48 protein-coding genes (1 of these 48 only partly in view) are annotated in these 57270 nt (G+C 68.8%); 18 read left to right on the top strand and 30 right to left on the bottom strand.

Annotated features, from left to right (window positions below; translation table 11 throughout):
- Together JMV16_RS12495 and JMV16_RS12490 are read left to right on the top strand one after the other, a co-directional pair.
- Positions 1-997: the 3' portion of a sensor histidine kinase gene (locus JMV16_RS12495; RefSeq protein WP_201494607.1), read on the top strand. It extends 692 nt beyond the left edge of the window; the window shows 997 of its 1689 coding nt (coding positions 693-1689); its start codon lies beyond the left edge, outside the window; its stop codon occupies positions 995-997.
- On the top strand, positions 994-2481 hold the full coding sequence (locus tag JMV16_RS12490; RefSeq protein WP_201494606.1) for a sigma-54-dependent transcriptional regulator: 1488 nt from the start codon (positions 994-996) through the stop codon (positions 2479-2481). Before JMV16_RS12495 ends, JMV16_RS12490 begins: the two co-directional genes overlap by 4 nt.
- 14 nt (positions 2482-2495) lie before the next feature.
- On the opposite strand, the gene JMV16_RS12485 is transcribed toward JMV16_RS12490, so the two are convergent.
- From JMV16_RS12485 to JMV16_RS12465, 5 genes are all read right to left on the bottom strand, one after another.
- A complete protein-coding gene (locus JMV16_RS12485; protein WP_201494605.1) occupies positions 2496-3167 on the bottom strand; it encodes a cytochrome b/b6 domain-containing protein in 672 nt (223 codons plus the stop codon).
- 5 nt (positions 3168-3172) lie between these two features.
- Complete coding sequence (locus JMV16_RS12480) at positions 3173-4303, bottom strand: multiheme c-type cytochrome (protein ID WP_201494604.1); 1131 nt, start codon at positions 4301-4303, stop codon at positions 3173-3175.
- 34 nt (positions 4304-4337) lie between these two features.
- Entirely contained in the window at positions 4338-5099 is a 762-nt protein-coding gene (locus tag JMV16_RS12475) for a response regulator (RefSeq protein ID WP_201494603.1), read from the bottom strand.
- 15 nt (positions 5100-5114) lie between these two features.
- Entirely contained in the window at positions 5115-5576 is a 462-nt protein-coding gene (locus JMV16_RS12470) for a response regulator (RefSeq protein WP_201494602.1), read from the bottom strand.
- A gap of 263 nt (positions 5577-5839) precedes the next feature.
- Entirely contained in the window at positions 5840-7027 is a 1188-nt protein-coding gene (locus JMV16_RS12465; protein ID WP_201494601.1) for a M20 aminoacylase family protein, read from the bottom strand.
- A 132-nt stretch (positions 7028-7159) separates the two neighbouring features.
- On the opposite strand from JMV16_RS12465, the gene JMV16_RS12460 reads away from it, so the two are divergent.
- From JMV16_RS12460 to JMV16_RS12420, 9 genes are all read left to right on the top strand, one after another.
- Positions 7160-8449, top strand: coding sequence for a solute carrier family 23 protein (locus JMV16_RS12460; RefSeq protein ID WP_201494600.1), 1290 nt, complete (start codon positions 7160-7162; stop codon positions 8447-8449).
- A 51-nt stretch (positions 8450-8500) separates the two neighbouring features.
- Complete coding sequence (locus JMV16_RS12455; RefSeq protein WP_201494599.1) at positions 8501-9427, top strand: LysR substrate-binding domain-containing protein; 927 nt, start codon at positions 8501-8503, stop codon at positions 9425-9427.
- Positions 9428-9507: 80 nt separating this feature from the next.
- A complete protein-coding gene (tcuA, locus tag JMV16_RS12450) occupies positions 9508-10926 on the top strand; it encodes an FAD-dependent tricarballylate dehydrogenase TcuA (RefSeq protein ID WP_201494598.1) in 1419 nt (472 codons plus the stop codon).
- Positions 10913-12109 carry a tricarballylate utilization 4Fe-4S protein TcuB gene (gene tcuB, locus JMV16_RS12445; RefSeq protein ID WP_201494597.1) on the top strand — a complete coding sequence of 399 codons (1197 nt, stop codon included), beginning with the start codon at positions 10913-10915 and terminating at the stop codon, positions 12107-12109. The genes tcuA and tcuB overlap by 14 nt, the downstream gene beginning before the upstream one ends.
- A gap of 24 nt (positions 12110-12133) precedes the next feature.
- Complete coding sequence (locus JMV16_RS12440; RefSeq protein ID WP_201494596.1) at positions 12134-13105, top strand: Bug family tripartite tricarboxylate transporter substrate binding protein; 972 nt, start codon at positions 12134-12136, stop codon at positions 13103-13105.
- 129 nt (positions 13106-13234) lie between these two features.
- On the top strand, positions 13235-14095 hold the full coding sequence (locus JMV16_RS12435; protein ID WP_201494595.1) for a MaoC family dehydratase N-terminal domain-containing protein: 861 nt from the start codon (positions 13235-13237) through the stop codon (positions 14093-14095).
- Between the two features lie 12 nt (positions 14096-14107).
- On the top strand, positions 14108-15301 hold the full coding sequence (locus JMV16_RS12430; RefSeq protein ID WP_201494594.1) for a CaiB/BaiF CoA transferase family protein: 1194 nt from the start codon (positions 14108-14110) through the stop codon (positions 15299-15301).
- A 13-nt stretch (positions 15302-15314) separates the two neighbouring features.
- Positions 15315-16160 (top strand): HpcH/HpaI aldolase/citrate lyase family protein, encoded by an 846-nt coding sequence (locus JMV16_RS12425; RefSeq protein WP_201494593.1) that lies wholly within the window; start codon positions 15315-15317, stop codon positions 16158-16160.
- 30 nt (positions 16161-16190) lie between these two features.
- Entirely contained in the window at positions 16191-17537 is a 1347-nt protein-coding gene (locus JMV16_RS12420) for an adenylosuccinate lyase family protein (protein WP_201494592.1), read from the top strand.
- Between the two features lie 16 nt (positions 17538-17553).
- Here JMV16_RS12420 and JMV16_RS12415 read toward each other — a convergent pair whose 3' ends face one another.
- Positions 17554-18522: a LysR family transcriptional regulator gene (locus tag JMV16_RS12415; protein ID WP_201494591.1), complete on the bottom strand. Its 969-nt coding sequence runs from the start codon at positions 18520-18522 to the stop codon at positions 17554-17556.
- Positions 18523-18620: 98 nt separating this feature from the next.
- Here JMV16_RS12415 and JMV16_RS12410 point away from each other — a divergent pair, with 98 nt between their 5' ends.
- The 4 genes from JMV16_RS12410 (at position 18621) to JMV16_RS12395 (ending at position 23182) form a co-directional block, all read left to right on the top strand.
- Positions 18621-20714: a 4-oxalomesaconate tautomerase gene (locus JMV16_RS12410; RefSeq protein WP_201494590.1), complete on the top strand. Its 2094-nt coding sequence runs from the start codon at positions 18621-18623 to the stop codon at positions 20712-20714.
- A 68-nt stretch (positions 20715-20782) separates the two neighbouring features.
- Positions 20783-21856, top strand: coding sequence for a porin (locus tag JMV16_RS12405; protein ID WP_201494589.1), 1074 nt, complete (start codon positions 20783-20785; stop codon positions 21854-21856).
- 114 nt (positions 21857-21970) lie between these two features.
- Entirely contained in the window at positions 21971-22618 is a 648-nt protein-coding gene (locus JMV16_RS12400) for a trimeric intracellular cation channel family protein (protein ID WP_236580493.1), read from the top strand.
- A gap of 120 nt (positions 22619-22738) precedes the next feature.
- Positions 22739-23182 carry a PaaI family thioesterase gene (locus tag JMV16_RS12395; protein ID WP_201494588.1) on the top strand — a complete coding sequence of 148 codons (444 nt, stop codon included), beginning with the start codon at positions 22739-22741 and terminating at the stop codon, positions 23180-23182.
- 56 nt (positions 23183-23238) lie between these two features.
- Here JMV16_RS12395 and JMV16_RS12390 read toward each other — a convergent pair whose 3' ends face one another.
- The 5 genes from JMV16_RS12390 to JMV16_RS12370 all read right to left on the bottom strand — a co-directional run bounded on the left by JMV16_RS12390 (position 23239) and on the right by JMV16_RS12370 (position 31314).
- Positions 23239-24117 (bottom strand): cytochrome c3 family protein, encoded by an 879-nt coding sequence (locus JMV16_RS12390; RefSeq protein ID WP_236580492.1) that lies wholly within the window; start codon positions 24115-24117, stop codon positions 23239-23241.
- Positions 24114-24698 carry a hypothetical protein gene (locus JMV16_RS12385; protein ID WP_236580491.1) on the bottom strand — a complete coding sequence of 195 codons (585 nt, stop codon included), beginning with the start codon at positions 24696-24698 and terminating at the stop codon, positions 24114-24116. Before JMV16_RS12385 ends, JMV16_RS12390 begins: the two co-directional genes overlap by 4 nt.
- Positions 24698-25945, bottom strand: coding sequence for a 2Fe-2S iron-sulfur cluster-binding protein (locus JMV16_RS12380; protein WP_201494587.1), 1248 nt, complete (start codon positions 25943-25945; stop codon positions 24698-24700). The genes JMV16_RS12385 and JMV16_RS12380 overlap by 1 nt, the downstream gene beginning before the upstream one ends.
- A gap of 245 nt (positions 25946-26190) precedes the next feature.
- On the bottom strand, positions 26191-28839 hold the full coding sequence (locus JMV16_RS12375) for an Ig-like domain-containing protein (protein ID WP_201494586.1): 2649 nt from the start codon (positions 28837-28839) through the stop codon (positions 26191-26193).
- 144 nt (positions 28840-28983) lie between these two features.
- A complete protein-coding gene (locus JMV16_RS12370; protein ID WP_201494585.1) occupies positions 28984-31314 on the bottom strand; it encodes a glycosyl hydrolase in 2331 nt (776 codons plus the stop codon).
- A 270-nt stretch (positions 31315-31584) separates the two neighbouring features.
- Here JMV16_RS12370 and JMV16_RS12365 point away from each other — a divergent pair, with 270 nt between their 5' ends.
- The gene (locus JMV16_RS12365) at positions 31585-32910 is read left to right on the top strand and encodes a hypothetical protein (RefSeq protein ID WP_201494584.1); all 1326 of its coding nucleotides are present in this window, start codon (positions 31585-31587) and stop codon (positions 32908-32910) included.
- Between the two features lie 25 nt (positions 32911-32935).
- Positions 32936-34702 carry a hypothetical protein gene (locus tag JMV16_RS12360; protein ID WP_201494583.1) on the top strand — a complete coding sequence of 589 codons (1767 nt, stop codon included), beginning with the start codon at positions 32936-32938 and terminating at the stop codon, positions 34700-34702.
- Positions 34703-34840: 138 nt separating this feature from the next.
- On the opposite strand, the gene JMV16_RS12355 is transcribed toward JMV16_RS12360, so the two are convergent.
- From JMV16_RS12355 to JMV16_RS12330, 6 genes are all read right to left on the bottom strand, one after another.
- Positions 34841-35896: an ABC transporter ATP-binding protein gene (locus JMV16_RS12355; protein ID WP_201494582.1), complete on the bottom strand. Its 1056-nt coding sequence runs from the start codon at positions 35894-35896 to the stop codon at positions 34841-34843.
- A 2-nt stretch (positions 35897-35898) separates the two neighbouring features.
- Positions 35899-37272 carry a GH1 family beta-glucosidase gene (locus tag JMV16_RS12350; RefSeq protein ID WP_201494581.1) on the bottom strand — a complete coding sequence of 458 codons (1374 nt, stop codon included), beginning with the start codon at positions 37270-37272 and terminating at the stop codon, positions 35899-35901.
- A gap of 28 nt (positions 37273-37300) precedes the next feature.
- Entirely contained in the window at positions 37301-38125 is an 825-nt protein-coding gene (locus JMV16_RS12345) for a carbohydrate ABC transporter permease (protein WP_236580490.1), read from the bottom strand.
- A gap of 1 nt (position 38126) precedes the next feature.
- Positions 38127-39035: a carbohydrate ABC transporter permease gene (locus JMV16_RS12340; RefSeq protein ID WP_201494580.1), complete on the bottom strand. Its 909-nt coding sequence runs from the start codon at positions 39033-39035 to the stop codon at positions 38127-38129.
- Between the two features lie 17 nt (positions 39036-39052).
- The gene (locus JMV16_RS12335; protein ID WP_201494579.1) at positions 39053-40330 is read right to left on the bottom strand and encodes an extracellular solute-binding protein; all 1278 of its coding nucleotides are present in this window, start codon (positions 40328-40330) and stop codon (positions 39053-39055) included.
- Between the two features lie 163 nt (positions 40331-40493).
- The gene (locus JMV16_RS12330) at positions 40494-41555 is read right to left on the bottom strand and encodes a LacI family DNA-binding transcriptional regulator (protein ID WP_201494578.1); all 1062 of its coding nucleotides are present in this window, start codon (positions 41553-41555) and stop codon (positions 40494-40496) included.
- Between the two features lie 305 nt (positions 41556-41860).
- Here JMV16_RS12330 and JMV16_RS12325 point away from each other — a divergent pair, with 305 nt between their 5' ends.
- A complete protein-coding gene (locus JMV16_RS12325; protein WP_236580489.1) occupies positions 41861-42421 on the top strand; it encodes an ester cyclase in 561 nt (186 codons plus the stop codon).
- A 50-nt stretch (positions 42422-42471) separates the two neighbouring features.
- On the opposite strand, the gene JMV16_RS12320 is transcribed toward JMV16_RS12325, so the two are convergent.
- The 13 genes from JMV16_RS12320 to JMV16_RS12260 form a co-directional block, all read right to left on the bottom strand.
- Complete coding sequence (locus JMV16_RS12320; protein WP_201494610.1) at positions 42472-42879, bottom strand: GFA family protein; 408 nt, start codon at positions 42877-42879, stop codon at positions 42472-42474.
- 136 nt (positions 42880-43015) lie between these two features.
- Positions 43016-44233, bottom strand: coding sequence for a CaiB/BaiF CoA transferase family protein (locus JMV16_RS12315; RefSeq protein WP_201494577.1), 1218 nt, complete (start codon positions 44231-44233; stop codon positions 43016-43018).
- A complete protein-coding gene (locus JMV16_RS12310) occupies positions 44230-45096 on the bottom strand; it encodes a hypothetical protein (protein ID WP_201494576.1) in 867 nt (288 codons plus the stop codon). The genes JMV16_RS12315 and JMV16_RS12310 overlap by 4 nt, the downstream gene beginning before the upstream one ends.
- A gap of 28 nt (positions 45097-45124) precedes the next feature.
- Positions 45125-45661, bottom strand: coding sequence for a DUF1097 domain-containing protein (locus tag JMV16_RS12305; protein WP_201494575.1), 537 nt, complete (start codon positions 45659-45661; stop codon positions 45125-45127).
- 65 nt (positions 45662-45726) lie between these two features.
- Positions 45727-46974 (bottom strand): transporter substrate-binding domain-containing protein, encoded by a 1248-nt coding sequence (locus JMV16_RS12300; RefSeq protein ID WP_201494574.1) that lies wholly within the window; start codon positions 46972-46974, stop codon positions 45727-45729.
- Positions 46975-47017: 43 nt separating this feature from the next.
- Positions 47018-48721, bottom strand: a complete 1704-nt coding sequence (locus JMV16_RS12295) for a PQQ-dependent dehydrogenase, methanol/ethanol family (RefSeq protein WP_201494573.1) — start codon at positions 48719-48721, stop codon at positions 47018-47020.
- Between the two features lie 301 nt (positions 48722-49022).
- Entirely contained in the window at positions 49023-50519 is a 1497-nt protein-coding gene (locus tag JMV16_RS12290; protein WP_236580488.1) for an aldehyde dehydrogenase, read from the bottom strand.
- 19 nt (positions 50520-50538) lie between these two features.
- Complete coding sequence (locus JMV16_RS12285; RefSeq protein WP_201494572.1) at positions 50539-52314, bottom strand: thiamine pyrophosphate-binding protein; 1776 nt, start codon at positions 52312-52314, stop codon at positions 50539-50541.
- 242 nt (positions 52315-52556) lie between these two features.
- Positions 52557-53669 carry a porin gene (locus JMV16_RS12280; protein ID WP_201494571.1) on the bottom strand — a complete coding sequence of 371 codons (1113 nt, stop codon included), beginning with the start codon at positions 53667-53669 and terminating at the stop codon, positions 52557-52559.
- A gap of 377 nt (positions 53670-54046) precedes the next feature.
- Entirely contained in the window at positions 54047-55624 is a 1578-nt protein-coding gene (locus JMV16_RS12275) for a GMC family oxidoreductase (protein WP_201494570.1), read from the bottom strand.
- A gap of 36 nt (positions 55625-55660) precedes the next feature.
- Positions 55661-56260, bottom strand: a complete 600-nt coding sequence (locus tag JMV16_RS12270; RefSeq protein WP_201494569.1) for a gluconate 2-dehydrogenase subunit 3 family protein — start codon at positions 56258-56260, stop codon at positions 55661-55663.
- Between the two features lie 123 nt (positions 56261-56383).
- Positions 56384-56932: a YbhB/YbcL family Raf kinase inhibitor-like protein gene (locus JMV16_RS12265; RefSeq protein WP_201494568.1), complete on the bottom strand. Its 549-nt coding sequence runs from the start codon at positions 56930-56932 to the stop codon at positions 56384-56386.
- 133 nt (positions 56933-57065) lie between these two features.
- The coding region (locus tag JMV16_RS12260; protein WP_201494567.1) for a helix-turn-helix domain-containing protein at positions 57066-57270 on the bottom strand (205 nt) is incomplete at its 5' end.

Below are 57270 nucleotides of genomic sequence, written 5' to 3'. Positions count from 1 at the left end.
CCGGCTGGTCTACCGGCCCTTGGGCGACCTGGGCAAGGCAGCGCAGCGGCTGGCGGGCGGCAACCTCGAAGTGCCGATCCCGGTGCGCAGCGTCGACGAGTTCGGCCAGCTGGCCGGCTCGTTCAACACCATGATGGGGGCGCTGCGCGAATCGCAGCAGGGACTGGCCGACGCCGCGCGCCAGCTCGAGCAGAAGGTCGAGGAGCGCACGCAGCAGCTGCGCGCCGCCGAAGCCCAGGCGTTGCAGCAGCAGAAGCTGGCTGCCACCGGCCTGCTGGCTTCGGGCATCGCCCACGAGCTGAACAATCCGCTCACCGGCGTGCTCACCTTCTCGTGCCTGATACGGCAGAAGATGACCGAAGGCAGCCAGGATGCCGAGGACATGGATCTGGTCATCCGTGAGACCAAGCGCTGCGCCGGCATCATTCGCCGCCTGCTCGACTTCGCGCGCCAGAAGTCGCCCGAGCGGGCCTATGCCGACCTCAATGCGCTGGTCAAGGAGACGGCGCGCCTGGTCGAGCGCTCGGCCCATCTGCAGGGCACGTCCATCACGCTGGAGCCTGACCCCGCCCTGCCCGCGGTGTGGATGGACGAAAACCAGATCAAGCAGGTGGTGATGAACATGCTCGTCAACGCCCAGCACGCCACCGAGGGCGGCGGCGGCATCCGCGTGGCCACGCGCGCCCTGCCCGCGCCGCGCGCCGCCGAGCCCGGAGCCGAGCCGGTGGAAATGGTCGAGATCCGCATCGCCGACACCGGCTGCGGCATCCCCGAGCAGGACCTGGGCCGCATCTTCGACCCCTTCTTCACCTCCAAGGAGGTGGGCAAGGGCACGGGCCTGGGCCTGTCGGTCAGCCACGGCATCGTGCGCGCCCACGGCGGCCTCATCGAGGTGGAGAGCACCGTCGGCGTGGGCACCACCTTCCGCATCTGCCTGCCCATGGCCCCCGGCGCGGCGGCGGCCGAATCTTCCGCGCACCAGGACATCCCGGCATGAACACAGCCCACGGCCAGACCAGCCACGCCGAGGCTGCGGCGCCGCCGACCATCCTGGTGGTCGACGATGAGGAGATCGTGATCCGCAGCACGGTGCGCATCCTCGAAGGCCTGGGCGCGACGCTGAAGACGGCGCCCGATGCCGCCCACGCGCTGCGCGAGCTGGCGCACACCGCCTTCGACCTCGCCATCCTCGACATCATGATGCCGGGCATCGACGGCATCGAGCTGCTGCGGCGCATCAAGGAAGCCACGCCCGACACCGAGGTCATCATGTTCACCGGCCTGGCCCAGGTGAGCACGGCGGTGAACTGCATGAAGCTGGGCGCCTTCGACTACATCGCCAAGCCCTTCGAGCCCGACGAGCTGAAGCTGGCCGTGACGCGGGCGCTCGAGCACCGCGCGCTGCGGCGCGAGAACAGCACGCTCAGGCAGGCCATCGATGCCAAGTACCGGCTCGACCGCATGGTCGGCCAGAGCGCCGCGGTGCAGCAGGTCTACCGCCTCATCGCTCAGTGTGCGGCCACGCATTCGACGGTGCTGATCACGGGCGAGAGCGGCACCGGCAAGGAGCTGGCGGCGCGCGCCATCCACCACAACAGCCTGCGCAGCAGCGGCCCCTTCGTGACGGTGGACTGCGGCTCGCTGTCAGAGGCCTTGCTGGAAAGCGAGCTTTTCGGCCATGCCCGCGGTGCCTTCAGCGGCGCGGTGGCGCGCAAGAAGGGCATGGTGGAGGTGGCCGAGGGCGGCACGCTCTTCATGGATGAGATCGGCAACCTGCCGCCGGCCATCCAATCGAAGCTGCTGCGATTGATCCAGCAGCACGAGTTCCGCGCCGTCGGCGACACGCGCACGCAGACCGCCAATTTCCGCCTCGTGGCCGCCACCAACAAGGATCTCGCGGCGATGGCCGCCGAGGGCAGCTTCGCGGCCGACCTGTACTACCGCCTGGCGGTGTTTCCCATCCACCTGCCGCCGCTGCGCGAACGCCGCGATGACATCCCCGGCCTGGCCTACCACTTCATGCACAGCTTTGCGCGCGAGCTGGGCAAGGACGTCGACAGCATCTCCGAGGCCGCCATGTGCGCCCTCGTGGCCCACGACTGGCCGGGCAACATCCGCCAGCTCGAGAACGCGCTGCACCGCGCCGTGATCCTGTGCGACGACAAGGTGCTGCGCGCCGCCCATCTCGACGGCATCGCCGTGGCCCAGGCCGACGAAGGCCAGGACGTGCCGCGCACCGGCGAGGAACTCAAGCGGCAGAAGAAGCGGCTGCGCGAGAAGTCGGTGGAAGAGCTGGAGCACCAGTTCGTGCTCGAGGCGCTCAAGCGCAACGACTGGAACGTGACGCGCAGCGCCCAGGAGACTTCGATGCTGAGGGCCAATTTCCAGGCCCTGATGCGCAAGCACAACGTGCGCGTTCGCGGCGCGGCCGATGACGGCGAGAACGAAGGCGGGGCCGGCGAACCGGCCCCGCAGGCCTAGACCGCCGCTGTCGGTCAGTGCGCTGGCGCCACGGCGGCAGCCGGCACCGGTTCGGCCGCCGGCTCACCCGCCTGTTCGACTTCTTCATACCCGTTCAGCATGGCCTTGATATGGGCGCCGGCCGTGTGGCCCAGCGTGGTCAGGTAGATGTGGACGAACAGGAAGGCGACGAAGCCGACAAAGAGCGACACATGCAAGGTGTTGACTGCGCGCGGGCCGCCCAGCAGGGCGACGGTGCCGGCAAAGGCCTGCATGTCCCACAGCACGACGCCGGAGTACAGCGCCAGCGGCACCAGCAGGATCATCACGATCTGGTAGGTCATGGCCTGCAGCGCATTGAACTTGCGGTAGGCGCTGACGTGGTGGGGGTTGGGCTGGCCCTTGAACAGGCCGTAGCCGTAATAGGCCAGCTGCCGCATCACATTGCGGTAGTGCGTGCGCGGCGACAGCTCGGGGTGGTAGACCGTGATGCGGTCGGAGAACAGGTAATAGACCAGCCAGACGCCGTAATTGGCGATGAGGACGAAGCCTATTGCGCAGTGCAGGTCGATCACCGGCTTGAGCGGCAGCGCCTCGAAGACGCGGTAGCCGATCTGGATGCCGGTGAGCATGAGGGCGACGAAGCCGAGCGCATTGATCCAGTGCCAGATGCGCACCGGCAGCGGATGGACGTACAGGCGTGTCATGGTCTTCACTCCTTGGGCTGTTGCGGCTGGGGCTGCGGTTGCGAGCGGCGCATCAGGCGCCGGGTGATGAAGTGCAGGCCGGGCACCGAGACGCCCAGGCCCAGGCCGAGGGCGAGCAGCAGGTCGAGCTGGGCCAGCCGCGTGCCGCCCAGGGCATAGAAGCCACGCAGCGCCTCGATGGTGACGGCCGAGCTGAGGATCTCGCGCTGGGCCTCGACGCGCACCGGGCCGCCGCCGGCGTCCAGCATCGACACGGCCACGCTCTTGTAGGGCGCGGCGTCCTGGTCGTGGCAGGCATAGCAGTCGCGCAGCGCACGCGTCTTGTCGGGCAGCGCATGGGCCTGCACGCCGCTCTTGAGCTCGATGCGGCCCTGCACCGTGACCTTGGCGCCTTCGCGTTCCAGCGCCTGCAGCAGGGCGCGAAACTCGTGCGCGTCCAGCCCGTCGTTCCTGGTGTCGGCCAGCTTGGCCAGGATCTCGAAGCGGCCCGCCAGCGCACTGCCGGCCGGCGCATCGGTGTCCACCAGGCGCAGGTCCACCCGCGGCTGGGCCTCGGGCGCATGGCAGGCGGCGCAGGCCACGGTTTGCATATGGCGCGCGGCATTCGGCAGCCAGACCTTGTGTGTGGCGGCGGGGTCATCGTGGCAGGCCAGGCAGGCGTTCTTGGTGCCGTCCTGCACCGAGGCGGTGGTGATGGCGTGGGGCGAGTGGCAGCCGTCGCAGTCAGGCGCCGACTTGACCTTGGCGCGCAGGCGTTCGGCGTGGAAGCTGCGGTCATAGGCCTTGACGATCTTGGCGTGGCAGCTGCGGCAGACAGCGCTCACCGAGGCCTTGCGCCGGGCGGGCGCGTCGGCCACCGCCTTGCCCGGATGGCCGGGCAGCGTGATGGTCTCGTGGCAGCTGTCGCAGCCTGCGTCGCCGTGTACCGAGTGCAGATAGGCCGAGGTGTCCACTGTCGCGGCCTTGCGCCCATCGGGCTGGGGCTTGGCATCGCTGCCGTGGCAGTCCAGGCAGGCGCGGTCGCCTTCGGGGAGGGTGGCCTCGGCGGCGGCCAGCGCCGCCCCGGCTTGCAGCAGGGCGACGGCCATCAGGGCGGTGGCGGCAGTCCGTGTCAGAACACTTGCGAACCCGTTCATGGCTTCATCCTTCTCGCGGCCGGGGCGTCGCGGATCAGGCCCCGCGGCGCGTGAACACCGCCTTGACGGCGAACCAGGCGATCACGCCCAGGCCGACGAAGGGCATCGCGATGATGTAGGCCAGGCCCAGGAAGGGCGCGGCGAAGAACAGCGCCACATCGCGGCCCCAGCGCGTGAACTCGGTGCTCGGGCGGGCGATCAACCACTTCACGAAGTGCCAGGCCGGCACCGCCACCAGGGCCAGCAGGCCGGCGAAGGGCGCCAGCAGCACGAAGGCCAGCGTGAGCAGCGGCACCAGGGCCACCGGCACGCCGCGCAAGGCCGGCTTGGCGGCGGGTGCGGCGGCGGCGGCGGGTACAGCCATCAGTGCCACCACGGCCGGTGCCTCGGCCACGGCCACCGCTTCCACCCCGCGCTCGCGCACCGCCTCGCGGGCGCTGTCCTCGATCATCTGCGGCGACAGCGGCTTGTGCAGCACGGCCGAGACGCCGGCGGCCCGGGCGCGCGCCTCGTTCTCGACCGTGGCATAGCCGCTGACGATGACCACCGGCAGCCAGGGCTGCTGGGCGCGGATGCGCTCGGCCACCGTGATGCCATCCATGCCCGGCATGCGAATGTCGGTGAAGACGGCGTCGTACTTCTCCGCACCGATCTTGGCCAGGGCCTCTTCGCCGTCACGCGCGGTGACGACCGCATAGCCCTTGCCCGACAGCACGCGGTCGAAGCTCTTGCCGACGACGGGGTCGTCATCGACCACCAGGACCCGGCTCAGCAGTTGTTGTTGTTGCGCGCTCATGATGTTTCCTTTCAATCAGCTCGCGAAATCGGAGGTCTGGAATCCGGGGGCCAAATGAGATTCAAGGGCCGACGGAAACGGGCGTTCGCAACGCAGCGCCCACTGCTTGTGCTCGATGGCGTGGGCCGCGGCTTCGATGACCACGGCCGGTTCCAGGGGTTTGGAGAGGTAGTCGCTGGCGCCCAGGCGTATCGCCTCCTTGGCGGTGTCCAGCGTGGGGTAGCCGGTGATCACAATCACCTCGCTCTCGGGCCAGCGGCCGCGCAGCTGGCGCAGCACGGCCATGCCGTCCATGCCGGGCATGCGCAGGTCGAGCAGCACGATGTCGAAGGGCGCGGTTTCCATCGCCGCCAGCGCCTGCAGGCCGCCGTGGACCGCCAGCACCTCGCAGTGCTCGCTGGCCAGCACCCGCCGATGGCAGCGGCGCACGATTTCCTCGTCGTCGACGATCAGGACTCGGGTGGTGGTGGCGCTCATGGTGCTGGGCTCGCGGCTGGGGTCTCTCACCCAGTGCGTACGCGCAAACCGTGCCGCCACCAACCGCCAGGGCGGATTGCTTCAGCGAATCAAGGACTTGGCTCGCCGGCGCCTCGTTCAACGCGCTCGCAAGGGGCGTCGAACGCGGCCCGAAGTACGCGGCAAATGTGCAGCGGCGGCCTGCAGCGGCAGCGCTAGCCCAGGGAAATCAAGCGCTTGCGCGCGCTGCGGGGTGCATGGAAATCTTGTTCACCCCGCCTGCATCAATCGACCAGGTAGCGCTCCACCAACCGCGTCCAGTAGGCGGCGCCCACGGTGAGGATCTCGTCGTTGAAGTCGTAGCGCGGGTTGTGCAGCATCGCGCTGTCGAGACCGTTGCCCAGGCGGAAGAAGCAGCCGGGCCGGTGCTGCAGGTAGTAGGCGAAGTCCTCGCTGCCGGTCACGGGCGGGAAGTTGGCCAGCACGCCTTCGGGCCCGACGAGTTCGGCCGCCACCTCGCGCGCAAAGGCGGTCTCGGCCTCGCTGTTGACCAGCACCGGGTAGCCGCGCTCGTAGTCCACCGTGGCCTCGCCGCCATAGCCCTGGGCCTGGGCGGTGGCGAGGGCGCGGATGCGCTCTTCCAGGCGGTCGCGCACCTTGGGGTCGAAGGAGCGGATGCTCAGCGCCATCGTCGCCGTGTCGGGGATGACATTGGGCGCCGAGCCGGCGTGCAGCGCGCCCACGGTGACGACGGCGGTGTGCAGCGGGTCGATGTTGCGCGAGACCACGCTTTGCAGCGCCATCACCAGGCTGCCGGCGATCAGTATCGGGTCCACTGTCTGCTGCGGCCTCGCCGCATGGCCGCCACGGCCGTGGAGGGTGATGCGGGCCGTGTCCGAGGCCGACATGAAGGGCCCGCTGCCGAAGCCGAAGGCGGCCGTGGGCAGGCCGGGGCTGTTGTGCAGGCCGTAGATGGCGTCGCAGGGAAAGCGCTCGAACAGGCCGTCGGCGATCATGCGCTGCGCCCCGCTGCCCTGGCCGGCCTCCTCGGCCGGCTGGAACACCAGATGCACCGTGCCCGAGAAGCGCCGCGTCTTGGCCAGGTGCTCGGCCGCGCCCAGCAGCATGGTGGTGTGGCCGTCGTGGCCGCAGGCGTGCATCACGCCGGCCTTGCGGCTGGCGTAGGGCTTGCCGGTGGCCTCATGGATGGGCAGGGCGTCCATGTCGGCGCGCAGGGCGATGCGGCGGTGGCCAGCGCCCACGGCCAGCGTGCCAACGAGGCCGTGGCCGCCGATGCCGCGCTCCACCTGCCAGCCCCAGTCTTCCAGGTGCCTACCCACCAGGGCCGCGGTGTCGGCCTCCTCGAAGCTCAGCTCAGGGTGCTGGTGCAGATGGCGGCGCGTGTTCGACAGAAAACCGGCGGCGCCGGAAAGATCGGCCAATTGGCACAGGCAGCGCAGGCGGTGGTCCATGGGGAATCTCTCTGTAGGTGCGGACAGGCGCAAGCATTCTGGCCGCACCAGCGGCGGGCCGCACCCGGTGTCGCCCTAGACTCCCGGGCAGCCCGGCTCACGAGGCCGCAACCAGCACGAGGGAAACCCACGATGAGTTCGATCTTCAGTTGGCGCGAGGTGCGCCCCAGCCCCGGCAGCGTCGTCGCGCCCGACGAGCGCCTGCCCTGGCCGCAGACCGCCGCCATGGGCGTACAGCACGTCATCGCGATGTTCGGCGCCACCGTGCTGGCGCCCATCCTGATGGGCTTCGACCCCAATGTCGCCATCCTGATGAGCGGCATCGGCACCCTGATCTTCTTCGCCATGGTGGGCGGCCGCGTGCCCAGCTACCTGGGCTCGAGCTTCGCCTTCATCGGCGTCGTCATCGCCGCCACCGGCTTTGCCGGCCAGGGCGGCAATGCCAAGCTGGGCCTGGCCCTGGGCGGCATCATCGCCTGCGGCGCGCTCTACACGCTGATAGGCCTGGCCGTGATGGCAACCGGCACGCGCTGGATCGAACGCCTGATGCCACCGGTGGTGACCGGCGCCGTGGTCGCGGTGATCGGCCTCAACCTGGCCGGCATCCCGATCAAGAACATGGCGCCCACCGCCTTCGATGCCTGGATGCAGGGCGTCACCTTCGTCTGCGTGGCCGGCGTGGCCGTGTTCACGCGCGGCATGACGCAGCGCCTGCTGATCCTGGTCGGCCTCATCATCGCCGCCCTCGTCTATGCGGTGCTGACCAACGGGCTCGGCCTGGGCAAGCCCATCGAGTTGGCCGGCATCGCCAGTGCTGCCTGGTTCGGCGCCCCGCGTTTCGCGGCACCCATCTTCGACGGTAGCGCGATGCTGCTGATCGCCCCAGTGGCCGTGATCCTGGTGGCCGAGAACCTGGGCCACATCAAGGCCGTGAGCGCGATGACCGGCCGCAACCTCGACCCGCTGATCGGCCGCGCCTTCGTCGGCGACGGCATCGCCACCATGGTCTCGGGCGCCAGTGGCGGCACCGGCGTCACCACCTATGCCGAGAACATCGGCGTCATGGCGGCGACCAAGATCTACTCGACCGCCACCTTCGTGATCGCCGCGCTCATCGCCATCCTGCTCGGCTTCAGCCCCAAGTTCGGCGCACTGATCCAGGCCATACCGCTGGCGGTGATGGGCGGCGTGTCCATCGTCGTCTTCGGCCTCATCGCGGTGGCCGGGGCCAAGATATGGGTCGACAACAAGGTCGACTTCGCCGACAACCGCAACCTCGTGGTCGCCGCCATCACCCTGGTGCTGGGCACGGGCGACTACACGCTCAAGTTCGGCGCCTTCACGCTGGGCGGCATCGGCACCGCCACCTTCGGCGCCATCCTGCTGTGGGCGCTGCTGGGGCGGGGCGGGGTGGCGAAGTAGGGTCGGCCTGGGCGGCGCGGTACTGCGCCGACTCCGTAACGGATTCCACCCATGGAACTTCGCCAACTGCGCTACTTCGTCAAGGTCGTCGAGCACGGCAGCTTCAGCCAGGCCGCGGCGGCCCTGGGCGTCGTCACCTCGGCGCTGAGCCAGCAGGTCAGCCGGCTCGAAGGTGAGCTGGCTACACGGCTGCTGCAGCGCACCTCCAAGGGCGTGCTGCCCACCGATGCCGGCCTGGCCTTCTGGCGCCAGGCCCAGCTGGCGCTGCGCCATGCCGAGCACGCGGTGCTGGCGGCGCAGCAGGCACGGCTGTCGGGACACGCCAGCGTGGGCCTGGCGCCATCGACCGCCAGCGTGCTGGGCCTGCCGCTGATGGCGGCGATGCGCGCCCGCTACCCCGAGGTGCGGCTGCATCTGGTCGAAAGCCTCTCGGGCCATCTGGGCCAGATGCTGGGCGCGCGCCAGCTCGACCTGGCGGTAGTGTTCCAGGTCGAACCGGCGCACGGCTGGAGCGTGGTGCCGCTGCTGCAGGAAAGGCTTTACGCGATGGGCCGGCGCGGCCTGCCCGGCCTGCCCACCACGAAGCGCATCCGCATCGAGCAGCTGACCGAGCTGCCGCTGATCCTGCCCAGCGGCCCGCACGGCCTGCGCGCCCTGGTCGACAAGGCCTTCGCCCGCGCCCGCGTCACGCCGCGGGTGGTGGCCGAGATCGACGGCCTCTCGCTGCTGATGGACGCCGTCTCGGCGGGCCTGGGCGCCACCATCCAGCCTGGCGCCGCCACGCTGAGGCTGCGCAGCGACGAGGTGGCCCTGGTGCAGATCAGCAACGCGCACGCCGAGAGGCCCAATCTGCTGGTCAGCCTGTCGGACGACGAACTGTCACCGGCCGCGCTGGCCACCCGCGTGGTGCTGGCCGAGGTGGCGCGCACGCTGGTGCGTGACGGCCGCTGGATCGGCGCTGCCGTTCACGAATCCTGAAACCCCCTTGCGGCAAGTGCTCTGGCGGGCGGGACAGTGCCTGTCTACAGTGCATCCAACCCTGAACGAAGGAGGACGCCGTGGTGGATGTGCTGGTGATCGGTGGCGGCAATGCCGCCTTGTGCGCCGCGCTGATGGCGCGCGAAGCCGGCGCCAGCGTGCGGATGCTCGAGGCCGCGCCCCAGGCCTGGCGCGGCGGCAACTCGATGCATGTGCGCAATCTGCGCTGCATGCACGACGCTCCGCAGGACGTGCTGATCGAGTCCTATCCCGAAGAGGAGTACTGGCAGGATTTGCTCAAGGTGACAGGCGGCAAGACCGACGAGGCGCTGGCGCGGCTGGTCATCCGCGCCTCGGCCACCTGCCGGCCCTGGATGCGCAGGCACGGCGTGCACTTCCAGCCGCCGCTGTCGGGCGCGCTGCATGTGGCGCGCACCAATGCCTTCTTCATGGGCGGCGGCAAGGCCCTGGTCAACGCCTACTACCGCAGCGCGCAGCGCCTGGGCGTGCAGGTGCGCTATGACTCGCCGGTGGACCGCATTGAGCTCGAAGGCACACGCTTCGTCGCGGCCTGGGTGGGCGGCGAGCGCATCACGGCCCGCGCCTGCGTGCTGGCCGCCGGCGGCTTCGAATCCAACCGCGCCTGGCTGCGCGAGGCCTGGGGCCAGAACGCGCGTGGCGAATGGCCGGCCGACAACTTCTTGATCCGCGGCACCCGCTTCAACACCGGCGTGCTGTTGAAGCAATTGATGGCCCTGGGCGCCGACACCATCGGCGACCCCACCCAGGCCCACATGGTGGCCATCGACGCACGCGCACCGCTCTACGACGGCGGCATCTGCACGCGGCTGGACTGCGTCTCGCTGGGCGTGGTGCTCAACCGCAACGCCGAGCGCTTCTACGACGAGGGCGAGGACTTCTGGCCCAAGCGCTATGCCATCTGGGGCCGCCTGGTGGCCCAGCAGCCGGGGCAGATCGGCTACAGCATCATCGACGCCAAGGCGGTGGGCCGCTTCATGCCGCCGGTGTTCGAGGGCGTGCAGGCCGACAGCCTGGCGGAACTGGCGGCCAAGCTGGAGCTGGATGCAGAGCGCTTCACGCACACGCTGGCCGCGTACAACGCCGCCTGTCGCGTCGGCCACTTCGACCACACCCGGCTCGACGACTGCCACACCGAGGGGCTGGCGCCGGCCAAGACGCACTGGGCCCTGCCGATAGACACGCCGCCCTTCTACGGCTATGCCCTGAAGCCGGGCGTGACCTTCACCTACCTGGGCCTGAAGGTCGGCGCCAGCACCGCGGTGCAGTTCGGCGGCCAGGCCAGCGCCAACCTCTTCGTCGCCGGCGAAATGATGGCCGGCAATGTGCTGGGTCAGGGCTACACGGCCGGCGTCGGCATGTCCATCGGCACGGCCTTCGGACGCATCGCCGGCAGCCAGGCGGCAGCGGCATGCGACCACGCCGTGCCCAAGCAAGGAGCCGACCATGTCGCCGCTTGATGTGCTGGTCCGCGAGGCCACCGACCTGTCCGAGGGCGGGCCGGGTGCGCGCCGCGTGATCCCCATTCGCACGGCTACCGCCGGCGAGGCCGAGGTGGCGCGCGTGATGCAGATCTGCAATGCCTGCCGCTACTGCGAGGGCTTCTGCGCGGTGTTTCCGGCGATGACGCGACGGCTGGCCTTCAGCCCGGCCGATGCCCACTTCCTGGCCAACTTGTGCCACAACTGCGGCGCCTGCCTGCACGCCTGCCAGTACGCGCCGCCGCACGAGTTTGCCGTCAACGTGCCCCGGGCCCTGGCCCGCGTGCGCGGCCAGACCTATGCCGACTACGCCTGGCCGCCGGCCCTGGGCCGCCTGTACCAGCGCAACGGCCTCACGCTGGCGCTGGCCCTGGTCGCCGGCCTGGCGCTGTTCCTGATGCTGGCCGTGGCGCGCCAGGGCGGGCTGGCGGCGCTGGCCCAGCCGGCCGGCGCCGGCGGCTTCTACGCGGTGTTCCCCCACAACCTCATGGTGGCGCTGTTCGCGCCGGTGTTCGGCTGGGCCGTGCTGGCGCTGACGCTGGGCGTGCGCCGCTTCTGGCGCGACGAGGCCCCCGGCAGCACCAGCGCCGCTGCGCTGGCCGAGGCCGGCAACAATGCGCTGAGCCTGAAATACCTGGACGGCGGCCACGGCCAGGGCTGCAACAACGAGGACGACGCGTTCACGCTGTGGCGCCGGCGCGCCCACCACGCCACCTTCTACGGCTTCATGCTGTGCTTTGCCGCCACCGCCTCGGCCACGCTCTACCACTACGTTCTGGGCTGGCAGGCGCCGTATGGCTTCAACACCCTGCCCAAGCTGCTGGGTACGGCCGGTGGCCTGAGCCTGGCGCTGGGTTGTGCCGGCCTGGGCTGGCTGAACCTGCGCCGCCACCCGCTGCAGGGCGACGCGGCGCAGAAGCCCATGGACCTGGGTTTCCTGCTGCTGCTGTTCCTCACCGCCACCAGCGGCCTGGCCCTGATGCTGAGCCACGCCAGCGCCGGCTTCACGGCCCTGCTGTGCCTGCACCTGGGCACGGTGATGGCGCTCTTCGCCACCCTGCCCTACGGCAAGTTCGCCCATGGCGTGTTCCGCGTCGCGGCGTTGCTGAAGTGGGCCATCGAGAAACGCCTGCCCAGCCGGCTCAAGCTGGCCGACGACTGAATCCACCCTGCCGGAGACAAGACCATGCAACGCCGCCAACTGACCGCTGCCGCCCTCGCGGCCTTTACCGCCATGCTGAGCCCCTGGGCCGCTGCCCAGGACATCCCCAGGAAGAACCTGACCCTGGTCGTGGGCTTCGCCGCCGGCGGCGCAGCCGACACCGGCGCCCGCGTGGTCGCGCGCAAGCTGAGCGAGAACCTGGGCCAGACCGTGGTGGTCGACAACCGCGCCGGCGCCGGCGGCAATATCGCCCACCAGTTCGTGGCCCAGGCAGCACCCGACGGCGCCACCATCCTGCTCGGCTCCATAGGCCCGCTGGCCATCGCGCCGCACCTGATGAAGCTGCCCTACGACCCGCAGCGCGACCTGGCGCCGCTCACGATGGGCATGAGCTTTCCCAACGTGCTGGTGGTACACGCCGGCGTGCGCGCCAAGACATTGGCCGAGTTCGTGGCCCTGGCCAAACAGAAGCCCGGCGCGCTGGACTACGCCTCCACCGGGGCCGGCTCGGCCTCGCACCTGGCGGGCGAGCTTTTCAACCAACGCGCCGGCGTCGACACGGTGCACATCCCCTACAAGGGCGGCGCGCCCGCGCTGCAGGACCTGTTGGGCGGGCGCGTGGCAGCCTATTACTCGACCTGGTCGACGGCGCAGCCGCATGTCGAATCGGGCAAGCTGATCGCGCTGGCCAGCACCGGGCTCACGCGGCCGGAGTTCCTGCCCAACCTGCCGACCATCGCCGAATCGGGCTATCCGGGCTTTGCGGCCACCAACTGGTATGCCTTCGTCGCCCCCGGCAAGACGCCGCCGGCGGTGCTGGAGCGCTGGAACCTGGAACTGCGCAAGGCCCTCAATGCCCCCGACGTGAAGTCCGAGCTGCTCAAGCACGGCCTCACGCCGCAGCCCGGCAGCCGCGACGAGCTGGCGCGCTTCATCGCCGCCGAGACGGTGGCCTGGGGCAAGCTGATCCGCGAGCGCAAGATCACCGCCGATTGAGGCGCAGTCCGGCGCACCCTTGCGCCGAGCGCATCAATCGATTCGATCACCGCACTTCCCGTCGGGGCTCGCCGGGCCGAAACTCCGCCCCCATGGTGTTGCCCTGTCGGCAGCAAGCGGAGGCCCCCCGTGATCGAAACCCCTCAAGACCCGACAGCCTGGATTGGCCGCAGCGAGACCCTGCACGACGTCATAGGTCCGACGCCGGTGCTGGCGCTGAGCGCCACGCTGGACCACCCGGCCACGCCAGCGCCCAGCGGCACCGCGCTGCCGCCGCTGTGGCACTGGCTCTACTTCCTGCCGCTGCACCGGCAGAGCGAGATCGGCCCCGACGGCCACGCCCGGCGCGGCGGCTTTCTGCCGCCGGTGCCGTTGCCACGCCGCATGTGGGCGGGCAGCCAGTTCGAGTTCCGCGCGCCGGTGCGCGTGGGCGATGCGGTGGCGCGCACCTCCACCATCGCCGACGTGAGCAGCAAGTCCGGCCGCAGCGGGCCGCTGGTCTTCGTCAAGGTAAGGCACGAGCTGCGCTGCAATGGCGCGGCCGACGCGGCCCTCGTCGAGTTCCACGACATCGTCTACCGCGAGGCCCAGCGCGCCGATGACGTGCCGCCACCACCGCAGGCGGCACCCACCGGCGCGGCCTGGCAGCGTGAGATCCTGCCCGACGACGTGCTGCTGTTCCGCTACTCGGCACTCACCTTCAACGGCCACCGCATCCACTACGACCGCCGCTACGTCACCGAGGTCGAGGGCTATCCCGGTCTCATCGTGCACGGCCCGCTGATCGCCACCCTGCTGCTCGACCTGCTGCGCCGCCACCGGCCCGAGGCCACCGTGGCCGCCTTCCACTTCAAGGCCCTGCGCCCGACCTTCGATGGCCGGCCGCTGCGCATCAACGGCCAGCCCGCCGCCGACGGCAAGACCGTGCGCCTGTGGGCGCAGGACCACGAAGGCTGGCTGACGATGGATGCCACCGCCACCCTGGCCTGAACCCGAACGACCATGCAACCCCTCAAAGGCCTGACCGTCGTGACGCTGGAACATGCGATCGCGGCTCCCTTCGCCACCCGCCAGTTGGCCGACCTGGGCGCGCGGGTGATCAAGATCGAGCGCCCCGGCAGCGGCGACTTCGCGCGGGGCTACGACAGCCGGGTGCGCGGCCTGGCCTCGCACTTCGTCTGGACCAACCGCAGCAAGGAAAGCCTGACGCTGGACGTCAAGCACCCCGGTGCCGCCCAGGTGCTGGAGCGGCTGGTGCTGGAAAAGGCCGACGTGGTGGTGCAGAACCTGGCGCCGGGGGCCGCCGCGCGCCTGGGCCTGGGCTACGAGCGGCTGGCCGCCCTCAAGCCCGGCCTCATCGTCTGCGACATCTCGGGCTATGGCGACGACCCCGTCCACCCCGGCCCCTACCGCGACAAGAAGGCCTACGACCTGCTGATCCAGAGCGAGGCCGGCTTCGTCTCGGTCACCGGCACGCCCGAAGAGGCCTGCAAGGCCGGCCCGTCGATCGCCGACATCGCCGCCGGCATGTATGCCTACACGAACATCCTGGCCGCGCTGATGCAGCGCCAGCAAACCGGCCGCGGCCAGCGCATCGACATCTCCATGCTCGAATCGCTGGCCGAGTGGACCAGCTATCCGCTCTACTACGCCTTCGACGGCGCGCCGCCGCCGCCGCGCACCGGCGCGGCCCACGCCACCATCTACCCCTACGGCCCCTTTCCCACCGGCGCCGACGGCGGCCAGGTGATGCTGGGGCTGCAGAACGAGCGCGAGTGGGTGAACTTCTGCGACAAGGTGCTGCAGCAGCCGGCCCTGGCCACCGAGGCGCGATTTGCCGGCAATGCGCAGCGGGTGGCGGCGCGCGAGGCGCTGCGGCAGATCATCGTCGACGCGTTTGCCCCGTTCACCGCGCCGCAGGTGGTGGCGCGGCTGGAGGCGGCGCAGATCGCGAATGCGCGTGTCAACACCATGGCCGAGGTCTGGGCCCATCCGCAACTGCAGGCGCGCGGCCGCTGGACCCAGGTGGGCACCTCGGCCGGCCCGGTGCCGGCCCTGCTGCCGCCCGGCAACTGGAACACCGGCCCGCGCATGGACCCGGTGCCGGCGCTGGGTGAGCACACCGAGGCCATCCTGGCCGAACTGGGGCTGGACGCCGCGGCCATCGCCGCGCTGCGCGCCGAAGAGGCCATCTGAAGGGCCTGAATCCATGAGCCCCAGAACCTATCTCTTCGTACCCGGCAACCGCCCCGAGCGCTACGCCAAGGCCCTGGCCAGCGGCGCCGACGCCGTGGTGCTGGACCTGGAAGACGCGGTCGCCGCCGATGCCAAGGCCGCCGCGCGAGATGCCATCGCCGACTGGGCCACCACCGCGTCCGTTGCCGAGCGCCAGCGCGTGGTCTTGCGCATCAACGATGCCGAGTCACCCTGGTTTGCCGACGACCTGCGCCTGCTGGCCGGCACCGGCCTGACGCAGGCGATGCTGGCCAAGGCCGAAGCCGCCGCAGCGGTGGCCGCCATCTGCGCCGCCGCGCCCGGCGCCCAGGTGCTGGCCCTGATCGAAACCGCCCGCGGCCTGCATCAGGCGGACACCGTGGCCGCCAGCCCCGGCGTCACGCGCCTGGTGTTCGGGACGCTGGACTTTGCGCTCGACCTCGACCTGGACATTGCCGAGCAGCCCGACGGCCTGGCCCCTGCCGCCAGCCGGCTGGTGCTGGCCTCGCGCCTGGCCGGCCTGCCCGCGCCTGTGGCCGGCGTGACGCCTCAGCTCGACGACGAGGCCCGCCTGCTGGCCGACCTGGCCTGGGCGCGCCGCTTCGGCTTTGGCGCCAAGCTCTGCATCCATCCCAAGCAGGTGGCCCCCATCCACACCGCGCTCGCACCCGGCGAGCAGGCGCTGGACTGGGCCCGCCGCGTGCTGGCCGCCGATGCCGCCCAGCCCGGCGCCGCCCGGCTGGACGGCCGCATGGTCGACCGGCCGGTCGTGCTGCAAGCCATCCGCACGCTGCAACGTGCGGGCTTGCAGGACGGCACGCTCCAGCGCGCCGGACTCTGACTCCCCCTTCGAACCTCAGCGAGACAAGCCATGGCCTCCACCCTCATCGATTCCGTCATCTTCCAGGGCATCTTCTCCAGCGACGCGATGCGCCAGGTCTGGAGCGACGAGAACCGCACGCAGAAATACCTGGACATCGAACGCGCGCTGGCCATCGTGCAGGGCCGCCTGGGCCTGATTCCGCAACAGGCGGCCGACGAGATCGTCAGCCACTGCCGGCTGGACCAGATCGACCTGGGTCTGCTGCGCCAGCAGACCGAGCGCATCGGCTACCCCATCCTGGGCGTGGTCAGCCAGATCAACGCGCTGTGCCGCGACAAGCTCGGCGAGTACGTGCACTGGGGCGCCACCACGCAGGACATCACCGACACCGCGACTGTGCTGCAGATCCGCGAGGCGCTGGACATCGTCGACGCGGAACTGGCCGGCATCTCGGCGGCGATGGCCCGGCTGGCGCGCGAGCACCGCGACACGCCGATGATCGGCCGCAGCAACCTGCAGCAGGCCATTCCCGTGACCTTCGGCTACAAGATGGCCGGCCTGCTGAGCGCCATCGAGCGCCACCGCCAGCGCCTGGCGCAACTGCGCCCGCGCGTGCTGGTGGGCGAGTTCGCCGGTGCCGCCGGCACCCTGGCCAGCCTGCAGACCGGCGCCATGGAAACCCAGGCCGGCCTGTGCGCCGAACTGGGCCTGGGCCAGCCGCTGATCGCCTGGCACACCATCCGCGACAACATCGCCGAGGTGGGCGCCTTCCTGGGCCTGGTGGGCGGCACGCTGGGCAAGCTCAGCATGGACGTGAAGCTGATGATGCAGACCGAGGTGGGCGAGGTCTTCGAGCCCTACCACCACGGCCGCGGCAGCAGCAGCACCATGCCGCAGAAGCGCAACCCCATCGCCAGCTGCTACATCCACGCCGCCATCAGCGTGGTGCGCCAACACAGCGCGGCGCTGATGGACGCGATGGTGGCCGATCACGAACGCAGCACCGGCCCGTGGGAGATCGAATGGATCGTGCTGCCCGAGGCCTTCTGCCTGATGGCCGGTGCGCTCAAGCAGTCGCGCGCCATCGTCGAGGGCCTGGAAGTCGACACCGCCGCCATGCGCCGCAACATCGACATGACGCACGGCCTGGTGATGAGCGAGGCGGTGATGATGGGCCTGGGCAAGTACATCGGCCGCGAGTACGCCCACGACCTGGTCTACGACATCTGCCGCCTGGCCTTGAAAGAGCAGCGCCCGCTGCTCGACCTGCTGTGCGAGAACGCCGAGATCAGCGCCCACCTCGACCGCGCCGCGCTGGCCCGGCTGTGCGACCCGGCCAACTACCTCGGGCAATCGGGCGTGATGGTCGACCGCGTGCTGGCCAGCCTGGGCTGAGCGGCAGCGGCCGGCGTCAGGCCGGTCGCTTCGAGCCCCCCTTGACGGCGGCCGGCGGGTCCGCTTTCGCGGCCGACACGCCACGGCCGCGCGGGCCCTTCATCTCGACCAGGAAGTCGTGCAATTGCTGCGCCGCCGGCGGCAGGCTGCGGCCCTTGCGCTGGATCAGCCCGACCTTGCGGCTGACCACCGGATCGACCAGCGGCACGCTCACCAGCAGCGGGTGGTCGGCGCCGGGCATGGCCATCGCCGGCACCGCGGCTACGCCCAGGCCCGCCTCCACCAGGCCCAGCAGGGTGGTCACGTGCCGGGCCTCGTAGATGCTTTGCGGCTGGCCGGGCATGCCGGCCAGGGCCTGGTCGAGCAGCAGGCGGTTGCCTGAGCCCTTGCCCACCGCGATGAAGTCATAGGGCGCCAGCTCGGCCCAGCTCACCTGGCGGCGGCGAGCCAGCGGATGGTCGCGCCGGCAGGCGGCGACGAAACGCTCTTCCAGCAGCGGCGTGAACGCGATGTCGTGCTCCTGGCTGCCGATGAAGTTGATGCCGAAATCGGCCTCGCCGCCCACCACCGCCGACAGCACCTCATTCGCGCTGGCGTCGATCAGCTTGACGCGGATCTTGGGATAGCGCTCGTGGTAGCGCGAGATCACCCGCGAGAGGTAGTAGTAGACGGTGGAGGGCACGCAGGCGATGGTGACCTCGCCCATGCGCGTGGCGGCCACGCCGCGTATGCCCAGCAGCGTGTTGTCGAGGTCTTCCAGCAACTGCTCGATCTTGCGCGAGAACTCGCGCCCCACGGCCGTGAGCTCGACGCGGCGGGTGGTGCGCTCGAGCAGGCGCACGCCCAGCGCCTGCTCCAGCTTGTCGATGCGGCGGCTGAAGGCCGGCTGCGAGATGGCCACCGATTCGGCCGCCTTGCGGAAGTTGCCCAGCTCGGCGGCGGCGCGAAAGGACAGCAGGTCGTTGAGGTCGAAGTTGATCGCCATGCCGCGTCTCCGGCTCGTTTGAAGTGATGCCAATTTTGGATCAATCGGTCCAAATCATGCAATTCACAAACATAGAGCCACTGCCGATCATGCCGTCCATGAGTCGCACCGTCCCCTGTGTCCTGATGCGCGCCGGCACCTCGCGCGGTCCCTTCTTCCTGCGCCATTGGCTGCCGGCCGACGAGGTGGCGCGCGACGAGGCGCTGATCGGCGCCATCGGTGCCTCCGACCTGCTGCAACTCGACGGCGTGGGCGGCGGCAGCACGCTCACCAGCAAGGTGGCCATCGTCTCGCGCAGCAGCGAGCCAGGCTGCGATGTCGACTACCTGTTCGCCCAGGTCGGGGTCGGCCAGCGTTCGGTGGACACGCGGCCCAACTGCGGCAACATGCTGGCGGGTGTCGGGCCCTTTGCCATCGAGCAGGGCCTGGTGGCCGCCAGCGAAGGCACGACCACGGTGCGGGTGTTCAACGTCAACACCCGCTCGCGCATCGATGTCACGGTGCAGACGCCGGCCCGGCGCGTGCGCTACGACGGCGAGGCCCGCATCGACGGCGTGGCCGGCACCGCGGCACCCATCCTGCTGAACTTCCTCGACGCCTGGGGCGCGGTGACCGGCTCGCTGTTCCCCACTGGCCAGCGCATCGACACCATTGATGGCGTGGCGCTGACCTGCATCGACGCGGCGATGCCGCTGATGATCATGCGCGCCGCCGACCTGGGCCTGAGCGGCCGCGAGCCGCCCAGCGTGCTCGATGGCGACAAGCCGCTGCTGGCCCGGCTGGAGGCGCTGCGCCTGCAGGCTGGCGCCCGCATGGGCCTGGGCGACGTGAGCCAGAGCGTGATCCCCAAGCCGGTGCTGGTGAGCGAGGGGGACAGCGACGACAGCATCACCTCGCGCTATTTCACGCCGCGCCGTTGCCATGCCTCGCACGCGGCCACCGGCGCCATCGGCGTGGCCACCGCGTTCGCGCTGCCGGGCACGGTGGCCAGCGGCACGGCCCGCACCACCAGTACTCACACCAGCGATGGCCCGCGCCATGTGCTGGTGCTGCATCCGCAGGGCCGCATCGACGTGGCCATCACCGTATCCGGCCAGGGGCAGGAGGCGCGCATAGAGCGCGCCGCCCTGGTGCGCACCGCGCGAAAGATCCTGCAGGGCGAGTTGCACCTGCCGGACTACGTGTTCTCGAAACCCCTGGAAGGAGACATCCCCATGAACAAGCTCATCAATCCGCTGCTCGCCGCTTCGCTGGCGGCGGCCACCGCACCGGCGCTGGCGCAACCGGCCGCCGGCAGCTACCCGACCAAGACGATCACGGTCGTGGTGCCCACGGCCGCCGGCGGCGCCAACGACGCCATGGCGCGCACCATCGCACAGAAGCTGGGGCCGCTGCTGGGCCAGACCATCATCATCGACAACCGCGCCGGTGCCAACGGCTCCATCGCCAGCGAATTCGTCGCCCGCGCCAAGCCCGACGGGCACACGCTGATGCTGGGCTACATCGCCACCCACAGCATGAACCCGGCGCTGCAGAAGCTGCGCTACGACCCAGTGGCGGACTTCACGCCCGTCGGTCTGGTGGGCCATTCGCCCACGCTGATGGTGGCCACCGCCCACGTGCCGGTCAAGGACGTGAAGGACCTGGTGGCCCAGCTCAAGGCCAAGCCCGACAAGTACACCTATGCCTCGGCCGGCAATGGCACGGCGCCCCACTTCGCGGCCGAGTTGTTCAAGCTGAGCGCCGGCGTGGTGATGCTGGGCGTTCCCTACAAGGGCTCGGCGCCGGCCGTCAGCGACACCATCGGCGGGCAGACGCAGTTCATGTTTCCAAGCCTGTTCACGGCGCTGCCGCATGTCAAGTCGGGCAAGCTGCGCCCGCTGGCCGTGGCCGGCCCGAAGCGCGCGCCCGAATTGCCCGACGTGCCCACGCTGAAAGAGGCCGGCGTCGATGGCGTGGACGTGACCCAGTGGTACGCCATCTTTGCGCCCGCGAACACGCCCAAGCCCATTGTCGACAAGCTCAACGAGGCGCTGAACAAGGTGCTGGCCGACAAGGACATCGTCAAGCGCCTGGAAGACCACGGTGCCGATGTCGAAAGCAGCACGCCCGAGCAACTGGCCACCCTGGTGAAGAACGAACTCGCCAAGTGGAAGCGCGTGGTCGCCGCCGCGAAGCTCAGCGCCGACTGAGGCGCGTGCGGACCCGCACCGACCACCGCAAGCCCCTCGATCCAAGCCTTCACATGGAGACAAATCACATGCACAAGACCCTCATCACCCTGGCCCTGGCCGGCGCAGTCGCCGCACCAGCGCTGGCGCAAGGCAGCCTCACCGTCTTCGGCATCGCCGACCTGGCCGTGCGCAGCGTGACGAACGACGGCCCGGGCACGATGAAGTCGCTGGTCAGCGGCTCCAGTTCGACCAGCCGGCTCGGCTTTCGCGGTGTCGAGGACCTGGGTGGCGGCCTGAGCGCCGGCTTCCACCTCGAGCACGGCATCCTGCTGGACATCGGCACTGCCGCGTCAGCCACGCAGTTCTTCGACCGCCGTGCGACCGTGAGCCTGGCCTCCACCACGCTGGGCGAACTGCGCGCCGGGCGCGACTACATGCCCACCTACACAGTCTGGACCCGCCACGATCCCTTCTCCTATGTCGGCGTCGCGGGCTCCAACAACCTGGTGAATGCCACGCCGACCGGACCCATCCGCTCGGCCTTCGGCAGCAACCCCAACACCGCGGTGCGATCCAGCAATGCCATCGAGTACCTGCTGCCGGCCGGGCTGGGCGGGCTCGAAGGCGGCGTGCTGCTGGCTGCGGGTGAAGGCGGCGCCGTGGCCTCCGGCCTGGCCAAGGTGGTGTCGGTGCGCCTCGGCTACGCGGCCGGGCCTTTCGGCGTGGCGGTGGCCACGGCCAGTTCGAAGAACAGCCAGACGAGCGGCGGCGCCTTCAAGGACAACACCGTGGCCGCCAGGTACGACGCCGGCCTGGTCCGGCTGGCCGTGGCCTGGCGCGAGTTCAAGCAGGCCACGGCGACCCAGACCAACACGCTGCTGGCGGCCGTCGTGCCGCTCGGCGCCTCGGAACTGAAGCTGTCGTACAACAAGGCCGACATGGGCGGCAGGGTGGGCACCACCCGCATCGAGGCCAACGGCGCCAGCCAGATCGGCCTGGGCTATGTCTACAACCTGTCCAAGCGCACGTCGCTTTACGCCAGCTACTCGCGGCTGGACAACGAGGGCACGGCCAACTTCGTCATTCCCGGCGGCCCGGCAGGCCTGCGGGCCGGCGGCACCTCGACCGGCTACGAGGCCGGCCTGCGCCACAACTTCTGAACCAGGCCGGGCCTGTGCCTGCGGCCCAGGGGGCAGGCCTCACAATCCCGCCGCAAGCGCAGCAGGCTGGAAGCCCGGCGCAGGGCCTGCCATGCCCGCACTTGCCTGCTGCCGATGAACACGCCCGCCCCCACCACCATGACCCACGTCGTCACGGCCATCGAGGCTGCGGCGACGATCGCCTTCGCCTTCTCGGGCCTGCTGGAGGCGGCACGCAAGCGGCTCGATGCGGTCGGCGTCTGCATGGTGGCCGGGCTGGCGGCCTTCGGCGGTGGCACGCTGCGCGACGTGCTGCTTGACCGCCGGCCCTTCTTCTGGGTCGCGCACGCCGGATGGCTGTGGGTGCTGCTGGCGCTGTGCGCCGCCGCCATGCTCTTCATGCGCGCCCGCCACTTCGCGCCCACCGAGCGCGCCATGCAATGGCCCGACGCACTGGGCCTCGGTCTCTTCACGGCCAGCGGCACCCAGATGGCCCTGGACAGCGGCGCGCCGGCCATCGTCGCCGTGCTGATGGGGGTGGTGACGGCAGTGTTCGGCGGCGTCCTGCGCGACATTGTCTGCAATGAGATCCCCAGCGCCTTCAGCGACCACCGCCCCTATGCCATGTGCGCCTTCGTCGGCGCCTGGGTGCTGGTGGCGGCGCAGTGGTTGGGTGCCACCGACTGGCTGGGCCTGCTCGCGGCGGCATCGGCGGCGGCGCTGCTGCGCGTAATCGCGCTCGTGACCGGCTTCACGCTGCCGCGCTGGTCGCCAGACAGCTGAGAGACTGAGGCCAGCGCTTGTCCCCGTCGTGCCGGGCCGCCGATAAAGTCGGTCCCGGCATTCGCGATGCATCGCATCCATTGCGCCGCTCAATCCTCAGCCAACAATCCGCCACCCCGCATGACCCACAACCCCGACCCCCAGCTTGTCGAGCGCATCGTCGCCAGCTTCGAGCGCCAGTCCGCGATGCGGCTCATCCGCGCCACCTTGCCGCTGGTGGAGCCCGGCCGCACCGAGATCCACGTTCCCCATTGGGACGGCATCGAGCAGCAGCACGGCTTCGTGCATGGTGGCGTGGTCGGCATGATTGCCGATTCCGCGGCCGGCTATGCCGCCATGACCCTGGTGCCGGCCAGCGCCTCGGTGCTGACCGTCGAATACAAGATGAACCTGGTCGCGCCGGCCGACGGCGAGAAGCTGATCGCCCGCGGCGAGGTGCTGCGCCCGGGCCGCACGCTGATCGTCACCCGGGCCGAGGTCTTCGCGGTGAAGGACGGCCGCGAGACCCTGTGCGCGCTGATGCAGCAGACCATCATGGTCATGCACGGCAAGGCGGAGAAGTAGGCGACGGGCGCGGCTGGCCGCCGCGCTCGTGTTCTGGCCAGCGGGCGCCAAGGGCCTCAGTCCCGCTTCCGCTCGCCCCGACCCCGACCTCCACCGCCCTTCTCGGGCTCGACGCGCGGGTCGCGGTGGCACTCAACGCAGTTCTCGAAGTTCGGGATGCCTTCTTCCAGATGCTCGGCCCGCACGTTTGCCAGCGAATGCTCATGGCAGCCGTAGCAGGTGTAGCGGCTGTAATCGTTGTTCTTGTGGCAGGTTTCGCAGCTGGCCTCATGGTCGCGGTCGAGCACAAAGTACTTGTCGTGGTCAAAGGTGGCCGGCTTCCAGGCCTCGGTCTTGTGGCAGGCCTTGCAGCTGCCCCGGATCTGGCGGTGCAGGCGGTCGGTCGGCGCGTTGTGGCAGCTCTGGCATTGATCGAGCGCGGCCTTGGCCAGCAGGGCGTGGTCGAAGTGCGCCGGCTTCCAGGCCTTGCTCTCGTGGCACTGCGAACATTCGACCTTCAGGTCGCGGTGCACGGTGTCCTTGGGCGCCGCATGGCATGAGGAGCAGCCATCACGCACCGTCGCCTTCAGCAACTCATGCGAGAACGGCTTGCGGCTGCGCTTGGTGAGCTTGGGCCCCTGGTGGTCGCTGTGGCACGCCATGCAGTCCTGCTCGATCAGCGCCTGGTGGAATGAGACCTTGATGGTGCCGGCGGCAATCGCAACGCCCTTGGTGGTGCGCAGGCCCACATCGGCGACGGCGTGGCATTCGACGCAGCGCCCCGACGATGCACCGCGCCACACCGCATGACAGGCAAAGCAATCGGTGGCCAGTTCGGCATGGCCCTTGACCAGCGGCCCCGGGCTCACCATCAGGTGGGGATAGGCGAAGGCCAGCGCCACCAGCACGACGAGGTTGAGCGCGATGACGATCAGCAGGACTGGGCGCTTTTTCACTTCCAGCCCCAGAACAGGAAGATGGCCACGATGTGTGCCGTGGCCAGCACGGCGAAGGCCAGCGTGATCGGGAAATGCACCAGGCGCCACTGCTTGACGACGTCGAAGGTCAGGCTGTCCCAGTAGAGGCGGTCCTCGAGTTCGGCTTCGGTCAGGCCGCGCTCCCGCATGCGCTGCCGGGCTTCCTCGAGGCGGCGTCGTGAGCGATCAAGGATGAACTTGCCGGTGAGCCCGCTGCCTACATTGATAAGCATGGCCGCCACAGCCAGCCAGCCGAGGATGGCGTTGAAATGAACGCCCGCGTGCACCAGCACCAGCAGCGATCCGCTCCAGGCCAGCACTTCGTGCCAGCGCAGCAGCCGGGCGGGATGCCCGCGTTGGATCAGCCTGCGCTTGCGCAGCGAATAGACGGTGGAGCCGATGATGGCCAGCACGCCGGGTATGCCCAGCCAGCGGCCGACCCACAGCAGATCGAGAATGTGCAGCAAGCCGTCGAGGGCCAGTGCGCCCAGCACCAGCGCGGCAAAGCTCGCCAGGAAGGGCAGTACCTCGCGGCGCAGTATCCGGGCCGGCAGGGGCATCAGGCCTCCAGCACGAGCGCGGACGAAGGCCGGCCCACGCAGAGCAGGCAATGGCCCGCGGCCACATCGTGGTCGGGCGCCTGTGCGTACTGCACCGAGCCCTCCAGCAGGCGGGTCTGGCAGCTGCCGCAGCCACCCGAGCGGCAGCCGGATTCGACCTCGACGCCGTGCCGCTCGGCGAAGTCGAGCAGCGACGCGTCGCGCCCGTCCCAGGCCAGGGTACGCCCCGAGCGCTGGAAGCTCACCTCGAAGCCGCTTGCCGACGGCGCCGCCGCTTCCTCGCCGCCCGGCAACTTCACGGACGCCGGGCCAAAGGCCTCGAAGTGGATATCGCCTGGCGGCACCCCCCAGGCGGCCAGCGCAGGCACCAAGGTCTGCATCATGGCGGGTGGGCCACAGACAAGGAAGGCGTGGCGTCCATGCGGCAGTGTGCGGCGCAGCAGTTCGCCGTCTACGTGGCCTCGATGCTGGTAGTCACGCCCTTGCAGGTCGGCCTCGCCCGGGCGGCTGTAGACAATGTTCAGGCGCAGCGCCGGATGCGACAGCGCAAATGCCTCGAGTTGCGTCTTGAAGGCGTGCTCGTGGCCGTTGCGCATGCCGTAATAGAGGTGCACCGTTCGCTGCGGCTGCTGCGCGATGCACCAGCGCAGCATGCACATCATCGGCGTGATGCCTATGCCGCCGGCGATCAGCACCGCCGGCAGGTTCGGATCCTCATCGATGAAGAAGTGCCCGCCCGGGGCCTTCACGCGCAGGATGTCGCCGGCCTGCACATGGTCATGGAAGTGGTTGGACGACAGGCCGGGCGCGAACCCGGGGTGGTCGACGGGTGGCGGCACGCGCTTGATCGTCACCCGATAGTGCGCCGGATCGGGTCGATCAGACAGGGAGTAGCAGCGCGTGATCGCGCGCTTGGCGACCGATCCGTCCGCGGCGGGCACGCCGACATCGAGGCCGAAGGTCAGGAACTGGCCCGGCTTGAAGGCCGGCAGCGGCTGGCCATCCGCAGGCTGCAGGTAGAACGAGCACTGCGTCTGCGCTGCGTCCTCGAACTCACGCCGCTCGACCCTGAACTCGCGCCACCCCGCCCAGGCGGCACGCGCCTTGGCGGCCGTTGCCGCACCCGCAGTGGGGGGCGGGGCCATGGCCGCACCTGAGCGTTGCCGCCAGACCATCCAGCCCAGCCCCACCATCAATTGCAGCAGCAGCGCAGCGGCGATCAAGGCAAGGAGTTCGGCGGCCGTCATGGCGGGTGGCTTGCGGGTGAAGAGACGACCGGCAGGGCCATCACACAAGCCGATTCTGGGTGCCGATGCCGCCGCATTCTTGACCGGCATCAAGGGCCGGGCCGAGTCCGACGCCTGCTCAGAATTCCTTAATCTCCCTCGGCCCCGCCGGCCGTCACAGGGCCGGCGGCGGCCGCAGCGCCGGCGCTATCACTTGACGGTCAATTCCTTGGCGCCGCCCCGACCCAGCGGCGCCAACGCCTCGCTCAATTGATGAAGGAGATCGGCCCCATGTTGATGAAGGTGGGATAGGAGGGCGGCACGCTGGGCACGGTATTGACGTAGTTGAGGTTGGCGCCCGACAGGCGCACCACCACGGCGCCCACGGCCGACCAGATGCTGTTGACGGTATAGGCACCGCCGCAGCTCTGCGTGAGCGTGAACTCGGTCTTGGCGATCAGGTAATCGGCGCCAGCGCCGATCTTCTGCGCCGCCACGGTCTTGGTGATCTCCGGCCGGCCCGAGGGGTTGGTGCAGGCGACATTGGCGGGGCCCTGGAGGAGCACGTCGACCTGAGCGGTGAAGTTGGGCTTTTCCCAGGATTCGGCGTCGCCCCAGAACTTGAGCTTGACCTTGGCAAAGGCCGAGGCATCGGCCGTGGTGTCGCCGGGCGCGTTGACGAAGGCGCCGAAGAAGGCGTCGGCGAAGGTAGGCGATGCCGGCTTGCCGATGCCGTAGAAGAAGTTGTGAACACCGGCCGGGTCTTGCGCGCTGCCGCTGACGGAACCGTCCTCGAAGACCTTGACCGCAAAGAGGCGGGGGTCGACGAAGAAGCCCACCGTGCCCCCCTTGTCCGAGCGCGCCGTATTGGCGCCCAGGTTGCCCGAGTAGTCACTGGCGAAGATGCCGCCCGTGAAGCTGCCGGGCGCCACGCCACCCCCCGCGGCCGTGCCGGTGAAGTGGATGTTGTCGACGTAGATGGTGCCGGCCACGTTGGGCTCGAGCTTCATCTGGATGATGCGCGTCAGGTCGGGCGAGGTGTACTGCGAGAGGTCGATGTCGATCGCAGTCCAGCGGCCTGCCGTCAGGGCCTTGGAGATGGCATTCTCGGCCCCGCCACCGATCAGCGAAACCTTCAGGCTGGCCACGTCGGCGGTCCACACATCCAGGTGCAAAGTGCCCTTGGCGGCCACGTTCTGCGGGCTGCCGGCCCAGTCGATGCCTTCGTAGAGCGCGGTGCCGCCGAAGGTGTATTTGAGCGAGGTGTTGCCCGCGATCACCGGCTCGGCAAAGACCACGGCAGGGCTCTGGCCCCAGTCGGGGTTCTTGATGATGCCGGCCACGCTGGCGGCATCGCTGTAGATCACGGTGGAGCCGGCCGCGATGGCGGTGGTGGGCGCGCAGGTGGGCGCGGTCGTGCCGCAACTGGTGCCGCCGGCAGCTGCGCCGTGGAAGTAGATGTTGTCGACATGGATCGTGCCGGCAACATTGGGCTCGAGCTTGATCTGGATGATGGCCGTCTTGTCGGGCACTGTGTACTGCGCCAGATCGATGTCGATGGCGTTCCAGCTGCCGGCCGTGAGCGCCTGGGTGACGGCGTTTTCCTTGCCGGCGCTGATGATGGACACCTTCAGGCTGGTCACGTCGCCCGGGAACACATCGAGGTGCAGGCGGGTCTTGCTCGACACGTCGACCGGGCTCGCGGCCCAATCGATGCCTTCGTAGAGCGCGGTGCCGCCAAAGCTGTACCTGAGCGAGGTGTTGCCCGCGATCACCGGCTCGGCAAACCCCACGGCCGGGCTCTGACCCCAGTCGGGGTTCTTGATCAGACCACCGATGGCGGCGGCATCGCTGTAGATCACGGTGGCGCCCGCCGGGATGGCGGTGGTCGGCGCGCAGGTGGGCGCGCTGGTGCCGCAGCCGGCGGCGGGAGCTGCGGCACCGAAGGCGAGGTCGTCGAAGTAGTAGGTCTTCTGCACCGCCGCGGCGCGGGCGCGGCCGAAGTCGAAGAAGACCGTGGGCTTGTTGTAGTTGAAGGCCAGGTTCAGCGCCGCCGTGCCGGCAACCTGGCTGGCAAAGTTGAAGCTCAGCGTCTGCCAGCCCGCGGCCGTGGTGACGGTGGCCTCGGTCTCGACCGACTTGTTGGGGTCGCCCGAGTCTTCGACCTTCAGCCGCACCGGGATGCCGGCATCGGGCGACCACACGCGCAAGGTCATCGTGGTGTCGCTGGCGGTGAAGGGAATCCTGGGCGCCAGGCCCGTCTGCACGCCGGCCGCGGTGGTGGCGGTGATCGTGGTGCCGGCAAAGACTTCGGCACCGGCGGCGCGCACCACCCGGCCCACCTGGTTGGCGGCGTTGGTGGGGTCGGCCGCGATGCTGGAATCCTCGGCGCCGCCGAAGCCGGCCAGGCCGTAGCCGATGCCGCCGAGGTCGAAGCTGACCGGCAACGCCATCTGCGTCAGCACCACCGAGCTGAAGGCCTTTTGCGCGCTGGCGGCGGCGGCACTGCGGTTGCCGGCCCCGTCGCTGAAACTGCCCGCCGCGATGCTGATGGACATCGTGCCGGCGCTGTTGGCCGTGGGTGTGACAACCAGGGTGGCCTGCGTGCCGCTCACCTTGGTGAAAGCCCCCGCCGTGCCGCCGGTGACGGTGACGTCGTCGGCCGTGAAACTGGCGCCCACGTCCTCGCTGAAGACGAAGCTGAAGGTCACCGGGCCGCTGGCCGTCGCGGCGGGCGTGTCGTCGAAGATGGCCACCGTGGGCGCCGCGGTATCGGGCCCCGGCGCCGTGCTGGGCGCATTGATGGCCGAGGCCCCCGGCGGCGGTGACGCATCGCCACCCCCGCAGGCAGCCACCAGCAACGATGCCGCCGCCGCCGTGGCGGAATGGGCGAAGAACTTGGCGAATCGGTTCATGGTGTCTTCCTGACTGGCGCGAGGATCGATGGCGCCGCTATCGGTGGTACGGTTCATGAAGCGTTGAAAGCGCTTTCACGATCAGCTTACGGCGTGCGTGCCGGCATGGCAAGCGCCGCCGGCCCTGTGCTTTCCCTTAGGCCCTCAAGGCAGGCGGCCCAGCACCCCGGGGGCGACGATCAGCTGCTTGCCGTCGCTGAAGCGCACGGTGATCGGCACCTTGCCGGCATTGAAGGCGAGGTAGTGGCGCTGTCCCTCGGCACGCTTGAACACCTGGTAGAGCGCGGTGTCGGCGGTGACGCCGAAGTCGGGCGTGCCCAGGGCCTGCAGGCTCGCGATCCAGTGCAGCGTGTGGCTGGCGGTGTTGCCATCCTGTACGCTGCCGCGCGGCTTGTACTGCGCCAGCGCCGCGGCCGGGTCGGCGAGGGCCAGCACCTTCGCGAAGATGTCCTGCCAGATGTCTTCTGGCGGCGGGTTGGGCGGAAACTTGCCGCGCTGCCTGTAGGCCGCGCTCTCGGCGTCCATCGCCGCCAGATTGCGCTTGATGAAGGCCGGATCGCGCCCCAGGTAGGTTGAGAAGCCCGCCACCGGCAGCAGGTTGATGCCGTGGATCTGGCGCGGCTCGTCGGTCCACCAGGTGTTGTGTACAAACATGCCGCCGAACACCATGCTGGTCTCGGCGGGCTTGTAATCTGGCGGGAAGACGAGGCGGTAGAGGTCGAACCAGTAGTGGTCTATCGCATTCGTCTCGTTGGCATAGAGGTAGATGCCGAGGTCACGCAGTTCGCGGTTGCCCGTGACCTCGCCCCACAGGATGAGCCCGGCCCAGGCGTTGACGGCTTCGCTGCTGGATTCCTGGTTGTTGCCGAAGTTGCCATACTTGTCGACCCCGCCTATGCCAACGGCCCAGGAATGGCCCTCGTAGGCGTCGTAGTTGCGGATATAGGGAAACCCGGCGCTGCCGCGCTGGGTGTGGGCGATGTCGCTGATGAGCAGTTCGATCATCGCGCCCCACTGGTCCTTGGCGGCCCATTGCGGGTCGCGCAGCGCAATCTCGGCCGCTGCGCGTATCCAGTAGCCGTAATGGAAGTGGTGGTCGTTCATCTGCTCGACCGAGAAGAACTCATCGGGGTAGGCCACCACCGTTCCCAGGCTGCGGTCGAGCATGAAGTAGCTGGCCTTGCCCTTGCCGCTGAACCAGAACTCCATGCGCTCCTTGGCCAGCGCCAGCAGCTGGTCGCGTTCGCCGATCCTGCCCTGCTGCTCGGCCACCGCCGCCAGCTGCGTCAACTTCGTGAGGCCCTGGCCCGCCCAATAGACGCTGACGCGCCAGTTGTCCGGGTTCTCGCGGCTGGGCAGCAGGTCGCGCCGGCGCCTGAAGTCGCGCTTGAATTCGTCTTCCAGCGCCACCAGGCCCGGCCCTCCGGTGACCCCTGGCCAATGCGGCAGAAAGCCCTGCCACGGCCGCTCGGTGGTAAATGCGGGGGCCGCCAGCAGCCGCAGCTTGCCGCGCACGGTGTCGTAGACCGGGCCCAGCTTGCCGGCCACGGTCTGGTTCTCGTGCCAGTGGTGGGGGTAGAGGCCCAGCAGCGGGCCGTGGTCGGGCCCTTCCAGCACGCGCGTGGTGGCGGCAAAGCGCGTCTGCACCTTGCCGGCCGCGGCGTCGTAGTTCCAGGCCACGGCGGTGTCGGTAACGAAGGCATAGGCGTGGCGGGCCAACAGCTGCAGGGTCTCGGGCCTGTCGTCTGGCAGTGCCGCGGCCGAGAAGAAGCCCTTGCCCTCGGGCAGGCGGCCCGCCCATTCGGTGGGCGATACCTGCTCCCAGCGCACGCCACCGGGGCCGAAGATGACATAGCTCGTACCGTTCACGCGCAAGCCCAGCTGGCGGGCATCGGTGACGGCCGCCAGGCGCTCGCCCGGCGCTGCCAGGCGGATGCGCACATCGCCGCGGCTGAGCTGGAAGTAGGCATAGGGGCTGCCATGGGCGATGGTGGCCAGAAGCTGGTCGGCACCGCGCGCCATGGCGATGTCGACGGCCCAGTCGGACGCGCGTGCCAGCCGCGCCGGTTCGGGCTCGAAGGCCAGAGGCGAGAAGATGAGCGCGGCCTCATGCGGAAAGGCCACCACATGCTCGGGCCTGACCGCAAACGGGATCAGCTCGGCTGCCTCCTGGCGGCGCGGCAGCGCCATCTCCAGGCCGGCCGGGGTGGTCTTGAAGCTCAGGGGCTGGGCGAAAACCGGGCCGGGCCTGGCATTGAAGGCGACCGTCGAATACCACTGGCTGCTGGGGGCAGCCTGCTTCAGCATGGCCTCGGTGCGCCAGGGCGCGGCCGGAGGCGGCTTGTCGCTGCCCTTGGGCTGCAGCAGCACAGTCGCAGCGCCCAGCCGCAGGGTCGGCGGCGTCTGGGCCCAGGCGCCGACGGCCCCACCCAGGGCGAGTGCCAAGCCCCACAGAACCTGCTTGATGCGCGTCATAGCCATGCTCCACTCGGCCGGATCGACCCTGCCGATCCACATTATTGAAAGCGCTTTCACGAATCGATCTCGGGGCTTACCCGCAGCCTCGGCCGCAGGCCCGCCAGGCCCGCGGGAAAACACGGGGCGCGCCGCCGTTGACGCCAAGATGGGCCATGGACTAATCTGTTGAAAGCGCTTTCACACGTTTCTCGCATGAGGCCGCTTTACGGCTCCATGGCCCGGATCCCCCACCATTCCCTCCCGCGCGCCCTGCCCGGCGTCAAGCACATGAAACCACTCTCGCCGTCCCGCATGCCCCACCTGATCGCGGCTGCCGTCGGGCTGCTGCTCGCGGGTTCAGCGCAGGCCATCGACTTCGGCCCCTTCAGCCTGACCGGCTTTGCCAAGGCCGAGGCGACGCCGGTCTGGCCCTACTGCGACAACTGCCAGGTGGCCACGGGCGAAGACAAGCAGCGCTTCTGGGCCGACCAGATCCGCCAGAACCAGAGCTACGGCAGCCATGTGGCCACCCTGACGCTGTTCCAGCCCTACCTGGGCGTGAAGGCCGAGGTCGGCGGCGGCGTCAAGGTGGGCGCCCTGCTGAGCCAGCGCTACCGCGACGGCAAGGAAGACTTCAAGGGCTTCTACTACGACCGCAACGCCTACGTCAGCCACGACGATTACGGCAGCCTGCGCGTGGGGGCCATGACGACGCGCGGCTGGAGCGTGGCCGACTATCCCTACGGCAGCGCGGTGGGCGTGGCCGATGCCTGGGGCTCCAGCGGCGCCGGCTACGGCATCCTCACGCGCGCCCTGCGCCTGTCCTCGAGGCCGCTGGACGTGGCCGAGGGCGATCTCGTGCTGGAGGCCACCTATGACATCGGCAAGGCCGGCTGGAAGAAAAACAAGCCGCAGTTCCTGGAGCTTTATGCCCAGTACCACAAGGGCGATCTGGTGGTCGACGCGATGTGGCAGTGGGCCAAGAACGGCACGCCCTCGGCCTTCGGCCACGGCGTGTTCACCGGCCTCACGCCCTTCCCGGCCGACGACGCCAAGCTGGGCAGTTCCAGCCAGGGCATTGCGATGGTCATGGGGCGCTACCAGGTCGACGGCAACGTCGAGATCTCGGGCGGGCTGCGCGCCAACCGCTGGAGCGGCGCCTATGCCGTGGTGACCACCCCGCCCAATACCCACACCGGCACCGGCCTGGTCGAGGATGCGCGCTGGAACAACATGTTCAACGTCGACTGGTCCCGCGATCTGGGTGGCGGCGTATTCAAGGGCTACCCGGCCACCTCGGTGGACCTGATGCTGGGCCTGCGCTACCGCAGCGGCCCGTGGACCGCTTCCACCGGCATGGTGCATCTGGGCGCGGCGTCCACCGCCAACCCCTCGGACCGCGGCCAGTCCAACTCGGCCACCATCAACACGCTGGGCCTGAACTACAACTTCCGCAACGGCTTCGAAGCCTACGCCACGCTGGGCATGGTGCAGTACGCGAGGCAGGGCCTGGCACCGCTGTCCATGCCCAGCAACTCGGCCTTCAGCAATGTCGATTCCCGCGTCAAGACGCGCGGCAACTGGCTCACCCTGGGTGGGGTCTATGTCTTCTGAAATGCATGCATCCGAGGTCAAGGCCATGAAGCACACACTCCTGTCCGATGCCCTGCCCGCCCGCACCGGCCGCTGGATGCGCGCCGCGCTGGCGGCCACGCTGGCGGCCACGCTGGTGGCCTGCGGCGGCGGTGGCAGCACGCCCGTCACCGGCGTCGAAGTGAGCAAGCAACGCCCGCTGAGCGCCGAGTTCACCACGCGCAAGGCGGTCAACTACTCGCCCTTCCGCACCTTCAACCGCGACACCGAAGTCATCACCAAGGCCATGATCAAGCAGGACATGGACCTGCTGGTGGCCGGCGGCTTCGGCCTCATCCGCCTGTTCGACAGCTCGGACATGGTGGCGCGGCAGACGCTGGAAGTCATACGCGACAACAGCCTCGACATCAAGGTCTACCTGGGCGCCTACCTGCAGGGCTACGGCAACAGCAAGAGCACGGCCAATGATGCCGAGGCGGCACGCGCCATTGCGCTGGCCAACCAGTTCTCGGCCATCGTGCTGGCAGTGAGCGTCGGCAACGAGATGCTGGTGTTCGACTTCAACAAGATCGACAACCCTGCCACGCTGGCGGGCTACATCACCCGGGTGCGCAACGCCATCAACCAGCCCGTCACCACTGACGACAACTACGGCTTCTGGAAGTCGGCGCCGCACACCATCACCGACACCGTCGACTTCGTCGCGCTGCACACCTATGTCGAACAGGACACGGTGTTTGCCGAGGGCGTGTGGGACTGGCAGCAGATTGCCGCCGCCCCCGCCAGCCGCGCCACGGCGATGATGGACGCGGCCATCGCCGCAACCAAGGTGCAGTACGGCGCGGTGCGCAGCTATCTCGACTTTGCCGGCCTGCCCCACCTGCCCATCGTCGTGGGCGAGACCGGCTGGCACGCGGTCAACACCGGCGGCGGCGGCGGCAACCTGCCCTTCCGCGCCAGCCCGGCCAACCAGAAGATGTTTGTCGACCGCCTGCGCGCCTGGGAGGCCCTTGATCGCACCGGCGCCGGCCCGCGCACCGTCTTCGTCTTCGAGGCCTTCGACGAGCCCTGGAAGCTGGACGACAACTTCTGGGGCATGTTCACGGTGGACCGCAAGGCGCGCTGCGCCATCCAGGCTCTCCGGCCCGACGGCACTGCCGCCGGCAGCGCCACCTGGGTCCACGACAAGTCCTCGCCCTGCGACGCAGCCAGTGCCCTCTCGTTCCAGACGCTGGACGTGGGCACGGCGGTGGCCGCCAGCCGTTTCACGGTGTTCGCCGATGCCGCCACGGCCGGCGAGGCCGTGCAGGCCGGCGGCGACTGGGCCGCCTTCGGCAAGCAGACCGGCGGCGTCACGGCCGACCGCCCGCTGAGCAGCGCCAGCTTCGCCCCGGGCGACGGGCCGCAAAGCCTGGAGATCACGCCGACACCGGCCGACTACGGCTGGGGCATCCTGCGCTTCGGCACCGCCAGCAACCTCTCGGCCTTTGCCGGCGGCAGCCTCACGGCCTGGATCAAGACTGCCGGCTACCCGGGCAAGATCGAGATCGGCATCAGCACCGACACCGAAGACCGCAAGGGCGCCGAAGCCTTCCTGCAACTGGCGCCGGGCGACTTCAGCTACTGCAACACCGGCGCCTGGTGCAAGGTGACGATTCCGGTCGCGGCCTTCCTGGCCGTGAACCCCAGGCTGGACCTGCGCGCCGTGCTGCTGCCCTTCGTGATCGCCGACCGCTACGCCTTCACCGGCAAGCCGCTCAACACCACGGGCCTGCCCAGGATCGCCATCGACAACATCTACTGGTCGAAGTAAGCCCACCTGGCGGCGCACGGCCTTTGGCCGTGTGCCGCCCGCCTTTTTGAAGCGGCGGGTGCGATCACGGAAAGAAAAAGCGGGCAAGGCCCGCTTCAAAAATGCTGGCGGCCTCAAGGCCGCGAGTTCGCGAAAACCTCAGGCGGCCAACCGCTGCTCGGCGTCGAAGGCCAGGGCCCAGGCGGCATCGGGCACCAGGCCCACGTCCTGGCCGGCGGCGATGCCGCCATGCTCGGCACCAACCTTGGCGCTCAGCAACTCGGCCAGGCCGTCCACGCGCAGGTGGATGATGGACGAATCACCCAGGTGCTCGGCCAGCGCGACGCGGGCCGGTATGCCTTGGGCCGCTGCCACCAGCCGCAGATGCTCGGGCCGCAGCCCGGCGCGCTGTGTTTGCGCCGGCGCCTGGCCCGCCACCGCCGCCCACAGGGCCCGGTGGGCCGCACTGGCGTCTGCGCCGGGACGGTCGACGAGATTGATCCTGGGTGCACCGATGAAGGTGGCAACGAACTCGTTGGCCGGGCGCGTGTACAACGCCATGGGTGCGCCGAGTTGTTCGACATGGCCCTTGTTGAAGACGGCAATGCGGTCACCCATGGTCATGGCCTCGACCTGGTCATGGGTGACATAGATCATCGTCGTGCCCAGCTCCTTGTGCAGCCGCGTCAGCTCGATGCGCATGTTCACCCGCAGTGCCGCATCCAGGTTGGACAGCGGCTCGTCGAACAGAAACACCCGGGGCTTGCGCACGATGGCGCGGCCTATGGCCACGCGCTGGCGCTGGCCGCCCGACAACTCCTTGGGGTAGCGGGCCAGCAGCTCGGTGATGCGCAGGATCTCGGCCGCGCGGCCCACTTGCAGCCGCCGTTCGGCCTTGGCCACGCCGGACATCTCGAGCGCAAAGCCCATGTTCTCGGCCACGGTCATGTGGGGGTAGAGCGCATAGCTCTGGAACACCATGGCCGTGCCGCGGTCGGCCGGGCGCAGCTCGTTGACACGCTGGCCATCGATGCTGATCTCGCCGCCGCTGATGTCTTCCAGGCCCGCAATCATGCGCAGCGTGGTGCTCTTGCCGCAGCCGCTGGGGCCGACGAAGACGAGGAACTCGCCGTCCTTCACCTCCAGGTCTATGCCCTTGATGACGTGGGTGTCGCCGTAGCTCTTGCGCAGGCCGCTGAGTCTGACCTGTCCCATCGTCACGCTCCCACCGGCACGGCGCGGCTGGATGCGCGCAGGGCCTGCTGTTGCTGAAGAAAGCCGCGGTACCAGAGCGCGCTGTCCTTCAGCGTGCGCTGCTGGGTCTGGAAATCGACGTGTACGATGCCAAAGCGCTTGGCATAGCCCGAAGCCCACTCGAAGTTGTCGAGCAGGCTCCACAGCATGTAGCCGGCCATGGGCACGCCCTGGCGCAGCGCCTCGGCCACCGCGGCGATGTGGGCCGCGACATACGCCGTGCGGGCGGCGTCGTGGACGCGGCCGTCCTGCACCACGTCGTCGAAGGCGCCGCCGTTCTCGGTGACGAAGAGCGGCGGCACCGGGTAGTCGCGCCGCAGGCGCAGCAGCAGCTCGGTCAGGCCCTCGGGATAGATCTCCCAGCCCATGGCCGTGACTTCCAGGCCGCTCTGCGCCACGTCCCAGGGCCCCTGGGCGCTGGCCACGGCGCGCGTGTAGTAGTTGAGGCCCAGGAAGTCCAGCGGCTGGGCGATGGCGTCCAGGTCGCCGTGCTGGATCTGCGGCGCGTCGGCACCGAGGAAGTCGACGATGTCCTGCGGGTAGCGGCCGTGGAACAGCGGGTCCATGTACCAGCGCAACAGGCGGCCGTCCTCGTGGCGGGCCTGGGCCTGGTCGGCCGGCGCATCGGTGGCGGCGTGTACCGGGCTCAGGTTGAGCACGATGCCCAGCTGGGCACGGCTGCCGTCGGCGCGCAGCGCCTGCAGTGCCAGGCCATGGCTCAGCAGCAGGTGGTGGGCCACTTGCATGGCCAGCCGCCGGTCGCGCAGGCCCGGGGCGAAGACACCGTTCTCGTGGCCCAGCGTGGCCACGACCCAGGGCTCGTTGTGGGTGGTGATGCTGGCCACGCGGTCGCCCAGGCGGCGCGCCACGCCACGCGCGTAATCGACGAATCGGTGTACGGTGTCACGGTGGCCCCAGCCGCCCTGGTCTTGCAGCGCCTGCGGCAAGTCCCAGTGGTTGAGCGTGAGATAGGGCGTCAGGCCGCGCTGCAGCATGCCGTCGACCAGGCGCTCGTAGAAGTCGAGCCCGGCGGCGTTCCAGGCGCCGCTGCCTGCGGGCTGAACGCGCGGCCAGCTGATGCTGAAGCGGTAGGCATCGATGCCCAGGCCTTGTGCGATGTCGAGGTCCGCTTCCCAGCGGTGGTAGTGGTCGCAGGCGACGTCGCCATGGCTGGCGTCGGCGATGGCGCCGGGTACGCGGCAGAAGCTGTCCCAGATGGAGGGCGCCTTGCCGCCCAGGCTGGCCCCGCCCTCGATCTGGAAGGCGCTGGTGGCCACGCCCCAGACGAAGTCGGCGGGGAAGGCAGCGCTGGGGATCGGGGTCTCGGGTGCGGTCATGGCAGGGGCGATGGAGTGGAATGCGGTACTACTTGACGGCGCCGGCCGTGAGGCCGCTGATGAGCTGCCGCGACGACAGCATGAAGAGGATGACGAGCGGAATGGTGGCAATGGCCGAGCCCGCCATCAGCGCGCCCCATTCGGTGTCGACCGGGCTTTGCAGGCTGCGCAGGGCCAGCGGCAGCGTGTACATCTCGGGGCTGCGCATCACGATCAGCGGGCCGATGAAGTTGTTCCAGCTGGCGATGAAGGTGATCAGGCCCAGCGTGCCCAGGGCGGGCCGCAGCAGCGGCAGCACGATGCGCCAGTAGATGCGCAGCTCGCCGCAGCCGTCCATGCGCGCGGCCTCGATCAAGTCCTTGGGCACCGAGGCGACGACGAACTGCCGCATCAGGAAGATGCCGAAGGCGCTGGCCGCACCGGGGATGTAGAGCGCACGCGGCTGGTCTATCCAGCCCAGCACGTCCATGATCATGAAGGTGGGGATCATGTTCATGAAGCTGGGCAGCAGCATGGTCGCCATCACGAAGGCGAAGAGCGCGTTCTTGTAGCGGAACTCGAACAGCCCGAAGGCATAGCCGCCCATGCTGCAGAACAGCAACGTGAGCGCGGTATTGGCCACCGCCACGTAGAGGCTCCAGCCGAGGTTGCGCCAGAACGGAATGCGGCTGGTCAGGATGCGCAGGTTGTCCAGGAAGTCGCCGCCGAACAGCAGCGGCGGCGGCAGGCTGAAGATCTCGGTGCGCGTGTGCGTGGCAAACACGAACATGAAGTAGAAGGGCGCCAGCATGATCAGCGCGCCCAGGCCGACCACGGCGTAGGCGGCCCAGGGGGCGAGCTTTTCGGTTCTCAACTCAACCCCCTGCGGTGCGCGGCTTGAAGGCCAGGTTGGTGAGCCAGGTGAGCACCACCACCACGAAGAACAGCAGCCACGACATCGCGCTGGCGGCGCCGAAATCGTTGAAGTCGAAGGCCATGCGGTAGAGGTAGATGGCGGTGGTCATGCCCGACTGGTCGGAGCCGCCGCGGCCGCCGGTGAGGATGAAGGGCTCCTCGAAGATCTGCAGGCCGCCGATGACGCTGAGCGTGACGCCGAAGAAGATCATGGGCTTGAGACTGGGCAGCGTGATGCGCCAAAACTGCTGCAGGCGCCCGGCGCCGTCCATCGCGGCGGCTTCGTAGAGATCCTTGGGGATGGTCTGCAATGCGGCCAGGTAGAGCACGACGTTGAAGCCGACATAGCGCCAGAAGACGATCATCGCGATGGCCGGCTTGATGTTCTCGGGCGCGCCCAGCCAGTCGATGGGCTCGGCTCCGAACAGGGTGCCCAGGCCCAGGTTGACGAGGCCGAAGTCCTTGGAGAACAGGCTGCTGAACATGATGGCGATGGCCACCGTGCTGGTGATGTAGGGCAGGAAGTAGGCGCCCACGACGCCGTTGCGCAGGCGCTTGAAGCTGGTGTGGATGAACACCGCCAGCGGAATGGCCACCAGATGCTGAGGCACGCCCGAGGCCACGGCCAGCCACGCCGTGTTCTTCAGGCTCTTCCAGAACCATTCGTCCTGCAGCGCAAAGGCGAAGTTGTCGAGCGCGACGAACTGCATCGCGTCCAGCCCGCTGGTCGGCTCCCAGCTCTGGAAGGCCAGGTAGAGCGAGAAGCCCAGCGGAAACAGGCCGAAGACGAGAAAGAGGACGACGAAGGGGCTCAGCAGCACATAGGGCGTGATGCGAGGGGAAAGACGCAGCGAGGACGGCAGCTTCATGGAGGACTTTCCGCAACTCAGCGCCGGGCGCGCTTTTCCAGCAGGCGGGCGGCGTCGGCCAGCGCGGTGGCGATGTCCTTGCCCTGGTCGAGCACCTTGTCGAGTTCGGTGTCGATCACCTCGGCGGCAAAGGCGTCCTGCTTGTGCACGCTGGGCGCCGTGATCCTGCGCGTGGCCTCGCGCCACAGCAGCCGCGCCGGCTGGCCGCCGAGAAAGGCGATGGGCTGCTCGAAGAAGGGGTCGTCATAGGCCGAGAGCAGGGCGGGGAAGGCGTCCTGGCTCTTGAAGGCGGCCAGCTGCTGGGTGCGCTCCAGCGTCATCATCTCGATGAACTGCCAGGACAGCGCCTTGTTCGCCGCCTTGGCTGCGCGCGGTATCGCGAGAAAGGTGCCGCCATAGGCAGCGAAGGCGCCCTCGGGCAGCTGGGCCGCACGCCACTTGCCGCGCGTGTCGGGCGCCAGCCAGTTGTTCAGGTGGCCGGCCAGCCAGGCGCCCGACATCTGCGTGGCCAGCGTGCCGCGCTTGAAGCCCTCGCTCCACTCGTTGGACCAGGCCGAGACGCGGGCATCGAGCCGCTGGCGGCGGATCTCGCGCGCCAGCGTGAAGGCGCGCACGAAGCGTGGCGTCGTCACCAGCACGCGGCTGTCGCTGTCGAAGTACAGGCCCTCGCCGGGCTGCAGGCCGGTGCGGATCAGCAAGTCCTTCATGTCGCGGGCATGGGCCAGCAGGTAGGCGCCGGTCGTGCGCTTGATCTTCACGCCGGCGGCCACATAGCTGTCCCAGGACCGGGTCAGCTCGGCTTCGCTGACGCCGGAGCGGGCCAGCACGTCGGTGCGCAGCAGCAAGGTGCCGGGGCCGATGTCGGCCGGCGCGGCCACGATGGCCCCCTTGCGGTTGGTGGCCTGGGCCACGGCATAGGGCACGTAGCGACTGGCGTGGCGGCCTATGGCATAGGGCGGCTGGGCCAGATCCTCGAGCCCGCCGCCGGTGGCGAAGCGGCCCACATAGCCCACTTCCAACGCCATCACGTCGGGCAGGTAGACGCTGGTCGAGAGCGCCGTCGTCATCGCCGTGTGGTGGTCGTTGAACTCGCGGCTCACCACCTTGATGTCGACGTTGGGATGCAGCTTCTTCCAGGCCGGGATGGCGGCCCTGACGATCTCGTCCACTGCCGGGAAGGCGGCCACGGTCAGCACCTGCTGCGCCAGGGCCGGCCCTGGTCCCGCCAGGGCGCTGGCTGCCGCCAGGGCCAGCCAGGCCCGGCGCAGCAACAGGCGGCCGGCCTCGTGGTTCATCGTCGCGGGTCTCCCTTGGTTTGCCGTGCGGCCATGCAGGTTCGACGGCATGAAAGCGCTTTCACAATTTAAGGGGCAGACACCGGCCTGTCAATCGAGGGTTATCGAGCAGCGCTGCCCTGCAGCCGCGGCGCCACGGCCGGCGCACGCGGGCGGAAAGCCGTCAGCGCTGGCGCGGCTCGCGGCTGCTTTCGCGGGCGATGAAGCGCGGTGGCGGCAGCCTTGCCGTGGGCTGCTCGCCGGCCAGCAGCTGCAGCATGGCCGCGCCGGCGATCTGCCCCAGCTCGTAGACCGGGTGGTGGACGGTGCTGAGCGGCGGCACGGTGTAGAGGGCGCCGGCCAGGTCGTCGAAGCCGACCAGCGAGACATCGTCGGGCACGCGCAGATGGCGGCGGTGCAGGGCCAGCGCGGCGCCGAAGGCCATCTGGTCATTGGCACTGAAGATGGCGGTGAAGGCCTCGCGGCTGTCGAGCAGGCGCTCCACCGCCATGCGTCCGCTGTCCTCGGTGTACTGGCCCGGCGCCACCAGATCCTGCTCGAAGGGCACTCCGGCGGCCAGCAGGGCGGCACGGTAGCCGCGCAGGCGCTCCTTGGCGTCGGGGTGGCGCGGATCGCCGGCTATGAAGGCGATGCGGCGGTGGCCCAGATCCAGCAGGTGCTGGGTGGCCAGGCGCCCACCTTCGAAGTTGTCGAAGTTCAGCGCATAGAGGCCGGGCGCCTTGAGCTGGCGGCCGGTCACCACCAGCGGCAGCTGCTGCGCATAGGCGGCCAGCGCGCTGTCGCCCAGGCGTGCGGTGAGCACGATGATGCCGTCCACGCGGCGCGAGCGCAGCATGTCAATGCAGCGCGTCTCATGCGCGGCGTTCCAGTGGCCGCTGACGAAGAGCGGGCTGTAGCCGGCGCGGCTCAGCTCGTCTTCCACGCCGCGCAGCGCGCCGCCGAAGAACGGGCTGTCGATGGTTTGCGTGACCACGCCGACGCTGAGCGTGCGCCCGCCCGCCAGCCCGCGCGCCACCGGGTTGGGCACGAAGCCCAGGCGCGCAATGGCCTCGTCCACCGCGGCGCGCTTCTCGTCGGCGACGACGGCCGTGCCGTTGAGGATGCGCGACACCGTGCTGGGCGAAACGCCGGCCGCCAGCGCCACCTGCTCCAGCGTCACCCTCGTGTCGGCCTGCGCCGCGGCGCCGCCCTTCCTGCCCACGCGGGCCACGGTCTTGGTCTTCATGCCACCCGCCCTTTTGAATGGGCGGCAGTTTAAGCGTCACCCCAACGCTAGCTGCAAGCCGGCCTGCAGCCGGATTGCAGCCGCCTTGCCGGGCCTGCCCAGCCGCCCGCCGCCCGGGCCGACGACGGCATCGAAGGCCCGCTTCCCGGGCCCTGGATCCCGTGCCCATTGTTCGGGATTCAGGGTCAGTCAGTCCCGCCGGCGGCTGTTTATCGCAACGGCACCCGCTCCTAGAGTTCCCTACACCGCAGCAAGCCCGCTGCGCCAGGTCGGATGGCCACCCCCACCCCATCCAGGAGCACCCCATGACGATCCGCAAGTCCCTCGCCGCTGTCGCGGCCGCCGCAATGCTGGCCGCCGCCGGCGCCGTCTACGCCCAGACGCTGGCCGAGAACCCCACCACGCCGCCGCCCAAGCCGGAACGCCAGGCACCCGCGGTCGAGAAGAACCTGAAGATCTTCGACACCTTGGACTTCGAGGTGTTCAGCAACCAGAAATGGGACGATCTGCACGAGAGCCATGCCAAGGACATCGTCGTGACCTGGCCCGATGGTCACGAGACCAAGGGCATACACCGTCACATCGAAGACCTGAAGGCGCTGTTCGTGTTTGCGCCCGACATCGCTATCAAGACGCATCCCATCCGCTTCGGCTCGGGCAGCTGGACGGCCGTGACCGGCGTGATGACCGGCACCTTCACCCAGCCTATGCCGCTGCCCGATGGCCGGCTGATCCCGCCCACCGGCAAGCGCTTCGCCATCGGCATGGCCACCATCGGCCACTGGAAGGACGGCACGATGGATCACGAATGGCTGTTCTGGGACAACCAGGACTTCATGAACCAGATCGGCCTCGGCGCCCAGTAAGCGCGGCACCGGCAGCCGCAGCCGCCGCGGCGGCTGCAGCGGCAGACGGCCTACCAGGCCACCTGTTCGTCGCTGCCGCCGAAGCTGGCCGGAAAGCCAGCGAAGTGCGGCAGTTCGTCCTTCACCGGCACCAGCGCCTCCTTGCACATGATGTGCAGCTGCGGCTTGAAGACGCCCGGCGGCAACAGGTAGGCGCTGATGCCGTGTACGCCCATGCCGACGGGGTCGCCGAACAGGTAGGTGCCGCAGTGGGCACAGCGCGTGCGCTGGTTGTCCTTCAGCGCCCACTTGAAGGTCTTGCCCTCGGTCACCTCGACGCCGGCATGCGGGTAGACCGAATAGGGCACGCAGCCGCCGCCGGCGATGCGCTGGCAGTCGGTGCAATGGCAATAAAGGTCGGCCACGGGCTCGCCGCTGAGCTTGATCTTGACCTGGCCGCAATGGCAGGCGATGTTCATGTCGGGCACGCTTGTCTCCTCGTTCAGGGTGTTGTCGGACGCTGGCTCTGCACGGCATGCCCAGGGGCTGCCGCGCCGAACACTAGCGCGATTCGGCCGCCAGGCAAACACTTTCGCGGCAGACCGGCACGGGGCTTCAGGCCGTGGCGCCGGCCGGGGCCGCGAACACCGAGCCATCGGCCAGCAGTTCGTCGACGTCGGCGCCCGTGCAGCCCAGTTCCTCCAGGATGCGCAGCGACTCCCAGCCGCGCGGCTGGGCCGCGCCGCGCCGCGACGGGTAGTCGCCATCGAAGCGGATGGTCGGGCGAATTGCAACGGTGACCCCTTCGGTGGGGTGCTCGTCGGGCTGCAACAGGCCCACGGCCTGCAGATGCGGATCGTTGGGCAGCGTTTCCAGCGTGTGGCAGGGCTTCACCGCGATGTCGGCACGGCCGAGTATGTCCAGCCACTCGGCCGTGGTCTTGCCGGTCAGCGGCGCGCCGCGGATGGCGAACCAATCCTTCACGTTCCTTGCCCGCGCCGCCACGCTGGCATAGCGCGCGTCGTCCAGCAACTCGTCGCGGCCCACGGCCTTGAGGAAGGCGCGCACCTGGGGGTCGGTGTTGATGGTGAAGGAAATCCAGCCATCGGCGGTCTGCACCGGCCGGTTGTGCGGGCTCAGCAGGCGCAAGTCACCCGCCGGCCCCACCGGCGGCTCGAAGCTGTGCTGGGCCAGGTGCTCCTGCAGCACGAAGGCGGCCATGGTCTCGAACATCGGCACCTCGATGCTGCAGCCCGCGCCGCTGGCCTGCTGGCGCGTGATGGCGGCGAGGATGGAGCCGGCGGCGATTTCACCGACGACGTGGTCGCAGATCAGCATGGGCACATAAGCCGGCGCACCGTCGCGCGCCAGCGTAAGCCCCGTCATGCCCGAGGCGGCCTGCACGACGCTGTCGTAGGTCGGGTGGCCGGCATAGGGGCCGTCGGTGCCATAGCCGGTGATGAGGCAGTAGATCTTGCCGGGGTGGCGGGCGCGGATCGTGGCATCGTCCAGCCCCAGGCGCTGCAGCGCCTGCGGGCGCATATTCGCGACGACGACATCGGACCAGGCCACCAGCTTGTCCATCAGGCGGCGGGCCGCGGGCTTCTTGAGGTCGCAGCAGATGTTGCGCTTGCCACGGTTGAAGTGCAGGTAGGAGCCCGAGTGCTGGCCGGTGGGCGACAGGCCGCCCAGGCCGCGCATCAGGTCGCCGTCGGGGCTCTCGACCTTCACCACCTCGGCGCCGTACTGGGCCAGGCGCGAGGTACACACGGGGCCCACCACCACGCTCGTCAGGTCCAGCACCTTGACGCCCTTCAAGGGCTCGAACTTCATCTTGTTTCCAGTTCCATCTCGGCCGCGATGCGGCCGTGGTCGTCGCAGGCGCGCAGGCGCCAGCGCGGGCCCTCGCGGTCGGCAGTGAGCGTGACGGGCTGTCCGCAGAACAGCGGGGCCAGGTTCTTCATGCGCAGGCGGCGTGCCTCCAGCCCGAGATCGTTGCGGGCAAACTCGGTCAGCAGCAGCGTGATGAGGCCGCCATTGACCACCAGGTCCGGATAGCCCTCGACATCGCGCGCATAGCTCTTGTCGCTGTGGATGCGGTGCGAATTGAAGCCCAGGGCCGAGAACTGGAACAGCAGGATCTCGTCGGGCACCAGGGTCTTCTGGTGCGTGGCCGTGACGGCCTGCCGGCGCCCGGCGCCGGCCTTGTAGCCGCCACCCGGCGCCAGCATCAGAAAGCTCTGGGTCTCGGCCACCGCGAGTTCGGACCTGCCGGCCACCCGGATCTCGTGCGCCACCGTGACGCTGGCCGAAGGCCTGTCGCCGCGATTCCTGTGCTCCAGCGTGAGGATGGCGCTCGACCGCTGGACCGCCGCCCCCACCGGAATCTCGCCCAGGTACTCCACGCAACGCCCGGTGGCCAGCAATCTCGGCAGGCCGAGATCCGGCAGGGCCACGCCCAGGCCGGGATAGCCGTCGGCACGCAGGGCCGAGCGCCGCGTCTCGGCGCCGAGCAGGATGAAGTGCCAGCCCGTCGGCAGCGGGCTTGCGGCCTCGATGGTGTCGGGGTCGAGGTCCAGCATCGCCGCCACGCGCCGGGCGGTGGCGACGGTGCAGATCTCGGTGCGCAGGTCCGGTTCGAAGGCGCCGGCTTCGACCTCTGCTGTTTCGGGCCGGGCCGGGTTCAGGTCGGACATGGCTGGGCAGCGAAGTCGCCTGTCTTCGTCAGGCGGCGGCCTGGGCGCCGTCGGCCTTGGGGCCTAGCACGGCAACCATGCGCGTCTGCAGCACGCCCAGGCCAATGCCGATCAGCAGCGAGATCGGCACGACGATGGCCACGTTCTTCAGCGAGGCCGAGGTCATGGCCGCCACCGTGAAGGCATCCGGCGTCTGCGCCAGGTAGGCAAAGCCGGTGGCGAAGCCGTAGAAGCTGGCCGGCACGACGCCGAAGAGCGGCAGGCGCGACAGCCAGATCATCACCGGCGTGACCGCGGCCACCAGCAGGGCAGCAGCCACCGGCACCGGCAGAGGCAGCACGCCGGCGCCGACGCCCAGCGCCACCAGCCAGCACATCGAGATCCCCAGCGCCATGCAGGCCATCACCTTGGGGATCACCTCCTTGCCGCCGCCGGAATGCAGAAAGCCGGCCCAGCCGATGAAGGCGCACCAGACCAACAGGCCAGGAAACTGCAGAAAGGCAAAGGTGGCCAGCGAGGCGATGAGCGCACCCGACACGGCATAGGCATGGATGATGGGGAACATGTCGTCTGTCTCCTGGGTCTCGTTATGGTTGGGTCTGGGCCGCCGCCCGGGGCGGTCCGCGCTCTTCAGTCGGCCTTGCCGACGCTCTGGACGTAGGCCCAGATGCTCTTGATCTCGGTGTCGCTGTAGACATTGCCCCAGGGCGGCATCGCCGTGGGTGGGCGGCCGGCCTTGACCACGGCGACGAAGTCGGACTCGTTGCCCTCGAAGCGCCGCAGGTCGGGCACCATGCCGCCGGAGACGAGGTTGCGGCCATGGCACTTCTGGCAGGAGCCGTTGTAGATGGACCGACCCTTCTCGGCGAGTACCTCCTGGGCCACGGAGCCGGACGAGCCGGGGGCCACGGAGGTCTGCTGGGCCAGCATCGCGCCCGCCTGCGACCCACCCACGACAAAGTGCAGCCGCACCGAGACGGCCACCGCCCCGGCACGGGCCTGCCACTGCCGGGCCTTGGTCCCCGCGGGCTGAGCCTTCGCCACCGGCGGCTTGCCGCCTGCAGGCCTGACACTGGCCGGCATCGAATGCACGGTCGGGAAGCCGTAGCGGGCCAGGATCTCGCCCCGCCGGCCGCTCTTGCCCATCTCGGCTATGGCCTGGTTGACTTCGGCCAGCAGTTCCGGCTCGCTGCTGCGCACCGCCACGGCCAGCGGAAACGCGAATTCCGGCCGCGCATCGGCCAGCACGCGCAGCCGCGCACCGGGTTCGTTCCTGGCCATCCAGCCGAAGACCGGACCCCACATCACGGCGGCCTCCAGCTCACCCTTTTCCAGGGCCTTGAAGATGGCCTTCTGGCGCGGGTAGAGGCCGCGGTCGTGGCCCATGTCGAACACCTGGAAATCGGCCAGGGTGTTCATCTGCACGCCGATGCGCTTGCCTTTCAGCTCGGCCAGCGTGGTGGCCGTCACCTGGGGAGCCACCACCACCACGAAGCCGGTATTGAGGTAGGGCCGCGACAGCGTGACCTGGGGGTTCTGGGCATCCAGCCGCTTGTCGGTGGGTGCGCCGACGAAGAAGTCGCAGTTGCCGGCGGCCAGTTGCCGGTAGACGCGCCCGATGAACTCGGAGGCGTACCAGTGGACCTTCAATTCCGCGCCCAGGCTGCGCGCGATGTCGGCCGCCATCTCCAGGTCATAGCCCTGGGGCTGGCCGGCGGCATGCGACAGCGGCAGGTTGTCGGGGTCGGCGCACACCGTGAGGGTGCGCGCCTGCCGGATGACCTTGGCCGGCGCACCGCCAACCGCCAGCGCCGCCGAGCCTATGAGCAGGGCGCCAAACAGCGCGGCGGCGCGAATGGTGAACTTCGAATGGGTCATGGTGCGTTCGGGAAGGGGCGAACCCCTTCCCGCTCCGGCTGGTTCAGTCGTCCTTGAGCGCGAAGACCCAGAGGGTCGCGCCGCGGTTGATCTTCTTCAGGTGCTCAGGCACGGCCTTGCCGGCCCACAGCGGGAAGGAGCCGCCCATGCCCGAGACGACGGCCACATGCTGCTTGCCGTCCATCATGAAGCTGACCGGCGCGCCGACGATGGACGACGACACCGGGAAGCTCCAGACCTGCTTGCCCGAGGCCGCATCGAGAGCGTAGAAGTCGGTCTCGAAGGTGCCAAAGAAGATCAGGTCACCGGCGGTTGACAGCACGCTCGAGGTGAGCAGCGGCGACTTGTTCGGCCAGCGCCACACGATCTTGTTGGTCTTGAGGTCGACGCCCTGCATCTCGCCCTTGCCCGGACCCTCGTGTTCACCGCCAATGCCCAGGTACATCACGCCACGCTTGTACGAGACCTCTTCCGAGGTCCAGTGGTAGCAGAGGTCCACCACCGGGATGAAGGCCATCTGGCGCTGCGGGTTCACCGACATGTGGGCCAGGCCCTTGGCACCGAAGTAGGTCGGGCAGACGGTGGATTCCTTGCCCTTGGCGTAGAGCTTGGAAACATCGACCTCGGAGCGGCCGGTCGCCGGATCGACCTTGCCCCAGTTGGCCTTCTCGAAGAACTTCAGCACCGAGTTGAACTTGCCGTCGGTGCGGTCCAGCGTGTAGAGGTGGCCGTTCTTGTTGGCCTGCACCAGGCCCTTGACCTTCTTGCCGCCCTTGTCGAGGTCGACCAGGATGCCTTCCCAGACCGAGTCGAAGTCGAAGGCGTCCTTGGCCGTGAACTGAAAGTCCCAGACCTTCTTGCCGGTGTCCACGTCCAGCGCCAGCATCGAGTTGGCGCCGCGGTTGTCGCCCGGACGCATGGCGTAGTTCCAGGGCGCGGGATTGCCCGTGCCCCAGTAGACGAGGTTGGTCGCCGGGTCGTAGGTGGCAGTCAGCCAGGCGGCGGCGCCGCCGTACTTCCACGACTCATTGCCCCAGGTCTCGTTGCCGGGCTCGCCCGGCTGCGGCACGGTGATGGTGCGCCACAGTTCCTTGCCGGTCTGGAAGTCGTAGGCCACGATCTGGCCCGTGACGCCGTATTCGCCGCCGGCCAGGCCCACCATGACCTTGCCCTTCACGATGACCGGGGCCATCGTCATGCTGTAGCCGCCCTTGTAGTCTTCGGCGGTCACCTCCCACACCTTCTTGCCGGTCTTGGCGTCCAGCGCCACCACATGCGCGTCGAGCGTCGTGAAGTAGACCTTGTCCTCGTAGACCGACACACCCTTGGAGATCAGGCCGCAGCAGGTGAACTGGCCGATGTCCGCCGGCAGCTTGATCTCGTAGCGCCAGATGCGCTCCTTGGTGCGCAGGTCCACGGCCTCGACCCACTGGTTCGAGACCTGCATGATCATGATGCCGTTGTTGACGATGGGCGTGAGTTGCTGCCCCTCATTGCTGCCCAGCGAATACGACCAGGCCAGCGACAGCTTCTTGACGTTCTTGGTGGTGATCTGGTTCAGCGGGCTGAAGCGGTCACCGTTGTAGTTCTTGCCGTAGACCAGCCAGTCGCTGCCGTCCTTGGCGGAATTGAGCAAGCGCTCGTCGGTAACGGTCTTCCATTCCGAGCCCCATGCGCCCAGGCCGGCCACCGCCAGCGCCACCGCTACCGCACCGCGCACTGCCGCCGATGCCATTCTGTTTGCCATATCCGTCTCCAATCCGATGTGTTGATGCCCTGGCCCGGTCCGCCCCTGCGGCCGGCGTTTTGTTGGAGGTGCCCACGATCGCCCCTCGAAGCGAATGTTCTTCTCAGCGCCACCGCCTATCCATCGCTGGTGGCAGGCAGAAGTGGCAGCGCGAAGGACAAGTTATCCATTTGTCTTGCCATCGCAATGCGGGGCCGGATCGGCGGGAATTCACCCACCATTGCCGGCCCCGAATGAAAAAGCGCGCTGCATGCCCTTGTGGGGCAGCAGCGCGCTCTGGGCAGGCCTGGCAGGTGCCGCGCTAGACGCGGAATGGATCCCTGCTCTGCGGCGTCAGCTCGATCCACACCGCCTTCTGCTCGGTGTACTCGAGCACGGCGTCGATGCCGTTCTCGCGCCCGATGCCGCTGGCCTTCATGCCGCCGAAGGGCACGTTGGGGGCGAAGCGGCGGTAGGTGTTGACCCACACGGTGCCGGCCTTCAGGCGCTTGGCGACACGGTGCACGCGCTGCACGTCACGCGACCACAGGCCCGAGGCCAGGCCATAGGGTGTGTCATTGGCCATCGCGATGCCCTCTTCCTCGGTATCGAAAGGCACCATGCAGACCACGGGCCCGAAGACCTCGCCGCGCATCACCGCGTCCTCGGCCTTGACGTCGGTGAGCACGGTCGGGCGGATGAAGTAGCCGCCCAGCCCGTCGTCGGCCCCGCCGCCGCAGGCCACGGTGGCGCCTTCCTGCACAGCCTGGCCCAGGATCTCCTGCACCTTGGCGAACTGCGGCGCGGTGGCGATGGGGCCCATCTCGGTCTCGACCAGCGCCGGGTCGCCCATCTTGATGGTCTTGGCTCGGGCGACGACGCCGTCGAGCACGGCCTGGTAGATGGAGCGCTGCACGAAGGCGCGCGAGCCCGCATGGCAGACCTGGCCGGTGCCGCCAAAGATGCCCGCGAGCACGCCGTTGACGGCGGCGTCGACATCGGCATCCTCGAAGACCAGTTGCGGCGACTTGCCGCCCAGTTCCAGCGTGATGCGCGCCAGGTGCGAGACGGCGGACTGCGCCACCGCGATGCCGGTGGCGGTGGAGCCGGTGAAGGCCACCTTGTCGACGCCGGGGTGCTTGACCAGCGCGGCGCTGGTCTCGCGCGACGACGACGGCAGCACGTTGAACACGCCGGGCGGAAAGCCGGCCTCATGGAAGCGCTCGGCCAGCGCCAGCGCCGAAGCGGGCGTGAACTCCGAAGGCTTGGCCACAAAGGCACAGCCCGCTGCGAGCGCCGGCGCCAGCTTGAAAGTCAGCAGCAGCAGCGGCGCGTTCCAGGGCAGGATGGCCGCCACCACGCCGATGGGCTCGCGCCGCGTGTAGACAAACATGGCCGGGTTCGCGTCCTGCACGACACGGCCCTCGATCTTGTCGGCCAGGCCCGCGAAGTAGCGGAACCACTCGGCGATCAGCGTCACCTGCCAGCGCGAGTCCTTGATGAGCTTGCCGTTGTCTGCCGTCTCGACGGCGGCAATGGCTTCCAGGTCACGCTCTATCAGTTCGGCCAGGCGGATCATCAGCCGGGCGCGCTGCGAGCCCGGCATGCTGCCCCAGGGCCCGTCGAGCGCGGCCCGCGCGGCGTTCACCGCGCGGTCGACATCGCTGGGCGCGGCGTCGGCGATGCGGGCCCAGGTCTTGCCGGTGTAGGGGTTCTCGGTGTCGAACCGCTTGCCCCCGGCGGCCTGCTCCCACTGGCCCCCGATGTAAAGCTCCGGGTGTTTCAAATGGGGCGCGACCGCCCCGGTCATCTGCGACATGTGCGTGCCTCCCTGGCGCTTACTTGGTGAGCAGGGCCAGCAGGTTCTCGCCCGGCAGCCTGGAGCCGGTGTTGTCGACCGGGATGTCGCGGCCCGGCAGGATCAGGCGCGGGCCGCAGCCGCCGATGTCGTCGCTGCACAGGCCTTCGGTCTTGTTCACCGGGACTTCGATGACATAGGGCTTGCCCGATTCCAGGCCGCGCTGCAGCGCGCCCAGGATGTCGCCGCTCTTGCGCACCGATTCACCACCGGCGCCATAGGCCTTGGCGATGGCCACCCAGTCGGGGTTCTGGAACGAGGTCCAGGCCTCCTTCTTCTCGAACATGTAGTTCATCAGCGTGTGGTTGGCGCCGTAGGACTCGTTGGTGAAGACCAGCACCACCACCGGCAGCTTGTGCTCCATCGCCACCCGCAGTTCATTGGAGTGGTAGAAGAAGGCGCCGTCGCCGCTGCCGATGATGACGCGGGCGTCGGGCTCGGCAAGCTGTGCGCCCAGGCCCATGGGCAGGGCGCAGCCCAGCACGCCTTCGCCAAAGGAAGTGATCAGGCGGCGCGGCTGCTCCAGGCGCGTGCCGCACATCAGCGGCAGCGAGTGGTTGCCGATGTCGGTGACGAAGATGTCGTTCGGGCGCAGCACCTTGCGCACCTCGTTCATCACGCGCCACATGCTGGCGGGCATGTCGTCGTGGCGGCCCTTCTCGTCGACCCAGTTGATCCAGGCGTTGCGCAGCTCGGCGACGCGGGCGTAGTTGGCGCGCTCCTGGTAGGGCTTGGCGGTGAAGCCCTGGGCGGCGGGCAGCGCGTCCACCATCTGCTCGAGGAAGGACTTCGCATCGGCCACGATGGACAGCGTGGGGAAGTAGAACGAGCCGATCACGGCCGCGTCGGCGTCGACGTGGATGATGTTGGGCAGCTTGTTGATGTAGCCCTGGGCGATGCCCCAGTCGGCCAGGCGCGAGCCCACCACCAGCGCCAGGTCGGCCTCCTTCAGCAGGTCATTGGCACAGCGCCAGCCGCAGAAGCCGGCCGGGCCCAGCACCAGCGGGTGGGCCTCGGGCACCACGCCCTGGGCGGTGGAGGTGGTGACGATGGGCACGCCGGCCAGCTCGGCCAGCTGCTTCAGCGCCGCGCCGCCCTTGCTGCGCACCACGCCGCCGCCGGCGATGATGACCGGGTTGCGCGCCTTGAGCAGCAGCGCCACGGCCTGCTTCACGTCTTCGACCGAGGCACCCATGGTGTAGTCGGGCTTCTTCGCGCGGGTCGGCACCAGGCCGTCGGCCTCCATGCGGTCGGCGCTGATGTCGAAGGGGATGTCGACATAGGTCGGGCCGCCAGGCATGCCCTCGGCGATGTGGAAGGCCTCGAACACGGCCTCGCCGATGCGGTCGAGCCGCTCCACGCGCTGCGTCGTGCGGGCGATGCCGTTGAAGGTCTGCATCGGCACCTGCTGGCAGGACTCGGCGCGACCGTAGAAGCGGCTGTCGCTGTTCATGCCGATGTGGACCGAAGGAATGCGGGACGAACGCGCCTCCATCATCGGGCCGTGGATGTAGAAGCTGCCCACGGTGTGCCAGATGCCTGTCGCCGCGGCGCGGTCCTTGACATAGTTGTAGCCGTTCACCATGTGGGCGCCGCCGGTCTCGGTGGCCGGATTGACCATGCGCGCGCCCAGGGAAGAGTTGCGCACCGCATCGGCCATCACATGGGTCGAGTGGCCCACGAAGCCGAAGACCTGCTCGGTGCCGCACTGCTCGAGCGTCTCGACCACCATCTGCGCGCCGTTCTTGATCGCCATTACTGTTCTCCTAGGGAAAGGGGGGGGTTGTTCCTGACGTCCGCATGCAGCCCGCGCCGAATGAAGACTCGTGTCCAAGTAAATTCTGTGTAAGCCCGGCAGCAACAGCCATCGCGCGGGGTCGCAGAAATGGAGGGGCAGTCGCGGGACTTGTGATTTCGTCGGCTGCCCGAGGGCCGACGCCTGCCGCCGTCAAGCGGCAAGAGGCCGCCGGGTCGCCCCGACGGCCCCTTGGAGGCCGATCAGAAGTTGAAGCGGAAGCCGGCGTTGACGACCGTGGTGGTGGCACCTTGCACCAGCGTGCCGGAACCGCCCAGGAGCGACACCCCGATGTCAGCGGCGCTCTTGGCCGAGATCACGGCCAGTTGCGCGTAGAGCGTGATGTTGGACTCGTAGGCGTATTCGTCGCTCAGCACCCAGGTCGTGGCCTTGTTGCCACTGACGCGGCTGTCCTTGCCGGAGTAGAGGGACACGTTGACGTTGTGCGCCTGGGCCGCCTTCCAGTCGAAGCCGACGCCGACGATCTTGTGGTTGTGGGTCTCCTGGCCCGAAACCGTGTCGTACTGCTTGGCATTGAGGTAGTTCAGCTTCGGCGAGAAGTCGCCGAAGGTGGCGCCGACGCCTGCAAAGAACTTGCTCGCCCCCTTGACCCCGCTGTTGGCGTAGTCGGTCTGGACACCGGCGGAAACCGTGACCGGACCGCTGTAGGTGGCCGCCAGCGACCAGGTGCCATCGGCCTTCGAACTGCCCGCCTTGCCGCCGATGCCGTAGAGCGCGGCGACATTGAGCTTGTCGATGTCCACCGAATACTGCACCGAGTTGTGCGCAAAGGCGCTCAGGAAGTTGCTGCCCATGGCGCCGAAGTTGCTGGTGAACAGCCACGGCTGCAGGCCGGAGAGCGACTCGCGCAGGCCGCGCGGGTCGGTGGCGGCAAAGGCCAGCGTGGCCGGCGTGAACTGCTGGCCCACCGTCACCGTGCCGAACGGGGCCGAGAAGCCCACGAAGGCCTGGCGGGTGAAGCCGGTGTCGCCGAAATCGCCGTCCGAGCCATTGCCGGAATTCAGGTGCGCCTCGAGCTTGAAGAAGGCACTCTTGCCGCCGGACAGATCGCGCTTGCCGGTGATGCCCCATTTGCTGGGGCTGATGCCGCCCGACACGAACTTCTGCTGCGAACCGGCGCTCGTGGGGCCATTGCCCGAGCCGTCGGTGGCCTTGCTCTGCAACCACACGCCGCCATCGAGCGTGCCGTACAGCGTGACCGACGTGGACTGGCCCAGGTTCACGGTCAGGCCATCGGCAGCAAAGGCGCCGCAGGCCACCGGCAACAGCATCCAGCCCAGGATAGATCGCTTCATGACTTGTCTCCTCAGTTTGTTTTCATCGGAAGTTGATGGATTTCGGATCGGTAGCTTCGAGGCACCGCGGCCGCATGTGGAATCGCTCTCCACTCCAGTTCCTGATTCCCCGAACGGAACCCGAATGGAGACTGGCGAATTCATTCTCTGGCGGCAGGCCGCGTCGATTGAATTGCCGCCCGTCGCGGCAATGCGCCGGAATCGGCGTTTGTTGTCGCCCAGTCTGATGACCGAAAGACAGAAGCCATCGAGTTCGAACTCGCAGCCCAGTGCCTGCGGGCCGGTCGGAGCACAAAAAGGAGAACCCGGCAGGGCCGGGTTCTCCAAACCGCCGCGCAACGCCACGCAGCGGGTCCGCTCAGCAGGTGCAAGCGCGCCTAGATCGCGCCCTTCTTCATCTGGTCGACGATGTATTCGGCCTGGCGTATGGCCAGCGAGACGATGGTCAGCGTCGGGTTGGCCGCGGCGCTGGACGTGAACTGGCTGCCGTCGGAGACAAAGAGGTTCTTGATGTCGTGGCTCTGGCCCCACTTGTTGACCACGCCGTCCCGGGGCTTCTCGCTCATGCGGTTGGTGCCCAGGTTGTGCGTCGACGACCAGGTCGGCTGCTCCACCGTGCGGATGGAGCCGAAGCCCTCGTTCATCTTCTGCCATTGCGTGCGGCCGTGCTGCCTGAGCATGGCGTCGTTGGCGTGGTCGGAGTTCGACACCACCGGGATGGGCAGGCCGTACTGGTCTTTCTCGGTAGCGTGCAGGGTGATGCTGTTGCCTTCGCAGGGCAGTTGCTCGCCGCAGACCCAGACGCCGGCCATGCGGTCGTACTGCTCGAGGGCCGTCGTCATCTCGCGGCCCCAGCCCGAGGGCGGGCGCAGGAAGGCGGCCACGAAGGGCAGGCCCATCTGCAGCACCTCGAAGTAATAGCCGCCGAAGAAGCCGCGCGACGGGTCGTTGCGGGCCTCGTCGGCAATGATGGCCGCCACCGCATTGCCGCGGTGCATGTTGATGGGCTTCTCGTAGATGGAGAACAGGCCCGCCGTCGTATGGCCCATGTAATTGCGGCCGACCTGGCCCGACGAATTGGCCAGGCCCTGCGGAAAGCGGCTGGTCGCCGAATTCAGCAGCAGGCGGGGCGATTCGATGGAGTTGCCGGCCAGGGCGACGATGCGCGCCTTCTGCAGGTGCTGCTTGCCGTCCTTGTCCTGGTAGAGCACGCCACTGACCTTGCCTTCGCGGTCATGCTCGATCTTCAGCACCATGGACTGGGGCCGCAGATCCACGCGGCCGGTGGCCAGGGCCTTGGGGATCTCGGTGTAGTTGGTGGCCCACTTCGCGCCGACCTTGCAGCCCTGCATGCAAAAGCCGATCTGCTGGCACGACGGCCTGCCGTCGCTGGGGACGGACTGGATGGCCATCGGGTGGATGACGTCCTTGTAGCCGAACTTCTTGGCCGCTGCGGACGCCACCTTGTGCAGGTTGTTGTGCGGCAGTTCAGGCTGGCCACCGGGCGTGCCCGAAATGCCCATCTTCTGCACCGCGCGGTCGTAGTAGGGCGCGAGGTCTTCGTAGGAGATGGGCCAGTCCAGCAGGTTGGCCCCAGGCACCGCGCCGTAGGTGGTGCGGATCTTGAACTCGTAGGGCTTGAAACGCAACGAGACACCGGCCCAGTGCATGGTGGAGCCGCCCACGCCTTTGACGATCCAGGCCGGCAGGTTGGGGCCGGTGCGGGCCACCGACCAGGCGCCGACGGCCTGGCGCTTGTCGAGCCAGCTGAGCTTGAGGAACATCCCGAACTCGTCGTTCTCGATTTCCTCTTCCTCGAAATTGCGGCCCGCCTCGAGCAGCACGATCTTGTTGACGCCCTTCTGGGCGAGTTCATTGGCGAGCGTTCCGCCGCCGGCACCGGAGCCGATGATGACGATGGCCTCGCCATCGTTGAGAGCAAACTTTGCAGCCATGGCTTGTTATTCCTTCAATGCGAGCGCAACGGCCGCTCAGAGCCAGTTGATGTCGTTGAACCCGCGCTTGATGTAGCCGCCCTTCTCCCACGAGGAGCCCTCGTAGCCGAAGTGGGGCCAGGCGTCCTTGCGGTTGTAGATGCCGAAGAAGAGATCGCCGCGCACCTTCTGGAAGAAGGGCGACTGCTCGATCTGGTACAGCAGCGTCACGCGGTCGCCCTCGGCGGGGATGTCGACATAGCTCTTGCCGTGGGCAGCATTCGCCAGCTTGTTGATGCGCTCGACGCCACCGGCCAGCAGGCCCTTGAGGGCGGCATCGCCGCCGGCTGCCTTGTCGAAGCCTTCGACGACCTCGGCATAGAACTTCTCCGGCAGCTTGTCGTGCGGGTAGATGTCGCGTGCCATGCGCAGCAGCGTGGCACCCATGCGCTCGCCCAGCGTCGTGAGCTTCATCGCATAGGCATCGGTGGCCACGCCCATGGCCCCGGCAACCCCGGCCACCGGAATCACGCGTGCGCCCAGTGCTGCCGCACCGCTGCTTTGCAGGAAGAGCCGCCGGCTCGGCTTTTCTGCACTGGAACCGGAAGCCGCCTTCGGGGCTCCGCTATCGCTGCCGTCCTTCTTGGAATCGATCATGGTGTCTCCATTTGTTCTTGCCCGTCCACACATCCACCCGCACGAGCCCTCGCGCAGTGAATTCATTCTTTCGAGGTGCATTAGCGCGGGCCATGGCCGGCAATCACCCGAATTAGCCTGGAGTCAGCGCCCGTGTCTCACCGTGAAGCTGGCCTTGGCGATGCGGTTGAGTCGCGTCATGTAGCTCACCAGTGCCGGCGTGGCGTCGTCACCGAGTTCGAGCTTGTCGACCTTGAGCGCGCTGAGCGTGAAGAGATAGCGGTGCGGCTTGTCGCCGGCCGGCGGGCAGGGGCCCATGAAGCCGGGCTTGCCGAGGTCATTGCGCCCCTCGCGGGCACCGGCCGGCAGCGCGCCGCCCAGGCCCACGGCCGCGGGCAGTTCGGTGGCGCCGGCGGGGATGTCCAGCACCACCCAGTGCCACCAGCCGCTGTCGGAGGGCGCGTCCAGGTCATAGATCGTCAGCACGAAGCTCTTGGTGCCGGCCGGTGCGCCCGACCAGGCCAGCCGCGGCGACTTGTTTTCGCCGGTGCAGCCGAATGCGTTGAGGATGTGGGTGGCAGCCACCGGCTTGCCGGGCACCATGTCCGGGCTGCTGAGCGTGAAGCCGGCGGGCCAGGCGGTCGAGGCGGCCAGCAGGCACAGGGCCGCGGGGAGCTTGAGAAAATTCTTCATGGGATGTCCTTCTTTGCTTGCGGGGGGAGGAAGGGCCAGGCAGCCTGGCGCCGGGCAGGCTGCGCCCTTTCGGGCACCGCGGCTGCGTGGGGTGGCACCGCTGCGGCGCAACGCCGCGCGGCGCCATGGGGATTCAGGCAGCCAGACTCAGGCCGGCACCCCAGCGGTCGAGGCCGATCACCGGCGCCAGCGTGGGGACAGCCGGGCCGCTCGCAAGCACCGTGACATTGCGCCGGTACTGGCTGGGCGAGAAGCCCTGCTGCAGCTTGAAGAAGCGCGTGAAGTTGCCCGGCGACTCAAACCCCAGCCGGTTGGAGATGTCCACCAGCATGTCGCCG

This window comes from Rubrivivax sp. A210, from assembly GCF_904426505.1.
In the GTDB taxonomy this organism is placed as follows: domain Bacteria; phylum Pseudomonadota; class Gammaproteobacteria; order Burkholderiales; family Burkholderiaceae_C; genus Rubrivivax.
This window is presented reverse-complemented; position numbering and strand designations above follow the sequence as displayed.

Coding starts and splice junctions, on each gene's coding strand:
- JMV16_RS12350 (WP_201494581.1), bottom strand. CDS start 37,272: ATGACCGCACCCGAGACCCCGATCCCCAGCGCTGCCTTCCCCGCCGAC.
- JMV16_RS12275 (WP_201494570.1), bottom strand. CDS start 55,624: ATGGCTGCAAAGTTTGCTCTCAACGATGGCGAGGCCATCGTCATCATC.
- JMV16_RS12475 (WP_201494603.1), bottom strand. CDS start 5,099: ATGAGCGCGCAACAACAACAACTGCTGAGCCGGGTCCTGGTGGTCGAT.
- JMV16_RS12440 (WP_201494596.1), top strand. CDS start 12,134: ATGCAACGCCGCCAACTGACCGCTGCCGCCCTCGCGGCCTTTACCGCC.
- JMV16_RS12375 (WP_201494586.1), bottom strand. CDS start 28,839: ATGAACCGATTCGCCAAGTTCTTCGCCCATTCCGCCACGGCGGCGGCG.
- JMV16_RS12380 (WP_201494587.1), bottom strand. CDS start 25,945: ATGACGGCCGCCGAACTCCTTGCCTTGATCGCCGCTGCGCTGCTGCTG.
- JMV16_RS12395 (WP_201494588.1), top strand. CDS start 22,739: ATGACCCACAACCCCGACCCCCAGCTTGTCGAGCGCATCGTCGCCAGC.
- JMV16_RS12290 (WP_236580488.1), bottom strand. CDS start 50,519: ATGTCGCAGATGACCGGGGCGGTCGCGCCCCATTTGAAACACCCGGAG.
- JMV16_RS12325 (WP_236580489.1), top strand. CDS start 41,861: ATGACGATCCGCAAGTCCCTCGCCGCTGTCGCGGCCGCCGCAATGCTG.
- tcuB (WP_201494597.1), top strand. CDS start 10,913: ATGTCGCCGCTTGATGTGCTGGTCCGCGAGGCCACCGACCTGTCCGAG.
- JMV16_RS12335 (WP_201494579.1), bottom strand. CDS start 40,330: ATGAACCACGAGGCCGGCCGCCTGTTGCTGCGCCGGGCCTGGCTGGCC.
- JMV16_RS12400 (WP_236580493.1), top strand. CDS start 21,971: ATGAACACGCCCGCCCCCACCACCATGACCCACGTCGTCACGGCCATC.
- JMV16_RS12360 (WP_201494583.1), top strand. CDS start 32,936: ATGAAGCACACACTCCTGTCCGATGCCCTGCCCGCCCGCACCGGCCGC.
- JMV16_RS12410 (WP_201494590.1), top strand. CDS start 18,621: ATGAGTCGCACCGTCCCCTGTGTCCTGATGCGCGCCGGCACCTCGCGC.
- JMV16_RS12300 (WP_201494574.1), bottom strand. CDS start 46,974: ATGACCCATTCGAAGTTCACCATTCGCGCCGCCGCGCTGTTTGGCGCC.
- JMV16_RS12265 (WP_201494568.1), bottom strand. CDS start 56,932: ATGAAGAATTTTCTCAAGCTCCCCGCGGCCCTGTGCCTGCTGGCCGCC.
- JMV16_RS12340 (WP_201494580.1), bottom strand. CDS start 39,035: ATGAAGCTGCCGTCCTCGCTGCGTCTTTCCCCTCGCATCACGCCCTAT.
- JMV16_RS12310 (WP_201494576.1), bottom strand. CDS start 45,096: ATGTCCGACCTGAACCCGGCCCGGCCCGAAACAGCAGAGGTCGAAGCC.
- JMV16_RS12330 (WP_201494578.1), bottom strand. CDS start 41,555: ATGAAGACCAAGACCGTGGCCCGCGTGGGCAGGAAGGGCGGCGCCGCG.
- JMV16_RS12455 (WP_201494599.1), top strand. CDS start 8,501: ATGGAACTTCGCCAACTGCGCTACTTCGTCAAGGTCGTCGAGCACGGC.
- JMV16_RS12295 (WP_201494573.1), bottom strand. CDS start 48,721: ATGGCAAACAGAATGGCATCGGCGGCAGTGCGCGGTGCGGTAGCGGTG.
- JMV16_RS12355 (WP_201494582.1), bottom strand. CDS start 35,896: ATGGGACAGGTCAGACTCAGCGGCCTGCGCAAGAGCTACGGCGACACC.
- JMV16_RS12425 (WP_201494593.1), top strand. CDS start 15,315: ATGAGCCCCAGAACCTATCTCTTCGTACCCGGCAACCGCCCCGAGCGC.
- JMV16_RS12320 (WP_201494610.1), bottom strand. CDS start 42,879: ATGAACATCGCCTGCCATTGCGGCCAGGTCAAGATCAAGCTCAGCGGC.
- JMV16_RS12465 (WP_201494601.1), bottom strand. CDS start 7,027: ATGGACCACCGCCTGCGCTGCCTGTGCCAATTGGCCGATCTTTCCGGC.
- JMV16_RS12405 (WP_201494589.1), top strand. CDS start 20,783: ATGCACAAGACCCTCATCACCCTGGCCCTGGCCGGCGCAGTCGCCGCA.
- JMV16_RS12490 (WP_201494606.1), top strand. CDS start 994: ATGAACACAGCCCACGGCCAGACCAGCCACGCCGAGGCTGCGGCGCCG.
- JMV16_RS12370 (WP_201494585.1), bottom strand. CDS start 31,314: ATGACGCGCATCAAGCAGGTTCTGTGGGGCTTGGCACTCGCCCTGGGT.
- JMV16_RS12305 (WP_201494575.1), bottom strand. CDS start 45,661: ATGTTCCCCATCATCCATGCCTATGCCGTGTCGGGTGCGCTCATCGCC.
- JMV16_RS12485 (WP_201494605.1), bottom strand. CDS start 3,167: ATGACACGCCTGTACGTCCATCCGCTGCCGGTGCGCATCTGGCACTGG.
- JMV16_RS12420 (WP_201494592.1), top strand. CDS start 16,191: ATGGCCTCCACCCTCATCGATTCCGTCATCTTCCAGGGCATCTTCTCC.
- JMV16_RS12385 (WP_236580491.1), bottom strand. CDS start 24,698: ATGCCCCTGCCGGCCCGGATACTGCGCCGCGAGGTACTGCCCTTCCTG.
- JMV16_RS12315 (WP_201494577.1), bottom strand. CDS start 44,233: ATGAAGTTCGAGCCCTTGAAGGGCGTCAAGGTGCTGGACCTGACGAGC.
- JMV16_RS12480 (WP_201494604.1), bottom strand. CDS start 4,303: ATGAACGGGTTCGCAAGTGTTCTGACACGGACTGCCGCCACCGCCCTG.
- JMV16_RS12270 (WP_201494569.1), bottom strand. CDS start 56,260: ATGATCGATTCCAAGAAGGACGGCAGCGATAGCGGAGCCCCGAAGGCG.
- JMV16_RS12470 (WP_201494602.1), bottom strand. CDS start 5,576: ATGAGCGCCACCACCACCCGAGTCCTGATCGTCGACGACGAGGAAATC.
- JMV16_RS12460 (WP_201494600.1), top strand. CDS start 7,160: ATGAGTTCGATCTTCAGTTGGCGCGAGGTGCGCCCCAGCCCCGGCAGC.
- JMV16_RS12285 (WP_201494572.1), bottom strand. CDS start 52,314: ATGGCGATCAAGAACGGCGCGCAGATGGTGGTCGAGACGCTCGAGCAG.
- JMV16_RS12430 (WP_201494594.1), top strand. CDS start 14,108: ATGCAACCCCTCAAAGGCCTGACCGTCGTGACGCTGGAACATGCGATC.
- JMV16_RS12415 (WP_201494591.1), bottom strand. CDS start 18,522: ATGGCGATCAACTTCGACCTCAACGACCTGCTGTCCTTTCGCGCCGCC.
- JMV16_RS12280 (WP_201494571.1), bottom strand. CDS start 53,669: ATGAAGCGATCTATCCTGGGCTGGATGCTGTTGCCGGTGGCCTGCGGC.
- JMV16_RS12365 (WP_201494584.1), top strand. CDS start 31,585: ATGAAACCACTCTCGCCGTCCCGCATGCCCCACCTGATCGCGGCTGCC.